The organism is Streptomyces sp. NPDC093097, assembly GCF_044754325.1.
Taxonomy (GTDB): domain Bacteria; phylum Actinomycetota; class Actinomycetes; order Streptomycetales; family Streptomycetaceae; genus Streptomyces.
The window spans coordinates 1-56,760 of sequence record NZ_JBIVOW010000014.1; the positions used below are offsets into that span (position 1 = coordinate 1).

A 56,760-nucleotide genomic window follows, 5' to 3' on the forward strand; every position below is an offset into this window, starting at 1 on the left:
ACCTCATCTCCCTGACGGGAGACGGGGTATCAACATATCTGGCGTTGACTTTTGGCACGCTGTTGAGTTCTCAAGGAACGGACGCTTCCTTCGGCAACCCTCTCGGGCTTCCTCCGGGCGCTTCCCTTCGGTGTTTCACACTCTATCAGGCCTTTTCCGGCTTTCGGACCACCGCTTTTCTGCAAGCATGCAGAAACGCATGATTCGAGAATCTGGATCATGACTCTGAGGAGTGCTGCCCACTCAGTCGGTCGCGGCGATGCGCTTCCTGTCTGTCCGGGGCAGATCCCAGACAGTACAGGGATGGTGTGGGCGAGGCAAATCGATTGCGCCGTCGCCGCGGGCATCAACCGGCCTCTGTCATGCGGAACCGTCAGTTCTTATGACTTACGCTTCTCAACGGTGCGCCGTCCGGGACTGGCAGTGGCGGCGACCTGATGAATCTTCACCCCTGGGAGGTCCCCATGACCACCGTGACGTCCCCTCTTGCAGGACGCGCCATTGGGCTCGCGGCAGTGCCGGACCCTGTCTTCTCCGGTGCGATGGTGGGTCCCGGTACCGCCATCGACCCCGTTCGTGAGCCGTCGGAGGCGTTTTCGCCCGTGGACGGCGTGATCGTCTCGCTGCACCCGCACGCGTTCGTCGTCGTGGACGGGGAAGGGCACGGTGTGCTGACGCACCTCGGTATCGACACCGTGCAGCTCAACGGCGAGGGCTTCGAGCTGCTCGTGAACAAGGGCGACACCGTGACGCGCGGGCAGGCGGTCGTGCGTTGGAACCCGGCCGCGGTCGAGGAGGCCGGTAAGTCGCCGGTGTGTCCGGTCGTTGCTCTTGAGGCCACCGCGGACTCGCTCGGCGAGGTGCGCGAGGACGGCGACATCAAGGCGGGCGACGCGCTCTTCTCCTGGCAGTAGCAGCCGGGCGCCGTTTCCAGACGGCAGGCAGGACATCCACCGCGGCGGCCGGGTCCGCCGCACTACCGGAGACGGGTGACATGGAGACAACGCTGCGGGGCGTCGGCGTGAGCCACGGCGTGGCCATCGGTGAGGTGCGGCACATGGGGACGGCGGTGCTGGAGCCGCCGGCCAAGCAGATCCCGGCGGAGGAGGCGGAGCGCGAGCAGGGGCGCGCCCGTCAGGGCGTGGAGGCTGTGGCCGCCGACCTGATCGCGCGGGGCAACCTGGCCGGTGGGGAGGCCCAGCACGTGCTGGAGGCCCAGGCCATGATGGCCCAGGACCCCGAGCTGATGGCCGATGTCGATCGGCGGATCGCCGTGGGCAGCACGGCCGAGCGCGCGGTGTACGACGCGTTCGCCGCGTACCGGGCGCTGCTGGCCGGGGCGGGCGAGTACCTGGCAGGGCGGGTCGCCGACCTCGATGACGTGCGGAACCGCATCGTCGCGCGGCTGCTGGGCGTGCCGATGCCGGGCGTGCCGGACAGCGACGAGCCGTATGTGCTGATCGCACGGGACCTGGCGCCGGCGGACACCGCGCTGCTGGACCCGACGCTGGTGCTCGGGTTCGTCACCGAGGAGGGCGGGCCGACCAGCCACAGCGCGATCCTCGCGCGGGCGCTGGGGGTGCCGGCCGTGGTGGCGATGCCGGGTGCGGGTGAGCTCGTCGAGGGCACCGTGATCGCGGTGGACGGCAGCACCGGTGAGGTGTTCGTCGATCCCAGTGGTGAGAAGCGGGCGGAGCTGGCGAAGGCCGCCGAGGAGCGGAAGGCGCTGCTGTCGGCCGCGTCCGGTCCGGGTGCCACGTCGGACGGGCACAAGGTGCCGCTGCTGGCCAACGTCGGCGGGCCGGCGGACGTGCCGGCGGCCGTCGAGGCCGGGGCGGAGGGCGTCGGGCTGTTCCGTACGGAGTTCCTGTTTCTGGACGACAGCACGCGGGCGCCGTCGGAGGAGAAGCAGGTCGAGGCGTACCGGAAGGTGCTGGAGGCCTTCCCGGAGGGGCGCGTGGTGGTGCGCGTGCTGGACGCCGGGGCGGACAAGCCGCTGGACTTCCTGACGCCGGCGGACGAGCCGAACCCGGCGCTGGGCGTGCGGGGTCTGCGGACGCTGCTGGACCACCCCGATGTGCTGCGGACGCAGCTGTCGGCGCTGGCCAGGGCCGCCGAGGGGCTGCCGGTCTACCTCGAGGTCATGGCGCCGATGGTGGCGGACCGGATCGACGCGAAGGCGTTCGCCGACGCGTGCCGGGAGGCCGGGCTGCAGGCGAAGTTCGGCGCGATGGTGGAGATTCCGTCGGCGGCGCTGCGGGCCCGGTCGATCCTGCAGGAGGTGGAGTTCCTGTCGCTGGGCACCAACGACCTGGCGCAGTACACCTTCGCGGCGGACCGTCAGGTGGGCGCGGTCTCGCGCTTGCAGGACCCGTGGCAGCCGGCGCTGCTGGACCTCGTGGCGGCGTCGGCCGAGGCCGCCAAGGCCGAGGGCAAGAGCTGTGGCGTGTGCGGTGAGGCGGCCTCCGATCCGCTGCTGGCGTGCGTGCTGACGGGTCTTGGGGTCACCAGCCTGTCGATGGGCGCGGCGTCGATTCCGTATGTGCGGGCGGCGCTGGCCAAGCACACGCTGGCGCAGTGCGAGCGGGCGGCGGCCGCGGCGCGGGCCGCGGACACCGCGGCGGATGCCCGGGCGGCCGCGCAGGCGGTGCTCTCCGGGGAGTGAGCCGGGCGGCGCGCGGCGCCGTGTGACGTGCTCGGGACGGCCGTCCCGCCTGTGTGGCGGGGCGGCCGTTCTGTCTGCGGCGGCTTCCGGGCGATCGGGGTGGTCGGGGTCAGGGGTGGCAGTGGGGGCCGGGCGGGGGCGGGAGAGGCAGGCCGGGGGCGTAGTCGACGCGGGGCTCGGGTGGGATCGGTTCGTCGGTCTCGGGGTCGGTGCAGTAGGCGTCGAAGATCTCGGCGGCGGTGATGGGGGCCGGCCAGGCGTCCCGGAGGCGCCAGCCGCGGACGGTGGCGGGGCCGGGGTCGTGGTGGTGGTCGGTGGGGTCGTCGGCGGTGGGTGTGGTGCGGCAGACGAGGGCGCCGGTGGCGGGGCGGATCAGGGCGGCGGCGAGGACCGTGCAGAACACGAGCGTTGCGGATTCGGGGAGTTGGGGCGGGCGGCCGTCCGGTGCGGGGGTGAGGTGGAGGTAGGCGCGGAGGGTGCCGGTGGTGTCGGGGAGGGTGCAGACGAGGTGGTGGGCGCCCTCCCCCAGGGCCGCCAGGAGGTGCTGGAGGGCGGTGGTGGCGCGGGTGAACGCGGCGTGGGCGAGGTCCTGGCCGCAGTCGGCGCAGCGGCCGGCGCGGGCCAGGAGGGCGGTGGCGCGGTCCCAGGACGCCCGGCGGGCGGCCTCCTCGGTGAGCAGGGGGAGGAGGTGGTCGAGCGGGGTGCCGTCGTAGGCGAGGGTGGCGCCGGTGCAGGCGACGGCGGCGGCGTAGCGGCTGCGGCTGCCGGGGTCGTCGGGGGCGAGGCCGCGGTCGGTGCAGTAGCGGGCATAGCCGGCCGGGTCGAAGAGGCAGAGGGTGGTGTGCACGCCCTGGGCGGCGAGGGTGCGCAGCAGGGTCTCCATCTGCCGGAGGTAGCCGCGGTGGTCGTCGAACGGGAAGGTGCGGTAGCGGCGCATGGCCGCGAAGGCGCCGGGGTCGGCGAGGACGGCGGCGGTGCTGGGGACTTCGCGGCGCAGCGGGTGGTCGGTCATCGTTCCCCCTCGGTGGCTGCACGCCGGTGGGGCGCGCGTGCGCGGTCGGTGGGTGCCGTCGGGCACCACTGGTCACCGAGAGTAATCGGGGGGTCTGACAACGGCGGCCGGCGCCGGGGCGGAGGGCCGCCGGCGCCGGGCCGCGGTCACTTGGCGCGGTCGGCGGCGATCCGCTCGTAGAAGCGGAGGATGTTGAGATCGTCGACGGAGCCGGGGTTGACGGCCTTGTCGAGGGGGGTGCCCGCCAGGAGGCGCTTGACCGGGACCTCGATGCGCTTGCCGGTGAGGGTGTGCGGGACGCCGGGGGCCTCGATGATCTCGTCGGGGACGTGGCGGGGTGAGAGCTGTTCGCGGATGGTGCGCTTGATGCGGTCGCGCAGGGCGTCGTCCAGAGTGGCGCCGGGGGCGAGGTGGACGAAGAGCGGCATCCAGTAGCCGCCGTCGGGGAGTTCGAGTCCGATGACGAGGGATTCGCGGATCTCCGGGAGGCGTTCGACGACCTCGTAGATGTCGGCGGAGCCCATCCGCACGCCCTGGCGGTTGAGGGTGGAGTCGGAGCGGCCGTGGATGACGACGCTGCCGCGGGAGGTGAGGGTGATCCAGTCGCCGTGCCGCCAGACGCCGGGGTACACATCGAAGTAGCTGTCGTGGTAGCGGGTGCCGTCGGGGTCGTTCCAAAAGCGGGTGGGCATGGACGGCATGGGGGCGGTGACGACGAGTTCGCCGACCTCGTCGAGGACCGGTTTGCCCTGGGGGTCCCATGCCTGGAGGTCGGTGCCGAGGCAGGCGGCCTGGAGTTCGCCGATGTGGACGGGGAGGGTGGGCACCGCGCCGGCGAAGCAGCTGCACACGTCGGTGCCGCCGCTGACCGAGGCGACCCACAGGTCGGCGCCGCTCTCCGCGAAGGTGTCGTGCAGCCAGCGGAAGCCGTCGGGCGGGAGCGGGGAGCCGGTGGTGGCCACGCAGCCGACGGTGGACAGGTCGAGGTCGCGGGCGGGGTGCAGGCCGGCCTTCCGGCAGGCCATGACGTAGGCGGCGGAGGTGCCGAAGACGGTGGTGCCGGTGGCGGCGGCGACCTGCCACTGGGCGCTCACGTCGGGGTGGCCGGGACTGCCGTCGTAGAGGACGATCGTGGATCCGGCGAGGAGGCCGCCGACGAGGAAGTTCCACATCATCCAGCCGGTGGAGGTGTACCAGAAGAAGCGGTCGTCGGGGCCGAGGTCGCAGTGCAGGCCGGTCTGCTTGAGGTGTTCGAGGAGGATGCCGCCCTGGGACTGGACGATGGCCTTGGGCAGACCGGTGGTGCCGGAGGAGTACAGGACCCACAGCGGGTGGTCGAAGGGGACCTGCTCGAAGACCGGGTCGGTGGCGTCCGAGGTGAGGTCGGCCCAGTCGAGGGCGCCTTCGGGGGCGGGGGTGCCGAGCAGCGGGACGTGGACGACGGCGCGCAACGTGGGGAGTTCGGCGCGGAGTTCGGCGACGGTGGCGCGGCGGTCGTGCTCCTTGCCGCCGTAGCGGTAGCCGTCGACGGTGAACAGGACGACGGGCTCGACCTGTTGGAAGCGGTCCAGGACGCTGCGGGCGCCGAAGTCGGGGGCGCAGGAGGTCCACACGGCGCCGACCGTGGCGGTGGCGAGGAGGGCGATCACGGCCTCGGGGACGTTGGGGAGGTAGCCGCTGACGCGGTCGCCGGGGCGGACGCCGAGGCGGCGGAGGGCGGCGGCCAGCGAGCCGACCTGGGCGCGGAGTTCGGCCCAGGTGACGGCGGCGGGCTCGTGGCGCTCGTCGACGTGGAGCAGGGCGGGGGTGTCGGCGCGGGCGGGGTCCTCGGCGGCGCGCAGGGCGTGTTCGGCGTAGTTGAGGGTGGCGCCGGGGAACCAGCGGGCGCCGGGCATCGTGCGGTCGGCGAGGACGGTGTCGTAGGGGGTGCCGAAGCGGACGTCGAACCATGCGGCGACGGCCTGCCAGAAGGTCGGGAGCTGGTCGACGGACCAGCGGTGCAGGGCGGCGTAGCCGGCCGCGGGGTCGCCGGGGACGGGGGCGGGTGCGCCGTGGTGGGCGGCGGCCCAGGCGTGGAAGCGGGTGACCTGTGCGCCGGCGATCCGGTCCGGGCCGGGCTGCCAGAGGGGTTCCGGTGCCGGCTGGGCGGCGGAGTGCGGTGCGGTGGTCATGATGCCTCTCCTGGCAGGTACGCGTCGTGGGCGTCGGCCGCGCGCCGTGGCGGGGGTCCCCGGTGGTACGCGTGACCGGCTTGCCTGGACCATGCCACGTGATCGACTCGGGCACCAGGGTGGACCGCCACATTGGACAGTGGTGTGGATCGCCATGGGGCGGGGCCGGCGCCGTCGTGTGGAGGGGGCGGGTGGGGAGGTGGACGGTTGATCGTGGTCAGGTGAACGGCAGTTGAACGATTCCCGATCGCGGGGTCGGCGGTGGCAGGCTGACCGGCATGAACGGGCGTGATCTGGTGCGGTCGGTACGGATGGTCAGGGCAGTGGGGGCGGCGCAGGGGCTGCGGTCCGTGCGCGCGGCGTGGCGCCGGCGGAAAGCGGACGCCTCGGCGCTCCCGCGGCGGGGCGCGGAGCGGGCCCGGGTGCCGGGTACGGCGCGCGATGCGGAGTCGCTGCCGGGCGGCGGGGTGATCCACTTCGCGCGGTCGTCGCTGCGGGTGCGGGTGGCGGTGGGCGGCGCGGTGTTCTGCGGCTGGGACGGGGCCGGGCCGGAGCCGTCGTACGCGCTGGCCGGGGCGTGTCCGGAGGTGGATCCGCGGGCGGTGCTGGAGCCGGACACCGAGGGCGGCTGGCGGGTCGTCTCGGAGCGGGTGCTGGTGGTGGTGTCGCGGTTCGGTGCGGTGGAGGTGCGCACGCCCGGCGGGGCGATGCTGCGCAGGGAGTTGCCGCCGCGCTGGTGGGACCGGGTGGCGGCGGAGGGTGCGGAGGGGTCCGGGGACGATGCGGGGGCCGCGGTGGCGGTGGCGTCGCGGTGGGTGCAGCAGTCGGAGGTGGCGGCGGACGCGCGGTTCTTCGGGCTGGGCGGCCGGGCGGGCGGGCCGCGGCTGCGGGACGGGGTCCACCGGTTGTGGAACACCGATCCGGGCGGCGCGTTCGGGCCGGGGGACGATCCGCTGTATCTGACGATGCCGGTGCAGCTGGTGGTGGCGGACGCGGGGACGCACCTGGTGTTCCACGACAACTCCTGGGACGGCCGGGTGACGCTGCACGAGGGCGCGGAGGGCGCCGGATCGGGACACGACCGCCCGGGCACCTGCGAGCTGCGGATGGACGGCGGGCCGCTGTGCTACTGGGTGCTGGCGGGGACGCCGGCCCGGGTGCTGCTGGGGTGGACGGCGCTGACGGGCGCGCCGGCGCTGCCGCCCCGTTGGGCGCTGGGGTACCAGCACGCCCGGTGGGGGTTCGGCGGGGCCGAGGAGGTGCGGCGGGTGGTGGCCGGCTACCGGGAGCGGGAGTTGCCGCTGTCGGCGGTCCATCTGGACATCGACCACTACGACGGGCACCGGGTGTTCACCGTCGACCGGGAGCGGTATCCGGATCTGCCGGGGCTGGCCGGGGAGTTGCGGGACCAGGGGGTGCGCCTGGTGTCGATCGTGGACCCGGCGGTGAAGGCGGAGCCGGGGAACGCGGTGTACGACGCCGGGGTGGCGGCGGACGCCTTCGTACGGGACGCGCGGGGGGAGGTGGTGCGGGGGGTGGCGTGGGCGGGTGAGTCGGTGTACCCGGACTTCACCGACGCGCGGGTGCGCGCGTGGTGGGGGGCGCTGTACGCGGAGCGGCTGGCGCAGGGGTTCGCCGGGGTGTGGCACGACATGAACGAGCCGGTGTCGTTCGCGGCGTTCGGGGAGGCGACGCTGCCCCGGTCGGCGCGGCACGCCCTGGAGGGACGGGGCGGCGACCACCGGGAGGCGCACAACGTCTACGGGCTGGCGATGGCGCAGGCGGCCTTCGAGGGGCTGTGCGAACTGCGGCCCGAGGAGCGGCCGTTCCTGTTCTCCCGGTCGGGCTGGGCCGGTCTCCAGCGGTACGGGGGCACCTGGTCGGGGGACGTGGCCACCGGGTGGCCGGGGCTGCGGGCGTCATTGGCGCTGGTGTTGGGGCTGGGGCTGTGCGGGGTGCCCTACAGCGGGCCGGACGTGGGCGGCTTCTCGGGCGAGCCGTCGCCGGAGCTGTATCTGCGGTGGTTCCAACTGGGGGCGTATCTGCCGCTGTTCCGCACGCACTCGGCGCTGTGGGCGGGGCGGCGGGAGCCGTGGGAGTTCGGGGCGGAGGTGCTGGAGCACGCGCGGGCGGCGCTGCGGGAGCGGGCCCGGCTGCTGCCGTACTTCGTGACGCTGGGGCAACTGGCGCGGCTCTCGGGGGCGCCGTATGTGCGTCCGATGTGGTGGAGCGCACCGCGGGACCGGGCGCTGCGGGACGTCGAGGACGCGTTCCTGCTGGGGGACGCGCTGTTGGTGGCGCCGGTGCTGGAGGCCGGGGCGGTCCGGCGGGCCGTGCGGCTGCCGCGCGGCCGGTGGTACGACACCGCGACGGGGCGGGCGTACGAGGGGCCGGGCCGGGTGTGGGTGGAGGCGCCGCTGTCCCGTGTTCCGGTGCTGGCGAAGGCCGGTTCGGTGCTGCCGGTGGCGGGGGCGGACGGCGGGACGGAGCTGGAGGCGTGGGCGCCGGCGGCCGGGCGGACGGGCGGGGGGCTGGTGGTGCCGGACGGCGGGGACGGCTGGCAGCGCCCGGAGGTGGCGCGCTTCACCTCGCGGTGGGAGGGCGGCCGGGTGGTCGTGGAGCGGCGGGACGGGCGTCCGATGGAGTATCGGGTGCGCGTGCGGGGGCTGGACGGGGCGGAGGGTGGGGCGGTGGACGGGTAACGGGGCGGCGGGGGCGGCCTGTTGGGGAAGAGGTCTGCGGGGCGGAGGTGCACGGGGCGACCGAGGGGTTCCCTTGTGCCCGCCGCGCCTGGTAGACGAGTGGACCATGCCGAGACTTGCTGCCGGGTGGCGCGGCCTGGCCGCCGCTGCCGCCGCCGTGTTCACCGTCATCGCCGTCCCGTCGAGCGCCACGGCGGGCACCGGAGCCGTACCGCCGCCGCGGGGCGCCGGGGGCGCCGCGAGGGCCGACGACCCCAAGGCGCCGAAGGAGTTCGTGGCGCTGCGCGAGGTCGACCCCACGATCATCCAGGAGATCCGCTACGCCACTCCGCACGACTTCATGGGGGTGCCGGCGACGGGGTACCGCGAGCCGATGTGCATCCTGACCCGGGACGCGGCGCGGGCGCTGCACCGGGCGCAGCTCTCCTTCCTGCGGCGCGGCTACTCCCTGAAGGTCTACGACTGCTACCGCCCGCAGCGGGCGGTGAACCACTTCGTGGACTGGGCGAAGGACCTGTCCGACCAGCGGATGAAGACGGAGTTCTATCCGCGGGTGGACAAGTCGGTGCTGTTCGAGGACGGGTACATAGCGGAGAAGTCCGGGCACAGCAGGGGCAGTACGGTCGATCTGACGCTGGTGCGGCTGCCGGCGGTGCCGACCCGGCCGTATGTGCCCGGGGAGCCGCTGACCTCGTGCTTCGGCCCGAAGGCGAGCCGCTTCCCGGACAACTCGCTGGACATGGGCACCGGCTTCGACTGCTTCGACACCCTCGCGCACACCCTCGATCCGCGGATCAAGGGGAAGCAGCGGGCCAACCGGCTGCTGCTGAAGGCGGGGCTGGAGCAGGCCGGGTTCGTGAACTACGCGGACGAGTGGTGGCACTACACGTTCACGCCGGAGACGTTCCCCGACACCTCCTTCGACTTCCCCGTGGCGCGGAGTTCGCTGCGCCGCTGACCTCCGGTTCCCGGGCGCGCGGAGTCCGCCGCGGCGCCGGCTCTCGGGCCCTTTCCTACGGAGTCGGCCGCCGCGCCGGATTCCGGGTGCGGTGCGGCGGGCGTTCTCACAGGCGCCCGCCGGCCGGGTCGGCGGAGAGCCGCTGGGCGGCGTACACCGGGATCACCGACAGCACGATCAGCAGCGCCGCGACGACGTCCACGACGGGGGCCTGGTTGGGGCGGGCGAGGTTCTCGTAGATCCAGATCGGCAGGGTCTTGGTGCCGGCGCCGGCGGTGAAGGTGGTCACCACCACCTCGTCGAAGGAGAGCGCGAAGGCCAGCAGGGCGCCGGCGAAGAGGGCCGGGGCGAGCGCCGGGAGGGTGACGTGGCGCAGCGTCTGCCACGGGCGGGCGCCGAGGTCGGCGGAGGCTTCGGCGAGCGAGGGGGCGATCCGGCGGAGCCGGGCGGCGACGTTGTTGAAGACGATGACGACGCAGAAGGTCGCATGGCCGACGATGACGGTGAACAGGCCGAAGCCGATGCCCACAGGGGCGAGGACGGTGCGGAATGCGGCGTTGAGGGCGATGCCGGTGACGATGCCGGGCAGCGCGATCGGCAGCACGATCAGGAACGAGACGGTCTGCCGGCCGAAGAAGCGGTGCCGGTGCACGGCGAAGGCGGCCAGGCTGCCCAGGACCAGGGCGAGGGCGGTGGCGCCCAGGCCGGCCCGCAGCGAGGTGGCCAGCGCGTCACGGGCGCCGGCGGTGTGCAGGGCGCGCTCCCACCACTGGCCGGTGAGCGCGGGCGGCGGCCAGGCGAACGACCGGTCGGCGTTGAACGAGTTGAGCAGGACCAGCAGCAGCGGGAGGTAGATCAGGGCGAGGCCGGCGGCGGTCACGGCGCCGAGCACCGCCCGGGCGGTTCGCGACAGGTGCATCGGGCGCCTCCACGGCGAGGGGGCCAGGGCGTGTCTTCAAACGGCGGGCGCCGATGCGAAGCCACGCCTCAGAGCTGGTCGAGCGCGCCGGCCCGGCGGACGGCGGCGAGGTAGCAGACGACGAGGGCGACGGGGACGGTGGACAGCGCGGCGGCGAGCGGCAGGTCGAGGGTGACCTGGGAGGCGATGACGTTGCCGAGCAGTTGGGTGCGGCCGCCGACGATCTGGGCGGTGAGGTAGTCGCCGAGGCTGAGCGAGAAGGTGAAGACCGAGCCGGCCAGCAGCGCCGGGCGGACGGCGGGGGCGACGACCGAGCGGAGCGTGCGCAGGGCCCCGGCGCCGAGGTCGGCGGAGGCCTCCAACTGCCGGGCGGGGAGCCGTTCCAGGGCGGCGTGCACCGGCAGGACCATGTACGGCAGCCACAGATAGGCCAGGACGATGACGACCGCGGTGGTGCCGTAGCCGGGGCCGCGCAGGCCGAACGGGGCGAGGGCGGCGTTCACCAGGCCGTGTTCGCCGAGCAGTACGCGCCAGGCGTACGCCTTGACGAGGTAGCCGGCCCACAGCGGGGTGAGGACGGCGACGAGCAGGGCGCGGCGGAGCCGGCCGGTCGCCACCCGGGCGGTGAAGAAGGCCATGGGGAGCGCGAGGAGGGCGTCGAGGAGGGTGACGGCGAGGGCGATGCCGAGGGTGCGGACGGCGACGGTGCGGTAGACGGGCGTGGTGAGCAGCTCGTGGAAGTTGTCGGGGGTCCAGGTGCGGACGACGTCGGAGGTGAAGGGGTCGGTGGTCCAGAAGGCGGAGAGCAGGAGGACGGCCAGGGAGCCGAGGTAGGCCAGGACCAGCCAGAGGAGGGGCGGGGCGAGCAGGGCGGCCAGCCGGCCCCGGTGGCGTGCGGCGGGCATCGCGGTTCCCGGGGTCAGCCCTTGATCTCCGTCCAGGCGCGGGTCCATTGCGCATAGTCGGTGCAGGTGGTGTCGGTGCGGCCGTCGAGGCACTGCCGGGTGGGGGTGGTCCAGAAGTGGACGCGGCGGTAGTAGCTCTCGTCGTCGGCGTGGTAGACTGCGCAGTGGTGCGGGTCGATGGTCTCGCGGCACGCCTCGGCGTTGGCGGGGGCCTCGCCGAAGTACTCGGCGACCTGGGCGTTCACCTTCGGTGAGACGATCCAGTCGAGCCATTTGTAGGCGCAGTTGGGGTGCGCGGCCCTGGCGGAGACCATCCAGGTGTCGGACCAGCCGGTGGCGCCTTCCTTGGGGAGGACGGCCTTGACGGGGGCCTTGTCGGCGGCGGCGGTGTTGGCGATGACCTGCCAGGCGGTGCCGACGACGCTGTCGCCGCTCTTGAAGGCGGTGACTTCCTTCTGGTAGTCGCTCCAGTATTCGCCGATGCTGCGCCGCTGCTTCTTCAACAGGGCCACCGCGGCGCCTAGTTGGCGGGTGTCCAGGGCGTAGGGGTCCTTGATGCCGAGGTCCGGCCGGCTCTTCATGAGGTAGAGGGCGGCGTCGGCGATGTAGATGGGCGAGTCGTAGGCGGTGACCTTGCCGGCGTGGCGGGCGGCGTCGTCGAAGACCGCCTTCCAGGAGTCGGGGGCCGGGCTGACCTGGTCGGTGCGGTACATCAGGAGGTTGGCACCGCGGCCGTGCGGGATGCCGTACATCTGCCCGTCCTTCGAGTTGAACGGGCGCATTTTCAGGCCGCTGAAGACGTCGCGGTAGTGGGGGACGAGGTCGGTGTTGACGGGGGCGACGTCCTTGGCGGCGATCAGCCGGAGGGTGGCGTCGCCGGAGGCGGAGACGGTGTCGTACTGGCCGGTCCTCATCAGCGAGACCATCTCGTCGGAGGTGCCGGCGATCTTGGTGTTGACCTTGCAGCCGGTGCTCTTCTCGAAGGGGTGCACCCAGTCGACCCCGGGGTCGTTGGAGCCGTCCTCGGCATAGCCGGCCCAGGCGATGAGGTCGAGCCGCCCCTCCCCCTTGCCGAGGGTGCGCCGTGCGGTGGGTCCCCCGCCGCCGTCGCCCGTTGCGCCGCAGGCGGTGGCGAGCAGCAGGGTGCCCGCCGCCAGTGCGGCCTTCCAGACCTTCGCGTTGCGCATGCTGAACTCCCCTGTCGCATACGGCCGTCGCCTCCCGTCAGTATCCGGATGGCGACCGTCCGCCACCAGAGGGCCTCTTCCGGGTGGTGTCAGTCCGGGAGGCGGCGGGCGTCGTCGGTGTGCCACAGCAGGTGGACGAGGGCGCCGGGGCGGGCGGTGTCCGGGAGGGCGGTGGTGTTCAGGCGCAGCACGGTGAGTTCGGTGCCGTCGGGATCGGGGCGGACGGTGAGGCGGGTGTGGGCGCCGGCGTGGGCGATGCCGGTGATCCGGCCGGGGACGGTGCGCTCCCCCGGTCGCGGGGTGGCGTCCGGGGTGCCGGGGGCGGCGATCCGGAGGCGTTCGGGGCGGAGGCTGTAGGTGCCGGGGCGGCCCGTGAGGCGTACCGCGGTGTCGCCGCCGAGCAGGTTGGTGGTGCCGAGGAAGGCGGCGACGAAGGCGGTGGCGGGGTGCTCGTAGAGCTCCTTGGGCGGGCCGGTCTGGACGAGCCGGCCGTGGTCGAGGACGGCGAGCCGGTCGCTGAGGGTGAGGGCCTCTTCCTGGTCGTGGGTGACGAGGAGGAAGGTGACGCCGGTTTCCCGCTGGACGCGGCTCAGTTCGCCTTGCAGCTCGTGGCGGAGGCGGCGGTCGAGGGCGGCCAGGGGTTCGTCGAGGAGCAGCAGGGCGGGGCGGTCGATCAGGGCGCGGGCGAGCGCGACGCGCTGGCGCTGGCCGCCGGAGAGCTGGGCGGGGCGGCGCCGGGCGTGCTCGTCGAGCCGGACGGTCACCAGGGCCTCGCGGGCGCGGGCGAGCCGTTCGGCCTTGCGTACGCCGCGGACGGTGAGGGCGTAGGCGACGTTCTGCTCGACCGTCAGATGCGGGAAGAGGGCGTAGTCCTGGAAGACGGTGTGGACGTCGCGGCGGTGCGGCGGGAGGGCGGTGACGTCCCGGCCGGCGAGGTCGATCCGGCCGGCGGTGGGGTGCTCGAAGCCGGCGATCAGACGCAGCAGGGTGGTCTTGCCGGACCCCGAGGGGCCGAGGAGGGTGCAGAACTCGCCCTCCGCGATGGCGAGTTCGGCGGCGTCCAGGGCGCGGACGGTGCCGCTCTTCCGGCCGGTGTAGTCCTTGGTGAGGGCGGTGATCCGGACGGCGGGGGCGCGGGCGGCGCCGCCGGGGCGGGTGGGGTGGTCGTGGGCGCGGATGGCTTCGGTCACGGGCGGGCCCCCTCGTGAGCGGCGTGATCGCGCCGGTGACTGTACCGGCCTCGGAGGCCCGGCGGGAGAACGCGCCGCGCCCTGACGGCCGGCCGGCAGGGGACCGGCGGGCGCGCGTGACGGCACCGCTTGCGCACGCCCCGGAAGGGTGTGTGAACAGTGCGTGAACGGGGTGCCGCCGGCGCCCCCGTGGCGGCATCCTGCTGCTCGTGCCTGCCTGGACGGACCAGCTCCGCTTCGCTTTCCAGCCCGTGGTGAACCTCGCGACCGGTTCGGTCGCCGCGCTGGAGCCGCTCGCCAGACCCGAGGACGGCGAGATCGACGTACTGACCTGCGTGCGCCGCTGCCCCGATCTGGACGCCGAGGCCGCTTCCTGCTGTCGCTGTCCGGGCGCTACGGGCACGCGCTGTACGCGGACCGGCCGGCGCTGCGGCTGGCGGACCCGCCGCGGACGGTGGGGGCGGACGCCACCGCCTGGCAGGTGCTGGACATGATCGCCGACGGGGAGCGGGCGCGGGCCGGGGACGATGTGGCGGTGGTGGACGAACGCGGCCGCTGCATCGGGGTGGTGCACCTGGCCGACATCGTGCGGGTGCTGGCCGAGAGCCGGGTGGAGGAGGCGGCCCGGCTCAACCCGCTGACCCGGCTGCCCGGTTCGGACGCGGTCAACGGCGAGGTGGACCGGCGGATCGCCGAGGGCCGGGAGTTCGCCCTGAGTTGGCTGGACGTGGACGGTTTCAAGCAGGTCAACGACGGTGCCGGGTTCGCGGCCGGGGATGAGCTGATCCGGGCGGTGGGCCGGGCGCTGGCGGCGGTCGCGGCGGACGAGCCGGCCAGCCGGGTGGGGCACATCGGCGGCGACGACTTCCTGGTGCTGGCCGAGCCGGACGGGCTGGAGCCGTTCGCGAAGGCGCTGTTGGACGTGGGCTGGGCGGCGGGTGAGATGCCGGTGACGCTGTCGCTGGCGACGGTGGTCTGCCCGCCGGGCAGCGTCACCGGCCACGGTGCGGCGGCGGCCGCGCTGGCGCCGTTGAAGAAGGCCGCCAAGGAACTGCCGGGGGCGAGCTGGGTGGTGGGGCGGCCGGGGGCGGAGCGCACCGAGGTGCGGCGCGGGGCGCGCGCACGGGTGCCGGGGCCGACGGACGCCGCGGGGCGCTCGGGAAGCGGTGCGGGCACGGGGCAGGAGGGCGCGCGGGCCCGCGGCTGATCTGCGCCCGCCGCCCGCCGGACCGCCGACGGCGGCTCCCCGAGCCGACCGGAACAGTCCGGAAACCGACCGGAACCCGCTGCGCCCTCGGGCGGGATGACCGACAATGACCCGGCAGCCACAACGGCCGGGCGGCACACGGAGCTTCGGTCGGCCGGCGCGGGAGGGCGGTGTCGCGTCCCCGCGCCGGCGGGTCGGCAAGGCGTACGGCCCGTGCCCCGGACGGCGGGGTACGGGCCGTACTTCCGCGCCCCGTCAGGAATGCGCGGGTCCGGGTGGGCCGGGCCGGGCGGCGCCGGTCAGGGCAGCGCGGGCTCCCGCAGCCGGGCGTCGCGCTGCATCGCGTGCTCGACGACGGCGACCAGCACCTCCCGCGAGGACTCCCGGAGCCGGGCGTCGCACAGCAGCACCGGCACGGTGGGATCGAGGTCCAGGGCGTCCTTGACGGTCTCGGCGGGGTAGTGGTCCGCGCCGTCGAAGCAGTTCACCGCGACGACGAAGGGCAGGCCGCGGCGCTCGAAGTAGTCGACGGCGGCGAAGCTGTCCGCCAGCCGGCGGGTGTCGGCGAGCACCACCGCGCCGAGCGCGCCGCGGGCCAACTCGTCCCACAGGAACCAGAAGCGGTCCTGGCCGGGCGTGCCGAAAAGGTAGAGGACCAGCTCGTCGTGGACGGTGATCCGGCCGAAGTCCATCGCGACCGTGGTGGTGGACTTGGCCTCGATGCCGTGCAGGTCGTCGACCGGCCGGCCGGCCTCGGTGAGGTGCTCCTCGGTCCGCAGCGGCCGGATCTCGCTGACCGCGCCCACCAGGGTGGTCTTGCCGACGCCGAAGCCGCCGGCGACGAGGATCTTGAGCGTCACCGGCTCGGCCGGGGCTGACCGGCGAGGGTGCTCAGTACGCCCGAAGACCATGGGTTTCCTTCTCCTGCTCTGCGGGGGATCGCTGGCGCTCCGGGCAGCGTGAGGCGTCCCGGGCGCGGGCGGCCGTTCCGTGGCGGCCGCCAGTGCACCGTACAACGTGCGCCGTACGCGGCCCACTTGAGGTGCGGTCGACCGCCGGGCCAAGGCCGTCAACCGGCCCAAATAGGGGCGTACGGACGAGGGTTCAGCGCTGCCGGTGGGCGGCGAGGTGGTCGAGGATCTTCGGGGTGACCAGTTCGGGGACCTCTTCGGGCAGCCAGTGGCTGGCGCCCTCCAATGGCTGGAAGTCGTAGGCGCCGTCCACCCACTCCCCCGTCGACTCGGCCGCGCGGCGCCCCAGGGCGATGTCCTGGCTGCCCCAGAGGAAGAGGGTGGGCACGGCGATCCGTCCGGCGGGCGCGGAGACCACGGCCCGCGGGGCGCGGTACCAGTTCAGGGTCGCGGTCAGCGCGCCGGGTTCGGCCAGCCGCCGGACGTTGGCCTCGACCAGGTCGGCGGGGACCTTGCCGCCGTAGACGGCGCGCAGCCGGGCCGCGCCGTCGGCCAGCAGGGAGGATTCGGCCGCGCCGCCCTCCCGGCGGAAGAAGCGCACGTAGTCCAGCCGGTGGTGCTGCTCGGGGTCGTCGGCGGCGGCGCGGTTGAGGGCCTCGGGGTGCGGGGTGGCGAGCACGGTCAGCGACGCCAGCCGCTCGGGGTGGGCGCCGGCCAGGGACCAGGCGACCATGCCGCCCCAGTCGTGGGAGACGAGGTGGAAGCGGTCGGCGCCCTGGGCGTCGGCGAACCCGAGGGCGTCGGCGACGAGTTCGGGGACGGCGTAGTCGGCGATCCGCGGCGGGCGGGCGCCTGGGGAGTAGCCGCGCTGGTCGACGGCGACGGCGCGGTAGCCGGCGGCGCCCAGGGCGGGCAGCACAGCGCTCCAGGAGTCGGCGAACTCCGGCCAGCCGTGCAGCAGCAGGACGACCTCGCCGTCGGCCGGACCGCAGGCCAGGGCGTCGAAGGTGTGCGGTCCCACGGTGATCCGCCGGCGTTCGAAGGGGGCGGCATCGGTCATGGCGGCGGCTCCTCGGGTCGGGTGCCGGCCGCGGCACGGGGCGGTGGGACGGCCGGTGCGGGGTGGTGCGTGATCGACGGCAATCGTGGGGCGGTGGGGCGGGCGCGCACGGCAGGGCGGCGCGGCGCCGCCCGCCCCCGGTCGGGGCGGGCAGCGGCGGTTCGCGGCGTGCGGCCGGGAATCACAGTGCGCGCAGGCCGTCGATGACCTCGCGCAGTACCTTCGCGTCGGGCAGTTCGGCCGGCGGCACCGGGCGGGTGACGTGGACCAGCCCGGCGTCCAGCAGATCACCGATGAGGACCCGCACCACTCCGACCGGCAGGTCGAACTCGGCCGCCAGCTCGGCGACCGACTGCGGTGCCTCCCGGCACAGTTCGACCATGTCCACATGCTCCGGGGACAGCGTCTGGTCGTCGATCGGCTCCCCGGTGCGGCTTTCGGCGATGACCAACGCGATCAGATCCAGCCGATCCTCCGCGTCGGTGCGGGTGCGCCCGCGCGTCATCGCGTACGGGCGGACGACGGGGCCCGCGTCGTCGTCGAACCACCGGGCCGGATGCCGTTCCGGCCCCGGCCCGCCCTCCTGAGCGGTCATGGCGTCACCGTAGTCGTACTCGGTCGGCCGGTCAGGACCGGGGCGCGGTGCCCAGGTGTGTGCCCACGCGCTTGACGAGCAGGGTCATTTCGTAGGCGATCAGGCCGACGTCGGAGTCGGCGTCGGCCAGGACCGCCAGGCAGCTGCCGTCGCCGGCCGCGCTGACGAACAGGAACGCGCCCTCCAGCTCGACCAGGGTCTGGCGGACCTGGCCCGCGTCGAAGTGCCGGCCGACGCCCTTGGCGAGGCTGTGGAAGCCGGAGGCCACCGCGGCCAGATGCTCGCTGTCCTCGCGGGTGAGGTCCTTGGAGGCGCCGGTGGCCAGACCGTCGCTGGAGAGGACCAGCGCCTTGCGGATGCTGCCAACGCGCTCGACCAGCTCGTCCAGGAGCCAGTTCAGCTCCCCGGATCCCTGCGGCGAGACGGCGGTGGAAGCTGATGCCTTCGGTGCGGTCATGGACCGTCCTCTCCCGATGTGGTTCGTGGTGCACTTGCTCCCCCGGTGGCGCCGTCTCCAGCGCTCGGGTCCGAGGGTGTGGGGGTATGCGGGGTCCCGCCGTTCTCCTGGCGGCCGCGCTGCCAACCGCGCTGGAGCGAGGCCATCCGGGCCCGGACCGCCTGCGCGTCCCGGTCGTCGTCGGCGGGGGCGGCCGGCCGGTCCGCTGCGGACTCGGCGGCCGGTTCGGACTTGAGCTGGGGGGCGATGCTGGCCTGGCGCACCCGGCGGGGCAGGCCGTTGGGCAGGGTCGCCGGGGTCTGCGCGCGCTCCGGGCCGCCCGGCTCGTCCGGGGTCCCGGGGTCGTCCACGGTGCGGCCGTGGTCGGAGACCAGGACCGGCGGGCGGGGCCGGCGCGGCAGCGCGGCGAGGGTGCCGGTCGGCGCCTGGTCGCCGGCCTGCTGGTGCTCTTCGTCGGACGGGACCGGGGCCGGGACGGCCTTGGGGCGCTGCGGCGCGGGGGACGGCTTCCGGCCACCGGCCGGGGCGTCCGCGTCGTCGCGGTCGGCCGTGTCCCGGCCGGACTCCGGCGCCGTCGCCCTCCGTTCGGCCGGGCCGTCGGCGGCGCCGTGGCCCTTGCGCTTGGGCAGCGGCACCGGTGCCTGCGCGAGCGGGTCGCCGGCCTCGTCCCGGGACTCGGCCCCGGCCTCGGCGGGCTCCGTCCCGCGGGCGCTCACGCCGACCCGGGTCAGCAGCGCGCCGGGGATGAGGACCACGGCGGTGGTGCCGCCGTACGGCGAGGGCTGGAGGGTGACCCGGACGCCCTGCCGCTGGGCGAGTCGGCTGACCACGAACAGGCCGAGCCGGTCGGTGTCGGAGAGCTCGAACTCGGGGGTCTCGGCGAGCCGGAGGTTGGCGTCCAGCAGCTGGTCGGCGGGCATGCCCAGACCGCGGTCGTGGATCTCCAGGGTGTAGCCGTTGGAGACCCGCTCGCCGTGGACCTGGACGGTGGTGTGCGGCGGGGAGAAGACGGTGGCGTTCTCCACGAGTTCGGCGAGCAGGTGGATGAGGTCGGCGACCGCGGGGCCCTCCACCGCGAGCCGGGGCAGCCGGCGGACCTCGATGCGCTCGTAGTCCTCGACCTCGGCGACCGCCGCGCGCACCACGTCCATCAGCTGGACGGGCTTGCGCCACTGCCGGGAGGGGGCCGCGCCGGAGAGGATGACCAGGCCCTCGGCGTGCCGCCGCATACGGGTCGTCATGTGGTCCAGCCGGAACAGGTCGGCGAGTTCGTCGGTGTCCTCGGTGCGCCGCTCCATGGTGTCCAGGAGGGTCAGCTGACGGTGCAGCAGGACCTGGCTGCGGCGGGCGAGGTTGACGAACACCTCGGAGACGCCGCGGCGCATGTCGGCCTGCTTGACGGCGGCTTCGACGGCGGCCCGCTGGAGGGTGTTGAGCGCCTGGCCGACCTGGCCGGTCTCGTCCGGGCCGAACTCCATCCGGGGTGCCTCGGCGTCCACGTCCACCCGCTCGCCGGCCGCCAGCCGGCGCATCACGCTGGGCAGCCGGATGCCGGAGACCTCGTGCGCGGTCTTGCGGAGCCGGGTCAGGTCGCGGACGTGCCGGCGGCCGATCCGCAGCGAGACGACGACCGAGACCAGCAGGGCGAGGAAGCCGAGGACGCCGGTGACGACGGCCTTGAGGACGATCCGCATGCCGATCGGCCGGACCCGCTCCCGGTAGCGGTCGCCGGAGTCCTTGGCCATCTGGCTGAGGTCGCCGAGGACCTTCTCCGCGGAGGTGTTCCAGCGGTCGGCGTTGACCGTGTGCGCGGCGGTCGCCGGGTCCGCGGCGATCACCCGGTCCTCGTAGGAGATCAGTTCCCGGGCGCCGGCGGAGTTCCAGTAGTCCTCGAAGACGGCGCGGTCGGTGGCGGGCAGCAGCGGCAGGTTGGTGCTGTAGATGATGCGGCGCTCGGCGACCCGGTCGCTCAGCTCGCGCTGGTCGCGCCTGCCGATGCTGCCGGAGGCGAGGATCGCGGACATCAGGGCGTCCTCGCGGGAGAACACCTCGCGGGCGCGGGTGAGTTCGACCAGCGCGTGGCCCTGCTGGTCCATCTCGACGTTCTCCAGGGCGTGGAGCGAGCCGAGCAGGTCGTAGGCGGGGTCGACCACGGAGTCGTAGGACTCCATGGCCTCACTGCGGCTGAGCCGGTTCTGCTCGACCCGGGTGCGCAGGGCCTCCAGGCCGTCCAGGGACTTGACGAGGTCGGTGGCCCTGCCGGCGGCCTCGGCCGAGACGTCTTCGCGGATGTCCTGGATGTCCACGTTGCCGCGCAGGTCGGCCACCGCGGCGTCGGTGGCGCGGGCCTGGCCGCGGAGTTCGGTGAGCGCGTTGGCGCCGCGCCGGTCGGCGAGGTACAGCAGGCTCTGCCGGCGCTCGCGCTGGAGCGCCTGGATGACTATCTCGACCGGATAGCCCAGGTTCTTGACGACGGAGACGAGATCGAAGAGCTCGTTGGCCTGCCGACCGGTGACATAGGTCGTGGCACCCCACATGGTGGTCAGGGAGAGCAGCGGCACGAGCAGCAGCGCCACGATCTTCCGGCGGACCGATCTCCCGCGAAAGCGCATGGTCTCCCCTACATGAACCCCGGCTTACGGGGGGTGGTATTCCGTCAACAGCGGCGTGAGCCTACTACTCTCGGGGGACCGACCCGAAGGCCCGGCGGGGCACTGCGGGGTGCAAGCGGGCCGAGATCGTCACGAGTTGTCCGACGATGCCCGGATGGGAGGCCGGTGAGTGTGGCAACGACCACCCGGCGCACGGCCGGCGAGATCCGGCTCGGATGCCCTGGCGCACCCCGATGCGTGGCGGCGGTGGGGTACGCGGAGTGGACAGATGACCGATCGGTGTGGCATGTATCCGGTGAAACCCGGGCAGCCACCGAGGAGTCGGGCACGCCCCGGGGCGTGCCCCCGGACTCCGCCGACGGCCCGGAGCGCGTGCCGGGCGCCGGACGGCAGACGGGGTTTCGGCGAGCGGGCCTGGGCCCGAGGAGAGTGCGGGGGTGTGACGCGATGGACGACAGGCGTCCCTTGTGGCAGGAGGAGCCGGCGGCCCGGCGTCGGATGGCCGATCCGGTGCGCACGGCCGCGGTGCGCGCCGTCATCATCGTGGCGGTCACCCTGATCCTGGCCATGGTGGCCTTCCTGTGCACGCTCGCGCAGTCCTGGTTCGCCTTCCCCGCGGTCCTCGTCACGGTCGCCGGCACCATCGTCGCCACCTGGGCGGTACTGGACGTCTGGGTGACCCGCCAGGTCTGGGTGCAGCGCTTCGGGGTGCAGTCCGAACCGAGCAGCACCGCCCGGCAGTTGCGGCGGGAGCGCCGGAAGGCCCGTCGGCAGGAGCGCCGGCAGCCGCCGCAGGAGCGCTCGCGGACGGACCGCGCGGCGGCCTGACGGACGACGGAGGGGCGGCCGCTCCCGCGGTACGGGACACCCGCCCCTGCTCACAGGACCGGGCGGGACCGCCCTCCCGTATGCCCCTTCGCCGCGGCGCAGAGGGAACCCGCTGGCCACCCTCGCACCGCTCGGTATCATGACGTTGTGAATCACGCATCGCTTCGCGCGATGCGCAACAGGTCCGATTCGAGCCGGGGAGCGCCCCGCCGAGGGCTTCCCCCGAGAGCGGCCCCAGGACGTGCCCGTCGGGGGCAACGGGTGGTGAGGCAGAAGCCATGGCGAACACGACAGATGCGGCGGACGAGCGCGCCGAGGAGCGGCGCGGAGCGAGCTCCGTGCAGTCCGTGGACCGCGCGGTGAGCGTACTGGAGAGCCTGGCCCGCCTCGGCGAGGCCGGCGTCACCGAACTCGCCGACGAGCTCGGCGTCCACAAGTCGACCGCCTTCCGGATCCTGGGCGTTCTGGAGAACCGCGGCCTGGTGGAACAGGAGAAGGAGCGCGGAAAGTACTTCCTGGGCGCCGGGGTGCTGCGGCTGGCCGGCGCGGCCGCGATCCGGCTGGACATCTCGCAGGAGGGCCAGCCGGTGTGCCGGGCACTGGCCGGCGAGACCGGGGAGACCGCCAACATCGCGGTGCTGGACGCCGATGCCGCGGTCAACATCATGCAGGTCCGGGGCTCCGCCGCGGTGACCGCCTTCAACTGGCTCGGCCGCCGCACCCCGTTGCACGCCACCGCCAGCGGCAAGGTCCTGCTGGCCCACCTCCCCCCGGAACGCCAGGACGCCCTGCTCGGCCGCAAGCTGGCCCGCTTCACCGAGCGCACCCTGACCGCCCCGGGCGCCCTGCGGAAGCAGCTGGCCGCCGTCCACGACGACGGATTCGCCTGCACCGTCGAGGAGTTCGAGACCGGGCTGAACGCCGTCGCGGCACCGGTCCGCTCCTACGACGGCTCGGTGATCGGAGCCCTCGGGGTCTCCGGGCCCGCCTACCGGACGGCCCCCGAGCACCTCCCTGAGCTGGCGAAGGCGGCGGTCACGGCCGCCGCCGAACTCTCCCGCCGCCTCGGCCACGGCGGCTGAGCCCCGCCACGAAGGGGTCCTCCCCCGTCACGAAGAAGGACCCCGGGGCGACTCGCTCAGCCGCCCGCCGGCTCCGCCGCCGCCTCCTCCGGGCGGCGGTACATCCGGGTCGCCGTGATCTGCCCGTGCACCGCCTCACCGGACGGGTCCGCCTGCGGTAGACCCGGACGCAGGTGCTCCTCGACGCTGATGTACTTCAGGCCCGCGCGCAGGTCCGCGTCGTTGCGCAACCGGATCACCAGCGGGAACTCCGCGAGCGCGGTGGTGTCGAACAGGCCGGTGGTGTAGAGGAGTTGGACGCCCAGGGCGTCGGCGACGGCGCGCTGGAGCTCCAGCAGATAGGTGGCGTTGGCGCGGCCGATGGGGTTGTCCAGGAACAGCGTGCCGGCGTGCCGCTGCTTGTCGCGACCCCGGTCGTTGCTGCGCAGCGCCGCCATCGTGCAGTACAGGGCGATGGCCGCGGTGAGCAGCTGGCCGCCGGAGAAGACATCGCCCATCTGCCCCACCGGGACCCGCTCGGCACGCAGCACCGCGTCCGGCTTGAGGATCTCCACGGCCACCCCGCGCGGCTGGAGCGCGGCATGCACCCCGCGCAGCAGCAGGGACATCCCGTCCCGGCGCAGATCGCTGTTCTTCTTCACCGCGGAGCGCGTGGCCTCGTCGATGACCTCGCCCAACCGCTCGGTGAGCGTGGCCTGGTCGGGGTCCTCGAAGCGGATCCGCAGGAACTCCTGCCCGGACCACTCCCCCAGCCCCTCGGGCAGGCGGGAGAGCCGCTGCGCCGAGCGCAGCGTGGCCAGGGACGACTCCGCCAGACCGCGCAGCCGGTCGACGATGGAGTCGCGGTTGCGCTCCAGTTGGGCCAGTTCGTCGGTGAGCACCCGCAGCCGGGGCGCGAACGCCTCCGCCCACTTGGCCGCGTGGTCCGGCAGCGCCGCGGCGGGCAGCTCCCGGATCTGCTGCCGGGCGGGGGTGCGCACCTGCTCGTAACGGGTGGAGTTGGCGTGCCGGACGAGGACGTCGGACGCCTCGCGGACCGCGGCCTCCGCGGCGGAGAGGTCGGCGGCGCAGCCGCGCAGCGAACGGCGGGACTCCGCGGCGGCCTGCCGGGCCTCGGCGGGGCCGCCGGGGTACGGCGGGGCCGCGGCGGCCTCGCCCTCCTCCGCGTCCGGCTGGTCCCGCAGCAGATCGCGCAGCAGCGCGGCGGTCTCGTCGAAGCCGCCGGCCGCCTCCTCGGCCGCGCGGTGCGCCCGCAGCAGCTCCTCGTGCTCACTGCGGGCCGCCGCCAACACATCGGTGGCGGTGGCCAGTTCGGCGTTTGCGGAGCGCAGCAGCTCCTTGGCCCGCTCGGCGCCGTCCGGCACCAGCTCCTCGGGCAGCTCGGTGTGCGCCTCGCCGTCGGTGGGCGCCAGCCGCTCCGCCTCGCCGCGCAGCCGGCCGAGCTGCTCGCTGGCGGACGAGGCGCGGGTCTCCAGCATCTGCACCAGCGACTCGGCGCGACCGGCGGCGGCCTGCCGGGACGGGCCGTCGGCGGCGTCCGGGCTCTGCAGGAGCTGCTCGGCGCGGGTGCGGACCTTGTTGGTCAGGCGGTTCAACTCGGCCAGCGCGGCGGACTCGTCGCCCTCGGCACGGGCCTGCTCGGCGCGCAGATCGGCGCCGACGCCGACCTTCTCGTAGAGCTGGGAGGCGGAGCGGTACGCCTCGCGGAGCGCGGGCAGCGACGCGGTCTGCTCCGCCTCGGCCTCGCCCAGGTCGTCCGGGACGCCGGCGATCTCGGAGCGCTCGGCGCGCAGCGCGCGGGCGGTGCGGTGGGCGTCGTCGGCGGCCCGCTGGGCGGCCCGGCGGTCCTCGTCGGCGGCCCGGGCACGGTCCACGCACTCCTCGGCGCGGGCCTCGAACTCCGCCGCCTCGTCGGCCAGTTCCCGCATCCGGGACTGCCAGCCGGCGCGCTCGCGGAGCCGGTGGGCGAGACCGGCGAGCAGATCGGCGGTGCGCCGGGCGCGCTGGGCGGCCTCCTGGCGCTCGTCGCGCACCCGGGTGGCCTCGGTGGCCCTCTCGTCGGTCTCGGCGCGGGCCGTGCGGGCCTCGGCCAGCTCGGCGGCGGCCTCCTCGGCGGCCGTCCGGGCGGTCTCCGCGGCCTCGGCGAGCTCGGTGAGCCGGCCGGCCGGGCAGCCGGCGCGCCAGGAGCCGAGGCGGGCGGCGAGCGCGCGGTCGCCGGCGAGGCGGGCGGCCAGCGTCCGGATCTCCTCGTCGCGCTCGGTGGCACGGGTGCGCAGCGCGCGGCGCTCCTCGTCGGCGGCGGACTCGTCGTGCATGGCCGGGTTCGGCGGGACGAGAAAGACGCCGGTGTCCTCGGCGTCCCCGGCCGGGGAGGGGGCGAGCAGGGCGGCGGCGGTGCCCACCGCGACGGTGGAACGGGGCAGCAGCGCGGCCTGGGCGAGCACCTCGCGGGCCCGGACGTGGGTGTCGGGATCGGTGATGATCACGCCGTCGACGAGCTCGGGACGGGCGGCCAGCACCCGGGCGTGGTCGGCGGGGTCGACGGACTGGGCGAGGTAGCGCCAGCCGGGCAGCGCGGGCACCCCGTGCTCGCCCAGATACTCCACCGCGGCCAGCACGTCGGGGCCGGGCGGCAGCAGCCCGCCGTCGCCCAGCGCGCCCAGGATGCGGGCGTCGTCGGCGGCGGCCGTCCGCAGGTCGAACAGCTGGCGCTCGGCGGCGGCGACGCCCTCCTCCAGCAGCTCGCGCAGGGCGTCGGCGCTGCGGTCCAGCTCCTCGGCGGTGAGCGGCCCGGCGGGCCGGGACCCGGCGGCGGAGTCGGCGCCGTCGCCGCTGCGGGGGCCGGGCAGGACACGGGCCGACGCCTCGGGCAGGCCCAGGAGTTCGGCCAGCCGCTGCTCGGCGCCGATCGACTCGGCGGCGCGCCGCTCGGCGTCGTGGGCGCGCCCGGCGGCCTGGGCGGCGTCCTCGGCCCGGGCCGCGGCGAGTTCGGCGGCGGAGTGCCGCGCGGCGGCCTCGCGGGCCCGGTCCAGGGCCTGCCGGGCGGACTCGCGGGCCACGTCCCACGCCTCGACGGCGGTCTTCTCGGCGTCCGAGGCGGCGAGCGCGGCGCGGGCCGGGTCGGCGTCCGGCGCGGAGTCCTCTAGCCAGCCGGCCCGGACCGCCTCCTCGGTCTCCTGGGCGACCTCGGCGAGCCGCTGCTTGAGGTGGTCGGCCTCACTGCGGGCGCGCTGGGCGTGGGTGGCGGCGGAGGTGGCGTCGCGGTGGGCCGACTCGCCGGTCTCCTGGAGGGCGGCGGACCGCTCCTCCTCCTCGCCCGCGAGGCGTTCGCCGGCCTCCGCGGCGCGTTGCAGGGCGCGCACCAGGTCGGCGGCGGCGGTGGCCCGGGCGGCGAGCGCCGGGGCGGCGTCCCGCTCGGCCTCCCGGATGGCCGCGGCGACCCGGGCGGACCGGTCGGTGGCGGCGCGGTGCCGCAGCGCGATCTCGGCGGCCTGCCAGGCACTGTGCAGCGTCCGGGCGTCGTTCAGCTCGCGGCGCTGGGCGGTGGCGCCCTTCTCGGCCGCGGCCAGCGCCAACGAGGCGTGCCGGTACGCGAGTTCGGCGGAGACCAGGGCGCGGCGCTCGCGGGTGCGCTCGGCGTCGGTGACCCGGTGCGCGGCGCCGGCCACCGCCTCGGCCAACTCCGCGGCCCGGCCGCGCTCTTCGGTACCCCGGGCGTGCAGCCGCTGGGCCAGCCCGCGGGTGCGGCGCTCGGCGCCGGCGTGCACCTCGCGGGCCCGGTCGCGGGCCTCGGCCGACTCCGCGATCCGGGAGAGCAGGTCCAGCGAACCGGCGGTGAAGTCGCGTTCGGCGGTCAGCTCGGCGCGCCGGCCGAGCTTGTGCGCGAAGCCGTGGACGAGATCGGCCAGCCCGTCGGTGTCCCGGGTGTCGGTGACCGCGCGCAGCAGCAGATCGGTGAAGTCGGAGTCGTTCTTGACCGCGAAGAGGCCGGCGGCCTCACCCTCGTCGGCGTTCATCTCCCGCTGGTAGCGGAAGAGTTCGGGGTCCAGGCCGAGGTCGCCGAGATGCTCGTTCCAGCGCTCGTGGACCTCCTCCCAGACCACGTCGAGGTTCGGGTAGTTCTTGCCGGCCTCGGTGAGGGCGTCGCGGAAGCCCTTCATCGTGCGGCGCCGGCCGCGGGCCCCGGAGCCGCCCTCACCGCTCTCGGTACGGGGGCGGACCAGGGTGGCCTCGGCGACCGGGAGGGAGTCCAGGCTCATGCCGGGGCCGGGCCGGAAGCTGTACCACGCCTCCGCGAACTTCCGGGGGTCGTTGGAGACCTGGCGGCCGCGCCACTCGCTGACCTTGCCGACCACGACCGACTCGCCGGTGATGACGTGCTGCCACTCCAGGGCGACATGGCCGCAGTCGTCGGCGAGCAGGAACTTGCGCAGCACACCGGAGCTGGCGCCGCCGAGGGTGTTGCGGTGGCCCGGCAGCATCACCGAGAAGATCAGCTTGAGCAGGACGGACTTGCCGCCGCCGTTCTCCAGGAAGAGCACGCCGGCCGGCGCCGGACGGCGCGGCGGGCCGACCGGCTCGTCCTCGAAGAAGTCCGCCTGCGCCGGGGCCGGCTGGGGTACCGGCGCACCGACCCCGCGCAGGTCCAGGACGGTGTCGGCATAGCGCGCACCGGCCGGCCCGATGGAGTAGAGGCGGACCCGGGACAGCTCGTACATGGCGGACTCTCGTTGGTGTGTGGGGTGGTGGGGCGGTGGTCGTGGGGCGGCGTCAGCCGGAGTGGAACGGCAGCCCGGCCTCGGCGACGAGGTCGAGGTCCTCGATCTCCTCGCCGGGCAGCAGCGAGGCGCTGCCGTCGGAGACCGGGACCACGCCCAGCTCCAGCAGCTCGGTCATGGCGGCGGTGCCGGCCATGTCGCGGACCTGGAGCTGATAGCGGGCGGTGGTGCGGTAGGTGCCGCCGGCGTCGTCGCCGGTGCGCTGGAGGAAGCCCGAGTCGACGAGGAAGGTGACCGCCTTGGCGATGATGCCGGTGGTCGAACCGGCCAGCCGCCGGGCGTCCTTGGTGGCGCCGGTGGCACTGCGCCGGGCGTAGACCCGCCAGGCGGACTCCAGACCGGGGGCGTCGCTGGCCGGGTCGGTGTTCTCGCCGTCCTCCTCGGCGCGCTCCTCAAGCCGGCGGCACGCCTGGCGGACGAAGGCGTCGACGCCGTTGACGCTGATCCGGCCGATGTAGCCGTCGTCGGCGAGGTCCTCGGGGCGCGGGAACGCCAGGGCGGCGACGGCCAGATGGGCCAGGCCGTGCAGGAAGCGGTCGGCGGAGTCGGCCGAGGCGCGGCGGGCGTAGTCGCCCATCCGGACCGCGAAGACGGAGTCCTCGGCGGCGGTGACGGCCATCCCGGCGCGGGTGGAGACCTCCAGGACGACCAGGCCGAGGCCGCCGGCGACCGCGTCGGCGAGGCGGGCGAAGGCGGGCTCGTCCCGATAGCGGCGGAGCAGGTCGCCGTAGTCGGCGTCGCGGGCCGGCAGCAGCTTGGGCTGGAGGCCGAAGGAGACCAACCGCGCGGCGTCGGCGGCGTCCGCGGGGGTGATCGGCGCAGGGCGGGCCGGGGCCGGTTCGGGGGCGTCGGTGGGCGCGCCCCAGGCCGCTTCGCCGGTGCCGGGCGCCGGATCGGGCTGCGGCACCTCGTCGGCGTCGTACTGGGTCACGGGGCAGGCTCCTTGCGGGGGACGGTCGGGGGTGTCTCGTGGCGGGGCGGGGGCGGCCCGGCCGCTGTCCGGAGGCGGGGACGCGCGCCGGGCATCAGGCCACCTCCGAGCGGTCGGCGGCCATCCCGGCCGCGTCCAGCAGGGCGGTGCCGACGATGAGGTCGGCGCCGCCGAACTCCGAGTCGGTCAGCTCGGTGCCGTCGTCCACGGCGAAGAGCAGCTGCTGTTCGCCCTGGCGGTAGGCGGTGCCGACCGGGGGGCTGGCCGCGTGCACCGCCAACAGGGCGACGAGGTAGGGGAGTTCGGGATCGCTGCGGCGGGCCTCGGCGAGCAGGCCGGAGAGCCGGCGGGGGGCGTCGGCGGGCAGGTCGAGCAGCGCCATGGCGGCGTCGAGCTGGGCCTCGCTGAAGCGGCTGTCGTCGGGCGTGGCCACCAGGTCGGGCTCGGGCATCTCGGCGCCCAGGTGCTCCCGTTCGACGGGCGGGGTGAGCAGCACCTCGACGAGGTCGCCGACCCGGACGGCGGCGGGGGTGCGCAGGCCGGTGCCGCGGGCGAAGAAGGCGTCGGTGACGCGGATGGCCTGCTCGACGGGGAGCCGCAGGACGGGCGCGACGAGTTGGCCGTAGAGGTCGAGGCCGGTGCGGGCGGCGGGGGCGGCGAACGCCTGGCGGTCCTGCTCGGCGCGGAAGAGCGGGCCGGCCTCCAGGAGGCGGGACTGGAGCTGGGTGTGCCGGCGGATGCAGTCCTTGACGATGTCCACCAGCTCGGCGGCGCGCCGCTTGTGCTCGCCGGTGCGCGCGTCGACGGCCTCGGCCTCGTCGCGGGCCTTGCGGATGTTGGTGAGGATCGCGTTCTCGTGGCGGTAGCGCTCCGCGACGTGGTCCAGCGCCTCGCTGATCATGTCGGGCACGGTGCTCAGCCAGTCGACCGCGCGGACGTTGCGCCGGGTGGCCTCCAGGGTCTTGCGGAGGGTCTCGGCGTACTGGACGGTGCGGTAGCGGGCCTGCTCGGCGGCGAGCTGGGCATCGGCCAGCCGGCCGCGGCTGATCAGCACCTCCAGCTTGACCTCGGCGGCGATCTGGGCGCTGGTGACGTCGGTGTCGAGGGCGCCGACAAGGACGTTGACCGCCTCGTCGGTGGCGCGGAGGTAGACGGTGCCGCCGTGGCCGGGGACCTCTTCGATGAGTTTGAAGTCGTAGTCGCGGCGGACGTACGCGCCGTCGGCGGTGAAGGTGCCGTAGACGGCGCGGAAGCCGCGGTCGACGCTGCCGACGTTGATGAGGTTCTCCAACACCCAGCGGGCGACCCGCTCGTGCTCCGCCGAGGGGCGCCGCGGGGCCTGGGCGGCGATCCGCGGGAGGACCTTGGCCACTATCTCCTCGTGGTCGGCCCCGGTGTCGAAGTCCATGTTGAGGGTGACCAGGTCGATGACGGCGAGCGCCACCTCCGCCATCGCGTACACCCCGAACTCGCCCGCGAGGTTGGCCTTGCGCGCGTCGAGGTCGTGCAGCGGCGCGGTGCACGCCAGCGCTCGCAGCCGGCGGGCCAGTCCTTCGTCGGCGGCCGGGCCGAGCGCAGGCCGGCTCAGGCCGTTGAGCTGGGGCGCAGCGGCCCCCGGGGCGGAAGAAGTCACGTCGCACAGGGTAGGCGCTGGCATGGACAACGGACGAAACGGCGCGGATCCCCTCATGGGCGGACCGCGCCCGCGTCCGTTGACGGACCCACAGGCCGGCCAGCCGAACATTTTACCGGCTGGGCCGACCGCCTCAGTGCGTGGCCCCCTCGGCAACCCGCAGGTCGGTGCGGGTGCGGGCGGCGGTGGCGGCGATCTCGCGCAGCGCGGCGGCCACCGCGGCGACCGGCAGCGACGGCTGGACGCGGTCGGTGACCTGCTCGGGCGCGTACGGGACGTGCACGAACCCGCCGCGCACATGGGGCAGTTCGGTGGCGATCAGGTGCGCGAGCCCGTAGAAGACGTGGTTGCAGACGAAGGTCCCGGCGGTGTTGGAGACCGAGGCCGGCAGGCCCGCGGCCCGGACGGCCGCCACGCACGCCTTGATCGGGAGGGTGGAGAAGTAGGCGGCCGGCCCGCCCGGCACGATCGGCTCGTCGATCGGCTCCGCGCCCGCGGTGTCGGGGATGCGGGCGTCGTCGACGTTGAGGGCGACGCGTTCGACGGTGACGTCCGGACGACCGCCCGCCTGTCCGACACATACCACTACGTCGGGACATATCTCGGCGACGGCGGCATGCAGCGCCGTCAGGGACTCACCGTAGACACAGGGCAGTTCGACGGCGTGCAGCTCCAGCCCGGGGAGCGGGGCGGCCACCGCGCCCCGCACCGCCTCCCAGGACGGATTGGTGGATTCACCGCCGAACGGTTCGAATCCGGTGAACAGGACGCGGGTCGGTGCGGCGGGGGCGGTCATGCGGTGCCTTTCGTGGTGGTGCGGGCGGCGCGCGGCACCGCAGGCGGGGCCGCCGGGCGGTCAGAAGGCGAACAGCGCCATGATCACGATGTTGCAGCCCAGCAGGATGCCGGCGGTGGGCAGTTGGGCCTTGATGGGGCCGTACTGGTCCTTCAGTTCCAGCAGCGCCGCCGGGACGATGTTGAAGTTGGCGGCCATCGGGGTCACCAGCGTGCCGCAGAAGCCGGCGAGCATGCCGAGGGCCAGGACGGCGGCCGGGTTGCCGTGGAAGTGCCCGACCAGGACGGGCCAGCCGACCGCGGCGGTCATCACGGGGAAGGCGGCGAAGGCGTTGCCCATGATGAGCGTGAAGGCGAACATGCCCACGCAGTAGACGACGACGGCGACGTAGAGGGAGTCCTTCGGCAGCAGCGCGGTGGCGACCTTGCCGACCTGGCCGCCGACGCCGGAGACCTGGAAGATCGCGCCGAGGGTGGCCAGCATCTGCGGCAGCACCATCGCCCAGCCCATCGCCTCCAGCATGGTGCGGCCGGACTCCACCGGCACCGAGATCCGCCTCTCGCGCAGCAGCACCATGCCGACGACGAGCGCGACGAGCGCGCCGATGCCCAGGCCCAGGATGGTCTCGCTGCCCGTCTGGAGGACCGGTTGGCCCCCGAAGGAGAGGTGCTTGACGCCGATGGCGCAGGCCATCGCGACGACCGGGATGGTCAGGGCCGGGATGAAGAGCTTGTTGCCCAGGCGGGCGGCGCTCGCGGTGCGCTCCTCTGCGGTGGTGGTGCGCGGGGTGCCGCGACCGGTGAAGCCGAAGCCGGCCAGGACGGCCAGGACGAGCACCGCGGCCCCCAGCGGCTCGGCCGGCGCCTGCTTGGTGACCACCCAGCTGCTGTAGATGAACCCGGCGCCGATCAGGCCCCAGAAGGCACCGGTGCCGAAGCGCTTGGGGTTGCCGCGGTCGGTGACCATCTGGCCGGCCATCACCAGGAAGCTGAGGCCGACGAGCCAGTAGAACCACTCTGCCTTGATCATCGGGTGGCCTCCCCTGCGGTGGCGGACCGGGCGTTGGCGGCGAGCAGTTCGCGCTCCAGATGGCGGTCCAGGCGCAGCAGTCGCCAGCCGTGGACGACGAAGGCGCACAGCGCGGTGGGGATGGCCCACAGCGCCAGGTGCAGCGGTTCGAGGTGGGTGCCGTAGGTGGTGTTGACGAAGCCGGTGATCAGCAGGATCGAGCCGACGGCGAGGAAGACGTCCTCCCCGAAGAAGAGCCCGACGTTGTCCGCGCTGGCCGCGAACGCGCGGACCTTCTCCCGGCTCCGGGCGGTGAGTGCGCCGTAGCGGCGCTCGGCGGCGCCCTCCGCCATCGGGACGGCGAGCGGCCGGACGGTCTGGGCGGGCCCGAAGACGTTGGTCAGCCCCACGGCGGCGCCGATCTGCCGCAGGCCCAGGTAGAGCGCGAGGAAGCGCCCGGTGGTGAGGCGGCCGAACTTGGCGATGAGGGTGCGGGCCTGCTCCTGGAGGCCGTAGCGCTCCAACAGGCCGATCACCGGGAGGGTGATCGCGAAGATGGTCACCGCCCGGCTGCCGGCGAAGCCCTCGCCGAAGGCGGCCAGCACCTTGGCGGGCGACAGCCCGCCGAGCAGGCCGGTGACGATCCCGGCCACCGCGACGACCAGCAGGGGATTGCGTTTCGTGGCGAAGCCGATGACGACCACGAGCACGCCGAGCAGCACGATCATGGATCAGCCTTCCGCGTACGGGGAGAGTGCGCCCCCTGCGTGCCGGGCCGCGATGCGGGGGCACGGATGTCAGGGGTGCGACAAGAGATTGCAGCGGAGGCTATGTGATTGTTGAACGATTCGACAAGGGGTCGGCGCCGACGAATTGGGAGCGCGGTCACCCCTCGGCGATGCGCTGGGCGTACGCCGCCGACAACTGGGCGCGCGAGTCCTCCAGATAGGCGCGCAGCAGCCGCTCGCCCGCGACCGCGTCGCCGGCCAGCAGCGATTCCGCGATCTGCCGGTTGCGGACCAGATAGGGCGAGTGGAAGCGCTGCGGGTCGCACATCACATGGAAGACCAGCCGGAGTTCGGCCAGCACCCCGCGCATCAGCTCGTCGGTCCGCGGGCTGCCGGCGAGCGCCACGATCGCCTGGTGGAAGCGGAGGTTGGCGGTCGACAGCTCCACCCAGACCCGGTTCGCGGCGGCCGCCTCGCCGGCCCCCACCGCCGCCTCGATCGCCGCCACCGACGCGGCGGTCCCGGCGTCGTACGGCCCCTGGCCCAGGCCGCGCACCGCGGCGCACTCCACCAGCATCCGCACCCGGAAGATGTCGTCGAGGTCCTCGACGGTCACCATCCGCACGAAGACCCCGCGGTTGAGCCGGTGTTCCAGCAGCCGTTCGTGGGTGAGCAGCCGGAACGACTCGCGCAGGGTGTTGCGGGAGACGCCCAGCGCACCGCCGATGCTCTCCTCCGACAGCCGCGCGCCGGGCGGGAAGTAGCCCTCGGTGATCCGGTCCCGCAGGATGTCGGCGACCCGCTCGGCCGTGCCGGCGCGGCCGAGCAGGGCGCGGTCCCGTTCCAGTCCCGCGACCTCGGCGAGCCGCCGCTGATCGTTCTTCGCCACTCCGCCGGCCATACCGCCCACCGCTCCGTCCCGTTCGGGCGGGCCGATGGCCCGCCCCTTGCGATCTCAGCGGAAGTCAATCCCAGATGACGGCACGGGACAACACACCTCTTGTGGGATTGTTCAACGATCTGTACGTTGGCTTCCGCTTCGGCAACCCCCCATCTGCGCCTTCGCGCCCTCTGCACTCTTCGCACCATCCGCACCCGCGCACCCGGAACGGACACCCATGAGCGATCTGGCGGCCCCTGCCCTCATCGACCTCAACGCCGACCTCGGTGAGGGCTTCGGCCGCTGGCAGCTCACCGACGACGAGGCGCTGCTCTCCGTCGTCACCAGCGCCAACGTCGCCTGCGGCTTCCACGCCGGCGACCCGTCCACGATGCGCCGGGTCTGCGAACTGGCCGCCGCCCGCGGGGTGGTGATCGGCGCCCAGGTCTCCTACCGCGACCTGGCGGGCTTCGGCCGCCGCGCGATGGACGTGCCGCCCGAGGAACTGGCCGACGAGGTCACCTACCAGATCGGCGCGCTGGAGATCTTCGCCAGCGCCGCCGGCGCCCGCGTCGGCTACGTCAAACCGCACGGCGCGCTCTACAACCGCTGCGTCCACGACGCCGAGCAGGCCGCCGCGGTGGCCGCCGGCATCCGCGCCGCCGGCGGGCGCCTCCCGGTCCTCGGGCTGCCCGGCTCCCAGCTGCACCGCGCCGCCGGGGACGCCGGACTCCCGCTCATCGGCGAGGCGTTCGCCGACCGCGCCTACACCGAGCAGGGCACCCTCGTCCCCCGCCGGGAAGCCGGCGCCGTCGTCCACGACCCCGACGAGGTGGTCAAGCGCGCCGTCGGCCTGGCCCGCGACCGCACGGTCGTCACCCGCGGCGGCACCCCGATCGCCGTCGCCGCCCGCTCCCTGTGCCTGCACGGCGACACCCCGGGCGCCGCGGAGCTGGCCCGGCGGGTCCGGGCCGAACTGACCGCGGCCGGCGTCCACATCCGGAGCTTCGTGTGACGCCGCCGGCATCCGGTCCGCGCGCCGCCGGGCCGCTGCCCCTGCGGGCGCTGCCGGTCGGCGAGCACGGGCTGCTGATCGAGCTGGCGAGCGCCGAGGACGTCGAGGCGCTCCACGCCGAACTGCTGCGCCGCGCCGCCGACGGCACCCTCCCCGCGGTCCGCGAGATGGTGCCGGCCGCCCGCACGGTCTTCCTCGACGGCCTCGCCGACCCCCGCGCGCTGGGCGCGGACCTCGCCACCTGGCACGTCCCGCCGCTCACCGCCGGCGACCGCCCGGCCGTCGAGATCCCGGTCCGCTACGACGGACCCGACCTCGCCGAGGTCGCCGCGCTGTGGGGCGTCACCCCCGACGAGGTGGTCCGGCGGCACTCCGGCACCGCCTTCCACGTCGCGTTCTGCGGATTCGCGCCCGGATTCGGCTACCTGACCGGGCTTCCGGAACACCTGCACGTCTCCCGCCGGGAGACCCCGCGCACCCGGGTCCCGGTCGGCTCGGTCGCGCTGGCCGGCCCGTACACCGGGGTCTACCCCCGCTCCTCCCCCGGCGGTTGGCGGCTGATCGGCCGCACCGACGCCGTCCTGTGGGACCCGGCGCGGGAACCGGCGGCACTGCTCGCCCCCGGCACCACCGTCCGCTTCGTCCCCGTGGACGCGCCGGTGCCGGCCCCGCGCACCGCCCCGTCCCCCTCCGACCGCATCCCCGAGGAGCCCGCCCGATGACCGACCGCGCCCTCTCGGTGGTCCGGGCCGGCGCACTGACCTGCGTCCAGGACCTCGGCCGGCCCGGCCACGCCCATCTCGGGGTGCCCCGCTCCGGGGCCCTGGACGAGCCGGCGCACCGGCGCGCCAACCGCCTGGTGGGCAACCCGGTTTCGGCCGCCACTCTGGAGACCACCCTCACCGGCTGCGCCGTCCGACTGCGCACCGCCACCACCGTCGTGGTCACCGGCGCCGCCTGCCCGGTAAGGGTGGACGGCCGCCCCGCCCCCTGGGGCGCACCGGTCCACGTGCCGGCCGGTGCCGTACTGGAGGCCGGCCCCGCCACCCACGGGGTGCGCTCCTACCTCGCGTTCGCCGGCGGCGTGGACGCCGAGCCGGTGCTCGGCAGCCGCGCCACCGACCTGCTCTCCGGCCTGGGCCCGGACCCGCTCACCGACGGCACGGTGCTCCCCCTGGGCACCCCGGACGGCCCCCCGGCCGCCGCCGACACGATCCCGCACGCCGGGCCGGCCGCCGAACTGGTGCTGCCGTTCCTGCCCGGACCGCGCGCGGACTGGTTCACCGCGGCCGGGCTGCGCGCCCTGGCCACCGGCCGCTTCCGGGTCTCCGCGGCCTCCAACCGGATCGGACTGCGCACCGAGGGCCCGTCCCTGGAGCGCGCCCGGGAGGGCGAACTCCCCAGCGAGGGCATGCCGTTGGGCGCCCTCCAGGTCCCGCCCGACGGACTGCCGGTGCTGTTCCTGCACGACCACCCCACCACCGGCGGCTACCCGGTCGTGGGCGTCGTCCCGGAGCGCTGGCTGGCCGCCGCCGCACAGGCGGCACCGGGCACACCGGTGCGGTTCGCGACGCTCGGGCGGCACCGGGGCCCGGCGGCGCACTCCGGCTGACGGCCGCGCCCCGAGCGCGCTCCGTACGCTGGCGGTTCACGCCCCGCGCCCCGCCTCCCCCCGCGTCACCACCCGCACACCGGGGCACTGTCCGTAGCGGATCAATCACACCGAGCAACCGACTCGGACTCCGCACGGAAGGAACCGTGACCACCATGCGTCTCGTCCCGCGCCTCACCGCCGCGCTCAGCGGCCTCGCCCTCGCCCTCGGCGGTGTCGTGGCGATCGCCCCGGCCGCGCACGCCAGCCCGCAAGCCTGCTACGACACCGTCCTGGAGCGGCACCCCCAGGCCGATCCGAGAGTGGTCGAACATGCCTGTCTCACCGGCGCCCGGGGCACCGAAGACGCCCTGCGGGCCTGCTACTACGAGCTGCGAGCGGACTACGTCCCCGCGATGATCGCCTACGAGGCGTGCCGCCGCGCGCCGGAGGCGGTGTAGCGGCCGGCCCCACCCGGCGCCCGGCCGCGGACCCAAGGGGCCCTGGCCGGGCGCCGGGTGGCAGGCAGGACGAGGGGCCTAAGGCTCCCCGTACCCCCCGCCCCCCGGCGTCCGGATCACCAGGACGTCGTCCACGCCGACCTCGGCCATATCGCAGCCCCGCAGGTCCTGGCGTGAACCGTCCGCCCGCTCCAGGAAGTTGGCGCCCAGCGCGCCCGGCCCGCCGCCGGCCATCCCGTACGGCGGGACCCGTCGGTGGCCGGAGAGCAGGGTGATCGTCATCGGCTCCAGGAAGCGCAGCCGCCGCTCGGCGCCGCGGCCGCCGTGCCAGCGGCCGGTGCCGCCGCTGCCGTCGCGGAACGCGAAGCCGTCCACCCGGACCGGATAGCGCCACTCCAGCACCTCGGGGTCGGTGAGCCGGGAGTTGGTCATGTGGGTCTGGACGGCGTCCGCCCCGTCGAAGCCCTCGCCGGCGCCCGAGCCGCTGGCGACGGTCTCGTAGTACTGCACCCGCTCGTTGCCGAAGGTGAGGTTGTTCATCGTGCCCGAGCCCTCGGCCTGGACCCCCATCGCCGCGTAGAGCGCGCCGGTCACCGCCTGGGAGGTCTCCACGTTCCCGGCGACGGTGGCCGCCGGGTGGACGGGCGCCAGCATCGAGCCCTCCGGGATGCGCACCTCGACGGGCTTGAGGCAGCCGCTGTTGAGCGGGATGTCCTCGGCGACCAGGGTGCGCAGCACGTACAGCACCGCGGCCATCACCACCGAGCTCGGCGCGTTGGCGTTGCCGGGCTGCTGCGGGGAGGTGCCGGCGAAGTCCAGCACGGCGCTGCGGGCGGCGCGGTCCACGGTCACCGCGACATGGATCTCCGCACCGCTGTCGGTCTCGTAGCGGTACCGCCCGTCCGGCAGCTCGGCGAGGATCCGGCGCACCGACTCCTCGGCGTTGTCCTGTACGTGCTGCATATAGGCGCGGACGACGTCCAGCCCGAACTTCCCCACCACCGCCCGCAGTTCGCGGATGCCCTTCTCGTTGGCGGCGATCTGGGCGCGCAGGTCGGCGAGGTTGACGTCCGGCGCGCGGGACGGGTACGGCCCGGAGGCGAGCAGCTCGCGGGTCTCCCGCTCGCGCAGCCGCCCGTCCCGGACCAGCAGCCAGTTGTCGAAGAGGACGCCCTCCTCCTCGATGGTGCGGCTGAACGCGGGCATCGAGCCGGGGGTGATCCCGCCGATCTCGGCGTGGTGGCCGCGGGAGGCCACCAGGAAGAGGAGTTCGCCCCCCTCGGGCCCGTCGGTGTCGAAGACCGGGGTGATGACGGTGACGTCCGGCAGATGCGTGCCGCCGTGGTACGGGTCGTTGACGACGTACACGTCGCCGGGCCGCAGGTCCTCCCCGCGCCGCCGCAGCACCTCCTTGATGGACTCCCCCATCGACCCCAGGTGGACGGGGATGTGCGGGGCGTTGGCGATCAGATTGCCGCGCGCGTCGAAGAGCGCGCAGGAGAAGTCCAGCCGCTCCTTGATGTTGACGGAGTGCGCGGTGTTCTCCAGGCGCACGCCCATCTGCTCGGCGATCGCCATGAAGAGGCTGTTGAAGACCTCCAGCAGCACCGGGTCCGCGCCGGTGCCGACGGCGGTCCGCGCCGGGCGCGGCCGGGCCCGGGTCAGCAGCAGGTGGCCGCGGGCGCCGACGGCGGCCCGCCAGTCGGGGTCGAGGACGGTGGTGGCGTCCTCCTCCGCGATGATCGCCGGGCCGCTGAGGACGTCGCCGGGCCGCAGGTCGGTGCGGCGGTAGAGCCCGGTGTCCCGCCAGCGCCCGCCGGTGTGCATCCGGACCGTCGCCACGGCCGCCGACACCCCCTCCCGCTCGCCCGGTCGGACGGCGTAGTCGGCGGCGCCGCCGGCCGCGCCGCGGGCCTCCACCGACACCGCCTCGGCGACCAGCGGCTTGTCCATCGTGAAGGCGTACCGCTCGCGGTGCGCCCGGACGAACTCCGCGGCCATGACGGCGGCATCGGCGAGCGGCACGCCGAGAGTGGAGTCGGTGCCGGCGTAGCGGACCAGGACCCGGGCGCGGGTGGTCAGCGACGCCTCCGGCACCCCGTCGGCCAGGAGTTCCCGCCGGGTCTGCCGGGCGAGGTCGTCGCAGACCGCGCGGACCCGGTCCATCCCCGCCGGATCCGCCAACCGCTCCTCGACGGCCTGTTCCCGCATCGCGGTGGCGTCGGCGACCCCGATGCCGTACGCGGAGAGCACCCCGGCCAGCGGCGGCACCAGGACGGTGCCGACGCCCAGCGCGTCGGCGACCGCGCAGGCGTGCTGGCCGCCCGCGCCCCCGAAGCTGACCAGGGCGTAGCGGGTGATGTCCCGGCCCCGCTGGACGGAGATCTTCTTGACCGCGTTGGCCATGTTGAGCACCGCGATGTCCAGGAAGCCGGCGGCCACCTCCTCGGGCCCCCGGTCGTCGCCGGTCTCCGCGGCGGCGCGGGCCGCCAGCGCCGCGAACCGGTCGCGGACCGCCGCGGCGTCCAGCCGCCGGTCGCCGTCCGGGCCGAACACCGCCGGGAAGTAGTCGGGTTGGATGCGGCCGAGCATCACATTGGCGTCGGTGACGGTGAGCGGACCGCCGCGCCGGTAGCAGGCGGGCCCGGGGTCCGCGCCGGCCGAGTCGGGGCCGACCCGATAGCGGCGGCCGTCGAAGTGCAGGACGGAGCCGCCGCCGGCGGCGACGGTGTGGATGTCCATCATCGGGGCGCGCATCCGCACCCCCGCAACCTCGCTGCCGAAGATCCGCTCGAACTCGCCCGCGTAGTGCGAGACATCGGTGGACGTGCCGCCCATGTCGAAGCCGATCACCCGCTCGAAGCGGCTGTCCGGGCCGCCGGCCTCCGCGGCCGTCCGCACCATCCCGACCACCCCGCCCGCCGGGCCGGACAGCACCGCGTCCTTGCCCCGGAAGTGCGTGGCCTCCCGCAGCCCGCCGTTGGACTGCATGAACAGCAGCCGGATACCGGGGAGTTGGGCGGCGACCTCGGCGACGTACCGGCCCAGGATCGGGGAGAGGTACGCGTCGACGACCGTGGTGTCCCCGCGCGCCACCAGCTTCATCAGCGGGCTGACCTCGTGCGAGCAGCTGACCTGGGTGAAGCCGGCCTCCCTGGCGAGCTCGGCGACGGCCCGTTCGTGCGCGGGGTGCCGGTAGCCGTGCAGCAGCACCACGGCCGCGCTGCGCAGGCCGTGCGCGCGGGCCCGCCGCAGCTCCCGGCGGACGTGCTCCCTCTCCAGCGGCCGCACCGGCTCACCGCGGGCGCCGACCCGCTCGGGCACCTCGATCACCCGGTCGTAGAGCGCCTCGGGCAGCACGATCCGCCGGTCGAAGATCCGCGGCCGGTTCTGGTAGGCGATCCGCAGGGCGTCCCGGAACCCCTCGGTGATCAGCAGCACCGTCGGCTCGCCGGTGCGCTCCAGGAGGGCGTTGGTGGCGACGGTGGTGCCCATCCGGACCACCGCGACCCGCTCGGCGGGGACCGGCTCGTCCGGGCCGAGCCCCAGCATCGCCCGGATCCCGGCGACCGCGGCGTCCCGATAGCGCTCGGGACGGTGGGAGAGGAGCTTGCCGGTGACGAGGTGGCCGTCCGGCCTTCTGCCCACCACGTCGGTGAAGGTGCCGCCGCGGTCGATCCAGAACTCCCAGCGTCCGGTCATCCCGCCATTCTGGCAGCGCCGCCCGGTTCCGTCAGGGCCGCGCGGGCGCCGCGGGCGGCACGTCCGGCAAACGGCCGGAACCGGCCGGGCGGGCGGTCACACCACCAGCGCCGTCCGGTCGGCCAGCACGTCCTCGTAGTGGCCCAGCAGTTGGTCGCCGACCGCCTCCCAGGTGCGGGCCGCGACCGCCTGCCGGCCCGCGGCGCCGTACCGCCTCCGCAGCGCCGCGCTCCCGCCCAGCAGGCGCACCGCGTCCCGCAGGGCCGCGGCGTCCCCGGGCGGGACCAGCAGCCCGGTCCGCCCGTGGTCGACGAGGTCCAGCGGACCGCCGGAGGCCGGCGCGACCACGGGGACGCCGGACGCCATCGCCTCCTGCACCGTCTGGCAGAAGGTCTCGTGCGGCCCGGTGTGCACGAACACGTCCAACGAGGCGTGCAGCCGGGCCAGTTCGTCGCCGGTCCGCCGCCCCAGGAAGCGCACCTCCGGCAGCTGCTCCCGAAGGGCCGCGGCGCTGGGCCCCTCGCCGATCGCCACGGTGCGCACCCCGGGGAGCCGGGAGGTCTCGGCCAGCAGCCGGACGTCCTTCTCCAGAGCCAGCCGCCCCACATACCCCACCAGCAACTCCCGCCCCGCCAGCAGGGAACTGCGCAGCACCGCGTCCCGCCGCCCCGGATGGAACCGCGCCGAGTCGACCCCGCGCGGCCACAGCCGCACCCGCGGCACCCCGTGCTCGGTCAGGTCCAGCAGCGCCGCGCTGGACGGGGCCAGGGTGAGGTCGGCGGCGGCGTGCACCGCCCGGATCCGCCGCCAGGCCGCCGTCCCGCCGCGCCCCAGGTAGGTACGCGCGTAGCGGGCCATGTCCGTCTGGTAGACCGCGACCGCCGGCACCCCCCGCCGCGCGGCGGCCGTCATCCCCCGCGCACCGAGGACGAACGGGCTCGCCAGGTGCACCAGATCGGGCCGGTGCCCGTCCAGCGCCGCGGACAGCCGCCGCCCCGGCAGCGCGATCCGCACCTGCGGGTATCCGGGCAGCGGCATCGACGGCACCCGCACCACCGGGCAGGGGCTCTCGTACGCGAACGGGGCGGCGGTCGGCGCGGAGTTCGCGAGCGGCGTGACGACCAGCGGGTCGTGCCCGCGCCGGACGAGATGGCGGGCGGTCTCCAGGGCGCAGTGCGCGACCCCGTTGACGTCGGGCGGGAAGGATTCGGTGACGAGGACGACGCGCATACCGCTGTTGTCGGCGCACCGTGCGTGGACCGGACCACGGGGATCTTTCCTACCGGCGAACGTCCCATGAGCGTTCACCCACCCGCCCCCCGAGGGCGGGCTCCGTCCTCATACGGCCGAGGCGTCCGGCCCGATGCGGGCGCGCACGGCGGTCTGCACCTCGGCCTCCTCGGCCGGATCGGCGGCGAGGCGGCGCAGCTGCTCGACGACCCGGTCGTCACCGGTGGCGGCGTGGCGGGCGGCCAGCTCCCGGGTGGTCTCCTCGCAGTCCCACAGGCATTCGACGGCGAACCCGGCCGCGAACCCGGGGTCGGTGACGGCGAGCGCCGCGGCGGCCCGGCCGCGCAGATGGGAGGAGGACGTCTCGCGGTAGAGGTGACGCAGCACGGGCGCGGCACAGGCGATCCCGAGGCGGCCGGTGCCATCGACCAGTGCCCACAGCGCGCAGGCGTCCGCCCCCTCCTCCCGCACGGTGCGGCGCAGCGCGGCCAGCACCAGGTCGGTGTCGCGGCGGGCGCCGCGGCGGGCGAGCACCGCGGCGGCGGACGCGCCCAGCCGGTCGGTACGCGCGGCCCACATCCGGGCCCGCTCGACCGCGGCCACACTGCGCATCCGCTCGTACGCGCAGAGTACGGCGGAGACCAGCGGTTCGGCGGAGAGCGGGTCGGTGGCGGCGGCCTCGATGAGGTCCAGGGCCTCCGGGTCGCCCCGTTCGGCGAGGTGGTGGAGGACGGCGGCGCGCGCCGCGTCCGGTCCGCCGCGGCCGGCCCGCAGCAGCTCCGCGCGGTCCTCGGGCCCGGCCACGGCGCTCAGGCAGCGGGCGGCCGCGAGATAGCGGTGCTCCTCCGGGCGCGGTTCGAGCTCCTGCTCGGCCCACTCCAGCACCTCGGCCACGCTCCAGCCCGGACGCGGGCCGCGCGGCCGGAGCTGGCGCTGCCAGCGGTCGAAGGACCCCTCCTCCCCGGCGGCGCGCAGCCGCTCGCGGTAACGGGGGTCCTCGGCCCACAGCCGCCAGGGCCGGGGCTCGAAGGCGTCGCGCACCGTGGCGGCGAGGTCGGCGTCACCCTCCGTGGTCAAGGGGAAGCGGGCCAGCACAGCGGGGGCCAGGCCCATCAGCCCGGCGTCGTCGTCACGCAGCGCGAGCTCGTCTAGGGCCCAGCGCCAGTTGCTGCCGACCGCGGCGTAGCTGCGCAGCAGCAGCCGGGCGGCGTCCCTGCCGTACGCGGCGAGGTGGCCGAGGACGGCGAGGGCGAGGCCGGTGCGCTCCTCGCCGGTGTCGGTGCGGTCGTCGGGGTGGAAGAGGTGACGTTCGATCTCCTCCAGTCCGCCGTCGAGCTGCATGTAGAGGCGCGCGTAGTAGAGCGAGCGGTTCTCCACCTGCCAGTCCCGGCGCGGGTCGCACAGCACACTGTCGTTGAGTGCCGCGAGCGCCTCGGCCCGCGGCGCCGCGAGGGCATGCAGGGTCCCGTCGCCGCGGCCTCGCTGAAGGAGGCCGAGCAGGGTGCCACTGGGCGCTATGTCTGGATCGAACATGAAGTCAGCATCCGGTGCGGGGGACAGGCTGGCAACGGGATTTCCGCTGACCGGCATTCTTGCCGGTGACCACGGGCCCTATGCGTCGTTCCCCCCGTGGATCGGCGGGGTAGACAGCTGTACGGCGGCCGCAGCCTAGCGTGGAATGATTCATTCCGCCGATTCGGGCCCGGTCGCCGGAGGGAGGCCGTTGGCATATGCCGGATGCACCACCGTATCGGGTAATGCCAAATCCCTTACGCACTGTCGCAGCCTGTGCAAGAGTCGTAACCGGCCCATTCGACCCGGCGCCGCCTGATCACGGAGTACGTCATGCCGCCCCCCCTCTTCGCGGATCACCCAGCCGATCGGAATCCCGAGCGTGACGCGGTCGAGGCACTGATCTCGCAGGCCCGCACCCTGCGCGGTGGTCTCGACGCGGTGCGCAGAGAGTCCGCGGACGCCGCCGACCTCGCCACCGACCCGCAGCTGCGCTGGCAGCGGGCACTGTGCGACCTCGCCGTCCACCACCTGGACGACCTCGGGGGCCATCTCGACCAGCTCAGAGAGGGTCTGCCGACCGCGCTCGCCGAAGGTGCGGAGCCGCCCCTCGAGCCGCCGGCCGCCCCGCCCGAGCCGGCGGCGCCCGCGCGGGGCGCACTGCTGCGCCGGGTGGGCAGCGCCGAATGGAATCTGCTCACCGACGAAGTCACCTGGTCCGACGAGCTGTTCGCGATGTTCGGCCGGCCCGTCGCCGACGGCCCGTTGACACTGGACGAGCTGCCGTCCCTCGTCCACCCCGACGACCAGGAGCAGTTGGCCGTGATGGTCACCGACTGCCTGGTGGACGGCCGGCCGATCGACGGCGAGTTCCGCATCGTGCGCACCGACAGCGATATCCGCACGGTCCACATGGTCGGCGAACCGGTGCTCGACGCCGACGGCGGCACCGCCTGCATGTGGGCGGTGCTCCGGGACGTCAGCGAACTGCGCCGCAGCCAGATGACGGTGCGCGAGACCGGCGACTCGCTCCAGCACCAGCGGCACGTCGCGCAGACCGAGCACCGGCTCGCGGTCGAGCTCCAGGAGTCCGTGCTGCCGCCCTGGCGCAGCTCGCTGCGGTTCCCCGAGGACGGCCCGATCACGCTGGACCTCGCCGGGCGCTATCTGCCGGCCGGCACCTCCGCCCTGATCGGCGGCGACTGGTACGACGCGCTGCAACTCCCCGACGGGCGCACGCTGTTGAGCGTCGGCGATCTCACCGGGCACGGCGTCGCGGCGACGTCGGGGATGGCGATGGTGCTCGGCGCACTGCGCGGGATGGCCGTGGCCGGGCACCGGCCGGCACAGCTGATGGGCTTCCTCAACCAGCTGCTGGACACCGCCAGCCAGCCGGCACTGGGCAGCGCGGTGTGCTGCCAGTTCGACCCCGCGACGCGAACGCTGGAGTGGGCCCAGGCCGGGCACCCCGCACCGCTGCTGTTCCGCGGCGGCACGGGGCGCGCGCTGGACCCGCCGGACGGGATGCTGCTCGGCGCCATGACGGGCGCGAACTACGACCAGCACACCGAGCAACTGGCGCCCGGCGACCTACTGGTGCTGCACACCGACGGGCTGGCGCCGCGCCGCACCCACGGCCCGGAGAGCGACCGCGAGGGCACCGAGCGGCTCCTGGCCCTGGCACCGCGCTTCGGCACGGCCCGCAGCGCACAGGACAGCGTCCGCATCGTGGTCGAGGAGTTCGGCGCCACCGAGCGCGAGGACGACGGCTGTGTGCTGATCGCCCAGATCGGCGACTGACGCCCCACCGCACGGCGTGACCGTCGAGGGCGGACCTGCCTCGACGGCGCCGGCCGCCCCGATGGCCCCGGGGCGCACTGGCGGAACACCTCCTGACCACATTCGAGACACGGTGCCACGTATCGGTCAGAACGGCCTGGTCGGCTGAGGATGGCTGACTGTCGTCCGTCGGCGGCTCGATCCGGATGTCCGGCGCCCTAAGGGTTGTTGACGACATCGGTCGTCGGGACCGATGCGGGCGCGGACCCGGACGGAGTGCCCTGGCCACGGGCCCGGGGCTCAGGCCCGGAGGCTCGACACCCCGTCCACCCCGAGGCCCGTCGGCACGCCCACCGCCTTCCCCTTGGGCTTCGGCTTCGGCAGGACCTGCTGGAGCTCGGCACGGAGGTCCTGGATCCTGCCGCAGTCGGTGTACTGGCCGGTGAGCCGGAACATCTCCCGCAGCCGGTCCCAGGTGCGGTGCGAGGAGTTCTCCCCGATGGAGACCAGCGCCAACCGGGCGTAGCGATCGGCCCGTTCGGGCTCGTTGCCGAGGAAGCAGGCCGAGGCCATCGAGATGTAGTCGAAGATCTGCGACCGCTGATGACCACTCTTGCGCAGCTGGAGCGCCTTCTGTGCATGACTCTGCGCGACCTTGGCGGCGGACGGGTCGTGTTCGGCGAGGGTGCGGAACGCCAGCGCCTGCATCCCGTACAGATCCGCCTCGTCGAACATCTGCATCCACGCCGGCGGCGGCACATCGCCCTTGTCCGAGACGAACAGCTCCTCGGCCTCGCCCAGGGTGCGGCGCATCGCCTGGCCGTGCCCCTTGGCCGCATGCGCCCAGGCCTCGATGGTGTGCAGCATGGCGCGGGTGCGCGGCAGGGTCTCCTGACCGGAACCGGACTGCGCCAGCTTCATGAGATCCAGGGCGTCGTCCGGGCGCCCCAGGTGGACCATCTGGCGGGCGGCCCGGGAGAGCGCCTCGCCGGCGCGCGGGCGGTCGCCGCCCTCACGGGCCGCATGGGCGGCGATGATGAAGTACTTCTGCGCGGTCGGCTCCAGGCCCACGTCGTGGGACATCCAGCCGGCCAGCACCGCGAGGTTGGCCGCCACGCCCCACAACCGGCGCTGGAGATGGTCGGGATGGCGGTAGGCGAGCATCCCGCCGACCTCGTTGAGCTGGCCGACCACGGCCTTGCGCTGGAGGCCGCCGCCGCGGGCCGCGTCCCACCGGCGGAACACCTCGACGGAGTACTCCAGTGCGTCGATCTCCTGGGACCCCACGGGGGCCGCCTCGTAGCGGTCGAGGCCGATCTGGTCGAGTTCGTGCAGGGATTCGTGGGCGAGTGGATCGTCGTGGCGGAGAGCGATCGGGGTGGGGTCGGTGTGGAGCCAGTCGTGCATGGCGCTGGTGAGTGCGGATCCCGCGGCGAGCGCCGCGCCGGCCCCCACCAAGCCGCGTCGATTCAGCATGAGGTCCATTCCCGTGAATTCCGTGAGGACCGCTGCGGTCCGCTCGGGCGCCCACGGGAGGCCGTCCATGGCCTGCCGCTTCCCCGCGCGACCAGTCCGGGCGAACCCGAGGTCCTCGATGGTTACGACACGGCCGAGGCGCTCGGTGAAGAGAGATGCCAGGACCTTGGGCACCGGATCTCTGGGGGTCTCCCCCATGTCGATCCAGCGCCGCACCCGCGAGGTGTCGGTCGCCAGCTGCGGGTGGCCCATGGCCGCCGCCTGCCGGTTGACCAACCTCGCGAGTTCCCCCTTGGACCAGCCGGCCAGGCCGAAAAGGTCCGCGAGACGGGTGTTCGGCTCCCTGCTCACGTCAAGCCCCCAGGTTCCTCGACTGAGTTGACAGTAACCGGCCGGTGACGTGCGCTGCGAGCATTCGCCAGGGTTCGCCAGGGTGCGCCAGATGGTCTGCCACCCGCAGCCCCGTGTTCGGTAGATATGCAGCCCCCGGCCCGGTGGCGGGACCGCATTCCCCAGGGTGCGTGCCCTGCACGGGGACTCGAGGATCGGCCGCCTGTACGGGGCCCGTTCGCGGGTTTCCGCCGCCGGGCCGGGAGCGCACGCAACTCGTCGGCGCACGAAGGGACCTGTCTCACCCATGTATGCAGCATCGTCCGCCGTGACCGCCCCCACCCGGACGTACCGCCCGCACCCTGCCGGCAGCGGGCCGTACCTCGACCCCTCCCCCGCGGCGGGCGCGATGACGGGTCTGGCCGGCGGCCGGAACCGGCGGGCACAGGGGTTGGGCACCCAACCGGTCAGCGGCAGACTCGACTTGTCCGGCCCTCAGGGCGCCCAGCTGCGTGCTGCCGTCGCCTCGGTGCACCGCATCTGCCCGGAGTTCAACCCGGTCCAGGTGCTGCGCCGGGGCGGGAAGTCCGTACTGCTCCTGGGGACGACCGGCCGGATGAGCGCGGTCGCCAAGTGTTTACTGGACCACTCCCCCGCATGGGCCGAGAGCTTCCGGAGGGAAATAAGGGCATACCGCGCATTCGTCCGGCATCGTCCGCCGGTTCGGGTGCCGCGGCTGGTGGCGGCCGACCCCGACAACTGCACGTTGGTGGTCGAGCGCATGCCGGGCCGGGTGGCGGCCCTCGCCCGGCACCCCTCCGAGGCGCCGCCCCGGGCCGATGTGCGGGCCGCACTCGGCGCGATCTGCCGGCTCAACGCCTGGCGTCCGCAGCCCGGCCTCTTCGACGCCCCGCTGGACTACGCGGGCCGGATCGGGCGCTATCACGACCTGGGGCTGCTCACCGACCGGGATCTGGGCGACCTCCAGAAGCTGCTGCACGGCCTGGCGCACACCCAGGGCCAGTTCTGCCACGGCGACGCCCTGCTGAACAACGTCCTGCTCTCGCCGGCCGGCCCGGTGCTGCTGGACTGGGACAGCGCCGGCTGGTACCTGCCGGGCTACGACCTGGCGACGCTCTGGACGGTGCTCGGCGACGCCCCGGTGGCCCGCCGGCACATCAGCCAGCTCGCCCAGACGGCGGGCACCAGCGCGCGGGACGCCTTCCTGGTGAATCTGATGCTTGTGCTCACCCGCGAGATCCGGCGGTACGAGACCGCGGTGCAGCGGACCATGCGCGACCCCGCACCGGCCGCGGCCGAGACTCCCGGGCACACCGGGGTGCTGACGGCCGGTGAGGAGCAGCGGCTGCTGCTGCGCAGGCTGCACGACGACGTGCAGATGGCGCGGCGGGCGGTCCGGGCGGCGGTCGGCACGCGCTGACCACCGCCTTCGAAGGGAAATGCGTGAGCGGCGCGGCCCGGTGGGGCCGCGCCGCTCACGCATGCATTGGTCCATTCCACTGACGCCCCGCAGGTCCGGGGTCGGGGCCGGGAAGGCTCCTGGCGATGCTGCCCTGACGTGCACAATCCCCGGCGGGTGAGGCGTTTGACGGCGCGTCGGCACACCTATGGTCACGGCCGACCCCGGGCCTTAGTCTCGGGATCTCCCGCACGGCCGCGGCCTGGCCGATTCGTGCTCCACCGGGCAGGCCCTGGCACACCACCGTCGCACCGGCCCGGCCCGGGCCGGCCTGAGGAGGCTGTTTTGCGAGGATCCGCACCGGAAGACGCGTCGAGAACCCGGCATCGGGTGCTGCGCAGATCCGCCACCGCCGTCGCCGCGACGGCGCTGCTGCTGCCCCTGGTCTCGGCGGCCCCGTCAGCGGGCGCCGGAAAGCCCCCGTCCGGCGCCCTGCAACGGGCCTTCGACGCGGCCGCCGCGCGCTACCACGTCCCGCGCAGCGTGCTGCTCGGCGTCTCGTACCTGGAATCCCGCTGGGACGGCCACGCCGGGGCGCCCAGCGTCTCGGGGGGCTACGGGCCGATGCACCTGACCGACGCCCGGGCGGCCGTGGCGCGGACGGCGGAGTTCAGCGCGGACACCGAGGACGCGCGCGGGGACGCGGCCCGGCCGCTCCGGAGGCCCCCGCAGACACAGGCGCGGCAGGCGGTGCTGCCCGCCCAACTCCCGGCCCGGCTGCGGACGTTGCCGCGGGCCGCGCAGCTCACCGGGCTGCCGGCCGCGAAGCTGCGGACCGACCAGGCCGCGAACGTGCTCGGCGGCGCCGCGCTGCTGGCCGCCGCCCAGCGCGAGCTGGGGCTGCCGGCCAGCAGCGACCCGGCGCAGTGGTACGCGGCGGTGGCCCGCTACGGCAGCGGGGACGACGCGCGCAGCGGTGCGGCCTTCGCCCGGGACGTCTTCGACGTGATGCGGCAGGGGCAGGCCCGCACCACGGACGCGGGGCAGCAGGTCACCCTGGCCGCCGCGCCACGGCTGGCCGCCGACACCGCCCAGGCGCAGCGCCTCGGTGGCGCCACCGTGCAGCGCGCCGCCGCCCGCGGTTCCGGCGGGGCGCTGGAGTGCCCCTGGTCGGTGGCCTGCGAGTCCTGGCCGGCGCCGTACGAGCAGTACGACAACGGGGCCAACTACGGCAACCACGATCTGGCGGACCGACCCAAGGACCAGCGGATCGACACCATCGTGATCCACGACACCGAGGGGTCCTGGGAGACCACCCTGCGGCTGATCAAGGACCCCACGTATGTGTCCTGGCACTACACCGTCCGCTCCTCGGACGGGCTGATCGCCCAGCACGTGCCCACCAAGGACGTCGCGTGGCACGCGGGCAACTGGTACGTCAACGCGCACTCGATCGGCATCGAGCACGAGGGGTTCCTCGCCGCGCCGGACGCCTGGTACACGGAGGCGATGTACCGCACCTCGGCCCGGTTGGTGAAGTACCTGGCCGGGAAGTACGACATCCCGCTGGACCGGCAGCACATCCTGGGCCACGACAACGTGCCCGGCACCATCCCGTCGACGATCCCGGGGATGCACACCGACCCCGGCCCGTACTGGGACTGGGCGCACTACTTCAGGCTGCTGGGCCGCCCGTTCACCGCCACCGCGGGCCGGCACGGCGGTCTGGTCACCATCCGCCCGTCCTACGAGGGCAACCGGCCGGTCTACACCGACTGCGAGAAGCCAGGCCAGCCCTGTGCGGACCACGGTTCGACCGCGGTCCGGCTGCACACCGCGCCCAGTGAGGACGCGCCGCTGATCCAGGACATCGGGCTGCACCCGGGCGGTGCGGCGACCACGACCGGGGTGAACGACACCGGGGCGCGGGCCACGACCGGGCAGCAGTTCGCGGTGGCGGACCGGGCCGGCGACTGGACGGCGATCTGGTACCTGGGGCAGGAGGCGTGGTTCCACAACCCGCGCTCCCACCCGACGGCGGTCAACGCCAAGGGGCTGGTGGCCACGCCGAAGCCGGGCCGGACGGAGATCCCGGTCTACGGGCGGGCCTACCCGGAGCAGGACGCGTACCCCTCGCAGGTGCCGGTGCAGGCGGTGACCCCGCTGCCGTACAAGCTGCTCGCCGGCCAGGAGTACGCCGTCGGTGACCGCATGCGGTCGGACTACTTCTTCTCGCCGACCTTCGACGTGTCCAAGCACGCGGTGGTCCGCGGCCACGACGTCTACTACGAGATCCAGGTGGGCCACCGGGTCGGCTATGTGCGGGCGGCCGATGTGGACGTGCGGTCCTCGCAGGACTAGATCCGGTCGCCGGACATCCGTCCGGCACGCCGAGGGAACGCGCTCGCGCCCGGTGGGCGGCCATGAGGCCGTCCGCCGGGCGCGGGTCCGTGTGCCGCGGGCGCGGGTGCGCGCGCCGTGTCAGCCCTGCTGGAAGAGCTCCGCCGGCAGCGGCTTGAGCAGCGCGTAGAGGTCGTCGGTGATCGGGCGGTCCCAGCTGGCGATGGTCACCAGCACGCCGTCGCTGCGGTCGAACTGCACACAGGAGACGCGGCTCTCGGAGCACTTGATGCGCTTGACGATCAGGAGGTTGTCCTGGTGCATCACGGGGGTGTCCTCGGTCTCCACGACCGTCACCGGCTCGTCGTTGTCGAGCGCCGCGAGCAGCTGGGCCACCTCGAAGGGCACCTCGTCCTCCTCGACCTCGCGGGCGGGCGAGCCCTCCGGCAGATTGCCGATGATCATCGCCGGGCCGCGGCCGCCGAACAGGTCGTAGCGGAGGAACACGCCCTGGCAGCTCCCGTCGGGCGCGGGCAGCAGCCCGGCCCCGAGATTTCCGGGCCAGTCCCCGGGGTCCATGGCGAGTACGTCGAAGTCTGGACCGGCGGGCGTGGCTGCGCTGCGGCGACGGAGGAAGGACATGCCGCCATCGTACGTGTCCCGGCCTGCCCGGCCGCGCGGATGTCCGCCCCGCGCACGGGCGGCTGCGGGGGCGGTCAGCCGGCGCCGGGGCCGTCGCCCTCCCGGTGCCTTCGGTGGTGCCGGGCGACGCGGGCGCGGTTGCCGCAGGACGGTTTGCACCACTCCTGGCGGGCGTGCTCCTTGACGAAGTAGCGCACGCAGCGTGGGGCCGGGCAGGCGCGCAGCCGGTCGCGGTCCGGGCCGCCGAGGAAGGCGAGGGCGGCCCGGGCCAGTGCGGCGGTGAGCCGGTCGGCGGCGGGCGCGGCGGCGGTGGGGAGGTCGCGCAGCACAGGAAGCGTCTCGGGCTCCCAGGTGAGGTGGGGGGCGGTGGGGACGCGGGCCGCGGCCGCGTTGAGCCGGGCGAGCGCCTGGTCCTCGGGGAGCAGCCGGTGGGCGTCGGCGGGGCTGGGCGGGCCGGGGCGGACGGCGCGGGCGAACAGTGCGCGGACCGCGTCCCGCAGCTCGCGCACGGCGGTGAGCAGCGCCTCGTCGGCGGTGGGCGGGCCGTCCGCGGCGCAGTCCAGGGCGTCGGCCCGGTCGCGGATCCAGGCGGTGAGTCCGGTGGTGTCGGCCAGGTCGTCGGCGACGCCGCCGTGTCCGTCGTGGCGGATGGTGACGGCGAGGTCCAGGGCGAGCCGTGTTGCGTCCATGAGGCTAATGGTACGGTCACGCTCAACCATTAACACCCGAGGGGGAGGCATGACCGAACGTCGTCAACTCCTGCGCGACCTACCGGTGTTCGAGGGCGATCCGCCCGCCGTCGGCCCGGCGGAGACGCCCGACGATCCGGTGGAGCTGTCCACCGCGTGGCCGCTGCCGGGAGCGGCACCGGACGCCGACGCCGTACGGGAGGCGGTCGAGGCCGGACAGGCCCGGCTGCGCGCCCTGCTGCCCGGACTCACGGACACCGCGATCCGGGAGCCCAGCGCGCTGCCGGGCTGGTCCCGGGCCCATGTCCTCGCGCATATCGAGGGCATCGGCCTGGCGATGGCCCGCCAGGCCCGCTACGCCCTGCGCGGCGAGTCGATCGACCCGTACGACGGCGGGCGACCGGCCCGCGCCGCCGCCATCGAGGCGGGCGCCCGGCGCGATGCCGCGGCCCTGCGGGCGGCGGTGGCCCAGGCGCTGGCGGAGGCGTCCGCGGCCTGGGCGGCGGTCGGCCCGGACGACTGGTCCCGCCCGGTGCGCTACCGCGACGGCGCGCTGCGCGGCGCACTGCTGGCCTGGTGGCGGGAGTTGACGATCCACACCTCGGACGCCCGGCTCGGCCCCGGACCGCAGCAGTGGCCGCCGGAGCTGTGCCACCACCTCCTGGACCACCTGGCACCCCGCGCCCCCGAAGGCGTCCGGCTCGTCCTGGAACCGGTGGACGTGCCCGCAGCGGTGCGCCGGTACGGCCCGGCCGACGCCCCGGTGGTGACGGTGCGCGGTCCGCTCACCGCGCTCGCGGCCTGGCTGGCCGGCCGCACCCCGCACACCCGGCTCGGGTGCGAGCGCGCGGGGACCGCCGGCCCGCTGCCCGAGCTGGGGCCCTGGCCGTGACCGGGCAGGCCGCCGTCCGCCTCGACTACTGGCGGGACGGCCTGGGTTCGGTCCCGGACGAGGTGTGGGGGCGGCGGGACTGCGAGGTGCTGATCCTGGCCGACAACCGCCTCACCGCGATCCCGGCCGGACTCGGCCGCCTGCACCGGCTGCACACCCTCGACCTCGGCCACAACGCCCTCACCGCGCTCCCCGAGGACATCGGCGCACTGGCCGGGAGCCTGACCCGCTACCTCTACGTCCACGACAACCGCCTCACCGCCCTGCCGGACGCGCTCTGCCGGCTGGACCGGCTGGGCTACCTCAACGCCGGGGACAATCCGCTGGGGCGACTCCCGGCGGAGATCGGGGAGATGGCCGCGCTGGTCGAACTCCGGGTGCAGCGCTCCGAGTTGACGGAGCTACCGGCGTCGGCGGCAGGGCTGGGGCGACTCCGGGAGCTGTGGCTGGGCGGCAACGGGCTGACCGGGCTGCCGGACGGCGTCGCGCGGCTCGGCGCGCTGCGCGTCCTGGAACTGCGGGACAACGCGCTGCCGCACGTCCCCGGGGCGCTGCGCGGGCTCCCCCTGCTGCGGCGGCTGGACCTGCGCGGCAACCGGCTCGGCGAACTGCCGCACTGGATCGCCGAACTGCCGGCCCTGGAGAAGCTGGACCTGCGCTGGAACGCGGTGGACGACGCGGCGGCACCGGTCCGCGCCCTGCGGGAGCGGGGGTGCGTGGTGCTCACCTGACGCCCCGGCCCGCGCCGCGGCGGGGGCCGGGCCGGGCCGGCCCAGCTCAGCCCGGCCCGGCCCGGCCCGGCTCACGTCAGGTCGAACTCGCCCTCGCGGGCGCCGAGGACGAAGCCCCGCCACTCCGCGGGGGTGAAGATCAGCGCCGGGATGTCCGGACTGCGGCCGTTGCGCATCGCGATATAGCCCTCGACGAAGGCGATCTGGACATCTCCGCCCACACCCCGAGTGCTCGTCTGCCAGTCGGCGTTGGCCAGGTCGAGTTCGGGCCTGGGCCCGCCCGCGAGCCGCTGGTCGGTGATGCTGTCGGCCACGTAACCGCTCCTCCCGGTCGTCATCGGTGGCCAGGGTAACGACTGCGCACGGGGACGGACAGAGGACCTGCGGCGGACGGCGGGGCGTCAGGTGGCGGGGGCGTCGGCACCCACCAGCCACATCGAGAAGAACTGCGCACCGCCCCCGTACGCATGCCCCAACGCCCGCCGGGCGCCCTCGACTTGGTGCGCTCCGGCCCGGCCGCGGACCTGGAGGGCGGCCTCGGCGAAGCGGAGCATTCCGGAGGCGCCGATGGGGTTGGTGGAGAGCACCCCGCCGGAGGGGTTGACGGGCAGGTCGCCGTCGAGCGCGGTCACCCCGGACTCGGTGAGCCGCCAGCCCTCGCCCTCCTCGGCGAAGCCGAGGTTCTCCAGCCACATCGGCTCGTACCAGGAGAACGGGACGTACATCTCGACGGCGTCGATCTGGCGGCGCGGGTCGGTGATCCCGGCCTGGCGGTAGACGTCCGCGGCGCAGTCCTTGCCGGCCTGCGGGGAGACGAAGTCCTTGCCGGCGAAGAGGGTGGGCTCGCTGCGCATCGCCCCGCCGTGCACCCAGGCCGGCGGGTGCGGGGCGCGGGCGGCACCGGTCCGGTCGGTGAGGACCATGGCGCAGGCGCCGTCGGAGGAGGGGCAGGTCTCGGAGTAGCGGATCGGGTCCCAGAGCATCGGGGAGGACCGGACCTGCTCCAGGGTCAGGTCGTGCTCGTGGAGGTGGGCGTAGGGGTTCTTGAGGGCGTTGCGGCGGTCCTTGTAGGCGACCAGGGAGCCGGTGGTGACGGGGGCGCCGGAGCGGCGGATGTAGGCGCGCACATGCGGGGCGAAGAACCCGCCGGCGCCGGCCAGCAGCGGCTGCTGGAAGGGGATCGGCAGGGACAGGCCCCACATCGCGTTGGACTCGGACTGCTTCTCGAAGGCGAGGGTGAGGACCGTGCGGTGCACCCGGGCGGCGATGAGGTTGGCCGCGACCAGGGCGGTGGAGCCGCCGACCGAGCCGGCGGTGTGCACCCGGAGCATCGGCTTGCCGACCGCGCCGAGCGCGTCGGCGAGGTAGAGCTCCGGCATCATCACCCCCTCGAAGAAGTCGGGGGCCTTGCCGAGCACCACCGCGTCGATGTCGGCCCAGCCCAACTCGGCGTCTTCCAGCGCCCGTCGGGCGGCCTCGCGGACCAGCCCGGCGAGCGAGACGTCGCGCCGGGCGGCGACGTGCTGGGTCTGGCCGATGCCGACGACGGCCACCGGCTCCTTCGCGGTCGCTGCGCTGCTCATCGCTCCCCCTCCAGGACGGCGACCAGGTTCTGTTGCAGGCACGGCCCCGAGGTGGCGTGCGCCAGGGCGCGGTCCGCCTCGCCGCGCTGGACGGCGGCGGCCGCCGCGCCGAGGCGGATCAGTCCGGCGGCCATCATCGGGTTGGCGGCCAGGGCGCCGCCGGACGGGTTGACGCGGACCGTGCTGCCGGGCGCGTCCAGGCGCAACGCGCGGCGCAGCACGACCTCCTGGGAGGTGAACGGGGCGTGCAGTTCGGCGAGTTCGACGGGGGCGTCGAAGGCGCCGGCGCGTTCGGCGGCGAGCCGGGTGGAGGGCGAGTCGGTGAGGTCGCGGACGCCCAGGGCGTGCGTCTCGATGCGGTGGTCCAGGCCGCGGATCCAGGCCGGGCGGTCGGTCAGCCGGCGGGCGGTGTCGCCGGCGGCGAGGACGACGGCGGCGGCGCCGTCGACGACCGGCGGGCAGTCGCCGGTGCGCAGCGGCCCGACGACCTGTCGGCCGGGGCCGTCGTCCGGTCCGCGGCCCCGGCTGCGCGCGCCGATCGCGGCCAGTTCGCGGGCGTCGGTGAGCCCGGCGTCGAGCAGCGCTTGGGCCTGGAGGGCGGCGAGGGCCACGGAGTCGGGCCAGAGCGGGGCGAGGCAGTACGGGTCGAGTTGGCGGGTGAGGACCTCGCGGAGGTCGCCGGAGGAGGAGGTCCCGTACGCGTAGACCAGCGCGGTGTCGGCCTCACCGGTGAGGATCTTGACCCAGGCCTCGTAGAGCGCCCAGGCGCCGTCCATCTCCACATGGGACTCGGAGATCGGCGGCCAGGCGCCGACGCCGTCCAGCGCCATGGTGAACGAGAAGGCGCGTCCGGCGAGGTAGTCGGACGAGCCGGAGCACGTGAAACCGATGTCCCGGGCCTTAAGGTCGGCCTGTGCGAGGACGTCGTGCAACACCGGCATCAGCATCTCGACCTCGGACGTCCCGGTGCTGTCCGGGACGTGCGCGCTCTGTGCGAAGGCGACGATGGCGACCTCGCGAGCCGGTCCGCGCACGGGCTCGGACATCAGATCAGCTCCTTGTAGCCGTCGTAGTCGGCGTCGGGCTCGCCGGTGGGCCGGTAGTGGTCGGGGACGGGGGCACCTCCCGTGCCTTGAGGGCTATGGGGGAAGGCGCCCTCGGTCCAGACGGGCTCCACGCGCAGCCCCATCCGCACCTGGTCGTAGGGGATGCCGCCGATCCGGGCGTGCAGGGCGAGATCGGCGCCGTCCAGGGCGATATGGGCGTAGACGTAGGGCACGTCGATGTCGAGGTTGCGGGCCTTGATGTTGACGATGCAGAAGGTGGTGATGGTGCCGCGGGGGCCGACCTCGACCTGTTCGCCGGTGGCGACCCCGCAGGTGGGGCAGGCGCCCCGGGGCGGGACGTAGACCTTGCCGCAGGCCGGGCAGCGCTCGCCGAGGATGCGCCGCTCGGCGAGCGCCTGGAGGTAGCGGGACTGGGTGCGGCCGGGCGCGTAGGTGTAGTCGAGCCGGGCCGGGGCGGTGATACCGGTCACCGGGTCGGCGAACTCGCCACTGTGCGGGCGCACTTGGTGCGGTGCGGGCTCGCCGCCCGGTGGCGTCGGCTCCTCGTCCGCGGGCTCGAAGCAGGCGATGTCGGTGATGGCGCCGGTGCGTTCGGCGGCCCAGCGGATACGGACCCGCATGCCGGTGCGCACGGCGTCCGGGCCGGGCGCGTCCAGGGCGTGCAGCAGGGCGGTGTCGGCGCCGTCGAGCCGGACCAGGACCCAGGCGAAGGGGGTGGCCAGCGGCTGGCCGCGGCGCGCGGAGGGGTTCCAGGCCCAGGTGGTGACGGTGCCGGTCGGGGCAACCTCGACCAGGTCGCGGAGCTCCTCGGCGGTGACCGGGTCGTATTCCACAGGCGGCACCACCACCTTGCCGTCGCGGGCCCGGACCCCGAGGACGGTGCGTTCGCGCAGGCCGGTGAGGAAGGCACCGAGGACCGGGCCGAGCGAGCGGGTGAAGGGGAATTCGACGACGAGCGGCGCGGTGAGGACCTCTGGCATGGCGGACTCCTCGGTCGGGTGGGGTCAGGCGCGCCGGAAGACCGGTGGCCGCTTCTCGGCGAAGGCGCGGGAGCCCTCCTTGGCGTCCGCGGTGGCGAAGACCGG

General features: G+C 74.6%; 45 protein-coding genes and 1 pseudogene (1 of these 46 only partly in view). 17 read left to right on the top strand and 29 right to left on the bottom strand.

Going from position 1 to position 56,760, the window contains the following annotated elements; translation table 11 throughout:
* The 3 genes from ACIQE0_RS23275 to ptsP all read left to right on the top strand — a co-directional run.
* On the top strand, positions 1-203 hold a 203-nt coding region (locus ACIQE0_RS23275; RefSeq protein ID WP_402335345.1), incomplete at its 5' end, for a hypothetical protein.
* Between the two features lie 261 nt (positions 204-464).
* Positions 465-914, top strand: coding sequence for a PTS glucose transporter subunit IIA (locus ACIQE0_RS23280; protein ID WP_366334546.1), 450 nt, complete (start codon positions 465-467; stop codon positions 912-914).
* A gap of 80 nt (positions 915-994) precedes the next feature.
* Complete coding sequence (gene ptsP / locus ACIQE0_RS23285) at positions 995-2,665, top strand: phosphoenolpyruvate--protein phosphotransferase (RefSeq protein WP_402335349.1); 1,671 nt, start codon at positions 995-997, stop codon at positions 2,663-2,665.
* A 109-nt stretch (positions 2,666-2,774) separates the two neighbouring features.
* Here ptsP and ACIQE0_RS23290 read toward each other — a convergent pair whose 3' ends face one another.
* Together ACIQE0_RS23290 and ACIQE0_RS23295 are read right to left on the bottom strand one after the other, a co-directional pair.
* On the bottom strand, positions 2,775-3,677 hold the full coding sequence (locus ACIQE0_RS23290; protein ID WP_402335352.1) for a hypothetical protein: 903 nt from the start codon (positions 3,675-3,677) through the stop codon (positions 2,775-2,777).
* 146 nt (positions 3,678-3,823) lie between these two features.
* A complete protein-coding gene (locus ACIQE0_RS23295) occupies positions 3,824-5,848 on the bottom strand; it encodes an acetoacetate--CoA ligase (RefSeq protein WP_402335355.1) in 2,025 nt (674 codons plus the stop codon).
* A 278-nt stretch (positions 5,849-6,126) separates the two neighbouring features.
* On the opposite strand from ACIQE0_RS23295, the gene ACIQE0_RS23300 reads away from it, so the two are divergent.
* Positions 6,127-8,550, top strand: a complete 2,424-nt coding sequence (locus ACIQE0_RS23300) for a TIM-barrel domain-containing protein (protein ID WP_402335358.1) — start codon at positions 6,127-6,129, stop codon at positions 8,548-8,550.
* A 106-nt stretch (positions 8,551-8,656) separates the two neighbouring features.
* Positions 8,657-9,508 carry a M15 family metallopeptidase gene (locus ACIQE0_RS23305; protein WP_366334536.1) on the top strand — a complete coding sequence of 284 codons (852 nt, stop codon included), beginning with the start codon at positions 8,657-8,659 and terminating at the stop codon, positions 9,506-9,508.
* Between the two features lie 106 nt (positions 9,509-9,614).
* On the opposite strand, the gene ACIQE0_RS23310 is transcribed toward ACIQE0_RS23305, so the two are convergent.
* From ACIQE0_RS23310 to ACIQE0_RS23325, 4 genes are all read right to left on the bottom strand, one after another.
* Complete coding sequence (locus tag ACIQE0_RS23310) at positions 9,615-10,427, bottom strand: ABC transporter permease (protein ID WP_366334534.1); 813 nt, start codon at positions 10,425-10,427, stop codon at positions 9,615-9,617.
* A 68-nt stretch (positions 10,428-10,495) separates the two neighbouring features.
* Positions 10,496-11,332, bottom strand: a complete 837-nt coding sequence (locus ACIQE0_RS23315; protein ID WP_402335361.1) for an ABC transporter permease — start codon at positions 11,330-11,332, stop codon at positions 10,496-10,498.
* Between the two features lie 14 nt (positions 11,333-11,346).
* Positions 11,347-12,519 (bottom strand): ABC transporter substrate-binding protein, encoded by a 1,173-nt coding sequence (locus ACIQE0_RS23320; protein WP_366334530.1) that lies wholly within the window; start codon positions 12,517-12,519, stop codon positions 11,347-11,349.
* 89 nt (positions 12,520-12,608) lie between these two features.
* Positions 12,609-13,709 (bottom strand): ABC transporter ATP-binding protein, encoded by a 1,101-nt coding sequence (locus tag ACIQE0_RS23325; protein WP_402335365.1) that lies wholly within the window; start codon positions 13,707-13,709, stop codon positions 12,609-12,611.
* Between the two features lie 349 nt (positions 13,710-14,058).
* Between ACIQE0_RS23325 and ACIQE0_RS23330 the strand changes: the two are divergent.
* Positions 14,059-14,916: pseudogene (locus tag ACIQE0_RS23330) on the top strand (diguanylate cyclase domain-containing protein); the annotation flags it as partial.
* Between the two features lie 299 nt (positions 14,917-15,215).
* On the opposite strand, the gene ACIQE0_RS23335 reads toward ACIQE0_RS23330, so the two are convergent.
* The 5 genes from ACIQE0_RS23335 to ACIQE0_RS23355 form a co-directional block, all read right to left on the bottom strand.
* Positions 15,216-15,827: an ATP/GTP-binding protein gene (locus ACIQE0_RS23335; RefSeq protein WP_366334524.1), complete on the bottom strand. Its 612-nt coding sequence runs from the start codon at positions 15,825-15,827 to the stop codon at positions 15,216-15,218.
* Positions 15,828-16,020: 193 nt separating this feature from the next.
* The gene (locus ACIQE0_RS23340; RefSeq protein ID WP_402335368.1) at positions 16,021-16,887 is read right to left on the bottom strand and encodes an alpha/beta fold hydrolase; all 867 of its coding nucleotides are present in this window, start codon (positions 16,885-16,887) and stop codon (positions 16,021-16,023) included.
* Between the two features lie 181 nt (positions 16,888-17,068).
* The gene (locus ACIQE0_RS23345) at positions 17,069-17,482 is read right to left on the bottom strand and encodes a DUF742 domain-containing protein (protein ID WP_366334520.1); all 414 of its coding nucleotides are present in this window, start codon (positions 17,480-17,482) and stop codon (positions 17,069-17,071) included.
* A 31-nt stretch (positions 17,483-17,513) separates the two neighbouring features.
* Entirely contained in the window at positions 17,514-17,939 is a 426-nt protein-coding gene (locus ACIQE0_RS23350; RefSeq protein WP_366334518.1) for a roadblock/LC7 domain-containing protein, read from the bottom strand.
* Positions 17,936-20,551, bottom strand: a complete 2,616-nt coding sequence (locus ACIQE0_RS23355) for a nitrate- and nitrite sensing domain-containing protein (protein WP_402335373.1) — start codon at positions 20,549-20,551, stop codon at positions 17,936-17,938. Before ACIQE0_RS23355 ends, ACIQE0_RS23350 begins: the two co-directional genes overlap by 4 nt.
* Before the next feature lie 447 nt (positions 20,552-20,998).
* On the opposite strand from ACIQE0_RS23355, the gene ACIQE0_RS23360 reads away from it, so the two are divergent.
* On the top strand, positions 20,999-21,379 hold the full coding sequence (locus ACIQE0_RS23360) for a hypothetical protein (protein WP_402335376.1): 381 nt from the start codon (positions 20,999-21,001) through the stop codon (positions 21,377-21,379).
* Positions 21,380-21,657: 278 nt separating this feature from the next.
* Positions 21,658-22,461 carry an IclR family transcriptional regulator gene (locus ACIQE0_RS23365; RefSeq protein ID WP_402335379.1) on the top strand — a complete coding sequence of 268 codons (804 nt, stop codon included), beginning with the start codon at positions 21,658-21,660 and terminating at the stop codon, positions 22,459-22,461.
* Between the two features lie 56 nt (positions 22,462-22,517).
* Here ACIQE0_RS23365 and ACIQE0_RS23370 read toward each other — a convergent pair whose 3' ends face one another.
* From ACIQE0_RS23370 to ACIQE0_RS23400, 7 genes are all read right to left on the bottom strand, one after another.
* Positions 22,518-27,179 carry a hypothetical protein gene (locus tag ACIQE0_RS23370; RefSeq protein ID WP_402335382.1) on the bottom strand — a complete coding sequence of 1,554 codons (4,662 nt, stop codon included), beginning with the start codon at positions 27,177-27,179 and terminating at the stop codon, positions 22,518-22,520.
* A 52-nt stretch (positions 27,180-27,231) separates the two neighbouring features.
* On the bottom strand, positions 27,232-28,170 hold the full coding sequence (locus tag ACIQE0_RS23375; protein ID WP_366334508.1) for a hypothetical protein: 939 nt from the start codon (positions 28,168-28,170) through the stop codon (positions 27,232-27,234).
* A gap of 94 nt (positions 28,171-28,264) precedes the next feature.
* A complete protein-coding gene (locus ACIQE0_RS23380; protein ID WP_402335385.1) occupies positions 28,265-29,803 on the bottom strand; it encodes a hypothetical protein in 1,539 nt (512 codons plus the stop codon).
* A 133-nt stretch (positions 29,804-29,936) separates the two neighbouring features.
* Positions 29,937-30,599, bottom strand: a complete 663-nt coding sequence (gene pcp, locus ACIQE0_RS23385) for a pyroglutamyl-peptidase I (protein ID WP_366334504.1) — start codon at positions 30,597-30,599, stop codon at positions 29,937-29,939.
* Positions 30,600-30,659: 60 nt separating this feature from the next.
* Positions 30,660-31,628: a DUF979 domain-containing protein gene (locus tag ACIQE0_RS23390; protein ID WP_402335388.1), complete on the bottom strand. Its 969-nt coding sequence runs from the start codon at positions 31,626-31,628 to the stop codon at positions 30,660-30,662.
* Positions 31,625-32,335, bottom strand: coding sequence for a DUF969 domain-containing protein (locus ACIQE0_RS23395; protein WP_402335391.1), 711 nt, complete (start codon positions 32,333-32,335; stop codon positions 31,625-31,627). The genes ACIQE0_RS23390 and ACIQE0_RS23395 overlap by 4 nt, the downstream gene beginning before the upstream one ends.
* A 157-nt stretch (positions 32,336-32,492) precedes the next feature.
* Complete coding sequence (locus ACIQE0_RS23400; RefSeq protein WP_402335394.1) at positions 32,493-33,236, bottom strand: GntR family transcriptional regulator; 744 nt, start codon at positions 33,234-33,236, stop codon at positions 32,493-32,495.
* 217 nt (positions 33,237-33,453) lie between these two features.
* On the opposite strand from ACIQE0_RS23400, the gene ACIQE0_RS23405 reads away from it, so the two are divergent.
* The 4 genes from ACIQE0_RS23405 to ACIQE0_RS23420 all read left to right on the top strand — a co-directional run bounded on the left by ACIQE0_RS23405 (position 33,454) and on the right by ACIQE0_RS23420 (position 36,282).
* Positions 33,454-34,230 carry a LamB/YcsF family protein gene (locus tag ACIQE0_RS23405; protein WP_402335396.1) on the top strand — a complete coding sequence of 259 codons (777 nt, stop codon included), beginning with the start codon at positions 33,454-33,456 and terminating at the stop codon, positions 34,228-34,230.
* Positions 34,227-34,952: a 5-oxoprolinase subunit PxpB gene (gene pxpB / locus ACIQE0_RS23410; RefSeq protein WP_402335399.1), complete on the top strand. Its 726-nt coding sequence runs from the start codon at positions 34,227-34,229 to the stop codon at positions 34,950-34,952. The genes ACIQE0_RS23405 and pxpB overlap by 4 nt, the downstream gene beginning before the upstream one ends.
* On the top strand, positions 34,949-35,842 hold the full coding sequence (locus tag ACIQE0_RS23415; RefSeq protein ID WP_402335402.1) for a biotin-dependent carboxyltransferase family protein: 894 nt from the start codon (positions 34,949-34,951) through the stop codon (positions 35,840-35,842). The genes pxpB and ACIQE0_RS23415 overlap by 4 nt, the downstream gene beginning before the upstream one ends.
* 155 nt (positions 35,843-35,997) lie before the next feature.
* Positions 35,998-36,282: a hypothetical protein gene (locus ACIQE0_RS23420; RefSeq protein ID WP_402335754.1), complete on the top strand. Its 285-nt coding sequence runs from the start codon at positions 35,998-36,000 to the stop codon at positions 36,280-36,282.
* 78 nt (positions 36,283-36,360) lie between these two features.
* On the opposite strand, the gene ACIQE0_RS23425 is transcribed toward ACIQE0_RS23420, so the two are convergent.
* From ACIQE0_RS23425 to ACIQE0_RS23435, 3 genes are all read right to left on the bottom strand, one after another.
* Positions 36,361-39,984, bottom strand: a complete 3,624-nt coding sequence (locus ACIQE0_RS23425; protein WP_402335405.1) for a hydantoinase B/oxoprolinase family protein — start codon at positions 39,982-39,984, stop codon at positions 36,361-36,363.
* A gap of 96 nt (positions 39,985-40,080) precedes the next feature.
* Entirely contained in the window at positions 40,081-41,214 is a 1,134-nt protein-coding gene (locus tag ACIQE0_RS23430; RefSeq protein WP_402335407.1) for a glycosyltransferase family 4 protein, read from the bottom strand.
* A 108-nt stretch (positions 41,215-41,322) separates the two neighbouring features.
* Positions 41,323-42,747 (bottom strand): HEAT repeat domain-containing protein, encoded by a 1,425-nt coding sequence (locus tag ACIQE0_RS23435; protein ID WP_402335410.1) that lies wholly within the window; start codon positions 42,745-42,747, stop codon positions 41,323-41,325.
* 312 nt (positions 42,748-43,059) lie between these two features.
* Here ACIQE0_RS23435 and ACIQE0_RS23440 point away from each other — a divergent pair, with 312 nt between their 5' ends.
* A complete protein-coding gene (locus ACIQE0_RS23440; RefSeq protein WP_402335413.1) occupies positions 43,060-44,526 on the top strand; it encodes a PP2C family protein-serine/threonine phosphatase in 1,467 nt (488 codons plus the stop codon).
* A 279-nt stretch (positions 44,527-44,805) separates the two neighbouring features.
* Here ACIQE0_RS23440 and ACIQE0_RS23445 read toward each other — a convergent pair whose 3' ends face one another.
* Complete coding sequence (locus tag ACIQE0_RS23445) at positions 44,806-46,332, bottom strand: hypothetical protein (protein ID WP_402335416.1); 1,527 nt, start codon at positions 46,330-46,332, stop codon at positions 44,806-44,808.
* Positions 46,333-46,618: 286 nt separating this feature from the next.
* Between ACIQE0_RS23445 and ACIQE0_RS23450 the strand changes: the two genes are divergently transcribed.
* Together ACIQE0_RS23450 and ACIQE0_RS23455 are read left to right on the top strand one after the other, a co-directional pair.
* The gene (locus tag ACIQE0_RS23450) at positions 46,619-47,752 is read left to right on the top strand and encodes an aminoglycoside phosphotransferase family protein (RefSeq protein WP_366334481.1); all 1,134 of its coding nucleotides are present in this window, start codon (positions 46,619-46,621) and stop codon (positions 47,750-47,752) included.
* Between the two features lie 324 nt (positions 47,753-48,076).
* Complete coding sequence (locus tag ACIQE0_RS23455; protein WP_402335420.1) at positions 48,077-50,092, top strand: N-acetylmuramoyl-L-alanine amidase; 2,016 nt, start codon at positions 48,077-48,079, stop codon at positions 50,090-50,092.
* Positions 50,093-50,212: 120 nt separating this feature from the next.
* Here ACIQE0_RS23455 and ACIQE0_RS23460 read toward each other — a convergent pair whose 3' ends face one another.
* Together ACIQE0_RS23460 and ACIQE0_RS23465 are read right to left on the bottom strand one after the other, a co-directional pair.
* The gene (locus tag ACIQE0_RS23460; RefSeq protein WP_366334477.1) at positions 50,213-50,713 is read right to left on the bottom strand and encodes a hypothetical protein; all 501 of its coding nucleotides are present in this window, start codon (positions 50,711-50,713) and stop codon (positions 50,213-50,215) included.
* A 74-nt stretch (positions 50,714-50,787) separates the two neighbouring features.
* Complete coding sequence (locus tag ACIQE0_RS23465) at positions 50,788-51,402, bottom strand: ABATE domain-containing protein (protein ID WP_402335424.1); 615 nt, start codon at positions 51,400-51,402, stop codon at positions 50,788-50,790.
* A gap of 49 nt (positions 51,403-51,451) precedes the next feature.
* Between ACIQE0_RS23465 and ACIQE0_RS23470 the strand changes: the two genes are divergently transcribed.
* Both ACIQE0_RS23470 and ACIQE0_RS23475 read left to right on the top strand, forming a co-directional pair.
* Positions 51,452-52,294 (top strand): maleylpyruvate isomerase family mycothiol-dependent enzyme, encoded by an 843-nt coding sequence (locus ACIQE0_RS23470; RefSeq protein ID WP_402335427.1) that lies wholly within the window; start codon positions 51,452-51,454, stop codon positions 52,292-52,294.
* The gene (locus ACIQE0_RS23475) at positions 52,291-53,025 is read left to right on the top strand and encodes a leucine-rich repeat domain-containing protein (RefSeq protein ID WP_402335430.1); all 735 of its coding nucleotides are present in this window, start codon (positions 52,291-52,293) and stop codon (positions 53,023-53,025) included. Before ACIQE0_RS23470 ends, ACIQE0_RS23475 begins: the two co-directional genes overlap by 4 nt.
* A 71-nt stretch (positions 53,026-53,096) precedes the next feature.
* Here ACIQE0_RS23475 and ACIQE0_RS23480 read toward each other — a convergent pair whose 3' ends face one another.
* From ACIQE0_RS23480 to ACIQE0_RS23500, 5 genes are all read right to left on the bottom strand, one after another.
* Positions 53,097-53,339, bottom strand: a complete 243-nt coding sequence (locus tag ACIQE0_RS23480) for a DUF397 domain-containing protein (protein ID WP_366334471.1) — start codon at positions 53,337-53,339, stop codon at positions 53,097-53,099.
* A gap of 87 nt (positions 53,340-53,426) precedes the next feature.
* Complete coding sequence (locus tag ACIQE0_RS23485; RefSeq protein ID WP_402335433.1) at positions 53,427-54,608, bottom strand: thiolase domain-containing protein; 1,182 nt, start codon at positions 54,606-54,608, stop codon at positions 53,427-53,429.
* Positions 54,605-55,654 (bottom strand): thiolase domain-containing protein, encoded by a 1,050-nt coding sequence (locus ACIQE0_RS23490; RefSeq protein ID WP_402335436.1) that lies wholly within the window; start codon positions 55,652-55,654, stop codon positions 54,605-54,607. Before ACIQE0_RS23490 ends, ACIQE0_RS23485 begins: the two co-directional genes overlap by 4 nt.
* Positions 55,654-56,655, bottom strand: coding sequence for a Zn-ribbon domain-containing OB-fold protein (locus ACIQE0_RS23495; RefSeq protein WP_402335439.1), 1,002 nt, complete (start codon positions 56,653-56,655; stop codon positions 55,654-55,656). Before ACIQE0_RS23495 ends, ACIQE0_RS23490 begins: the two co-directional genes overlap by 1 nt.
* Positions 56,656-56,679: 24 nt before the next feature.
* Positions 56,680-56,760, bottom strand: partial view of a crotonase/enoyl-CoA hydratase family protein gene (locus ACIQE0_RS23500; protein ID WP_384101607.1) — the final stretch only. The gene runs 765 nt beyond the window's last position; 81 of the gene's 846 nt are visible here — the last part of the coding sequence; its start codon lies off the right edge, out of view; the stop codon is at positions 56,680-56,682.

Excerpts from the sequence above, each read along its gene's own strand:
- ACIQE0_RS23415 (WP_402335402.1), top strand. The coding sequence starts at position 34,949 with ATGACCGACCGCGCCCTCTCGGTGGTCCGGGCCGGCGCACTGACCTGC.
- ACIQE0_RS23300 (WP_402335358.1), top strand. The coding sequence starts at position 6,127 with ATGAACGGGCGTGATCTGGTGCGGTCGGTACGGATGGTCAGGGCAGTG.
- ACIQE0_RS23295 (WP_402335355.1), bottom strand. The coding sequence starts at position 5,848 with ATGACCACCGCACCGCACTCCGCCGCCCAGCCGGCACCGGAACCCCTC.
- ACIQE0_RS23370 (WP_402335382.1), bottom strand. The coding sequence starts at position 27,179 with ATGTACGAGCTGTCCCGGGTCCGCCTCTACTCCATCGGGCCGGCCGGT.
- ACIQE0_RS23465 (WP_402335424.1), bottom strand. The coding sequence starts at position 51,402 with ATGGACGCAACACGGCTCGCCCTGGACCTCGCCGTCACCATCCGCCAC.
- ACIQE0_RS23395 (WP_402335391.1), bottom strand. The coding sequence starts at position 32,335 with ATGATCGTGCTGCTCGGCGTGCTCGTGGTCGTCATCGGCTTCGCCACG.
- ptsP (WP_402335349.1), top strand. The coding sequence starts at position 995 with ATGGAGACAACGCTGCGGGGCGTCGGCGTGAGCCACGGCGTGGCCATC.
- ACIQE0_RS23320 (WP_366334530.1), bottom strand. The coding sequence starts at position 12,519 with ATGCGCAACGCGAAGGTCTGGAAGGCCGCACTGGCGGCGGGCACCCTG.
- ACIQE0_RS23460 (WP_366334477.1), bottom strand. The coding sequence starts at position 50,713 with ATGTCCTTCCTCCGTCGCCGCAGCGCAGCCACGCCCGCCGGTCCAGAC.
- ACIQE0_RS23435 (WP_402335410.1), bottom strand. The coding sequence starts at position 42,747 with ATGTTCGATCCAGACATAGCGCCCAGTGGCACCCTGCTCGGCCTCCTT.
- ACIQE0_RS23490 (WP_402335436.1), bottom strand. The coding sequence starts at position 55,654 with ATGTCCGAGCCCGTGCGCGGACCGGCTCGCGAGGTCGCCATCGTCGCC.
- ACIQE0_RS23425 (WP_402335405.1), bottom strand. The coding sequence starts at position 39,984 with ATGACCGGACGCTGGGAGTTCTGGATCGACCGCGGCGGCACCTTCACC.
- ACIQE0_RS23440 (WP_402335413.1), top strand. The coding sequence starts at position 43,060 with ATGCCGCCCCCCCTCTTCGCGGATCACCCAGCCGATCGGAATCCCGAG.
- ACIQE0_RS23280 (WP_366334546.1), top strand. The coding sequence starts at position 465 with ATGACCACCGTGACGTCCCCTCTTGCAGGACGCGCCATTGGGCTCGCG.
- ACIQE0_RS23390 (WP_402335388.1), bottom strand. The coding sequence starts at position 31,628 with ATGATCAAGGCAGAGTGGTTCTACTGGCTCGTCGGCCTCAGCTTCCTG.
- ACIQE0_RS23420 (WP_402335754.1), top strand. The coding sequence starts at position 35,998 with ATGCGTCTCGTCCCGCGCCTCACCGCCGCGCTCAGCGGCCTCGCCCTC.
- ACIQE0_RS23350 (WP_366334518.1), bottom strand. The coding sequence starts at position 17,939 with ATGACCGCACCGAAGGCATCAGCTTCCACCGCCGTCTCGCCGCAGGGA.
- ACIQE0_RS23315 (WP_402335361.1), bottom strand. The coding sequence starts at position 11,332 with ATGCCCGCCGCACGCCACCGGGGCCGGCTGGCCGCCCTGCTCGCCCCG.
- ACIQE0_RS23355 (WP_402335373.1), bottom strand. The coding sequence starts at position 20,551 with ATGCGCTTTCGCGGGAGATCGGTCCGCCGGAAGATCGTGGCGCTGCTG.
- ACIQE0_RS23335 (WP_366334524.1), bottom strand. The coding sequence starts at position 15,827 with ATGGTCTTCGGGCGTACTGAGCACCCTCGCCGGTCAGCCCCGGCCGAG.
- ACIQE0_RS23345 (WP_366334520.1), bottom strand. The coding sequence starts at position 17,482 with ATGACCGCTCAGGAGGGCGGGCCGGGGCCGGAACGGCATCCGGCCCGG.
- ACIQE0_RS23360 (WP_402335376.1), top strand. The coding sequence starts at position 20,999 with ATGGACGACAGGCGTCCCTTGTGGCAGGAGGAGCCGGCGGCCCGGCGT.
- ACIQE0_RS23305 (WP_366334536.1), top strand. The coding sequence starts at position 8,657 with ATGCCGAGACTTGCTGCCGGGTGGCGCGGCCTGGCCGCCGCTGCCGCC.
- ACIQE0_RS23405 (WP_402335396.1), top strand. The coding sequence starts at position 33,454 with ATGAGCGATCTGGCGGCCCCTGCCCTCATCGACCTCAACGCCGACCTC.
- ACIQE0_RS23365 (WP_402335379.1), top strand. The coding sequence starts at position 21,658 with ATGGCGAACACGACAGATGCGGCGGACGAGCGCGCCGAGGAGCGGCGC.
- ACIQE0_RS23495 (WP_402335439.1), bottom strand. The coding sequence starts at position 56,655 with ATGCCAGAGGTCCTCACCGCGCCGCTCGTCGTCGAATTCCCCTTCACC.
- ACIQE0_RS23310 (WP_366334534.1), bottom strand. The coding sequence starts at position 10,427 with ATGCACCTGTCGCGAACCGCCCGGGCGGTGCTCGGCGCCGTGACCGCC.
- ACIQE0_RS23485 (WP_402335433.1), bottom strand. The coding sequence starts at position 54,608 with ATGAGCAGCGCAGCGACCGCGAAGGAGCCGGTGGCCGTCGTCGGCATC.
- ACIQE0_RS23340 (WP_402335368.1), bottom strand. The coding sequence starts at position 16,887 with ATGACCGATGCCGCCCCCTTCGAACGCCGGCGGATCACCGTGGGACCG.
- ACIQE0_RS23430 (WP_402335407.1), bottom strand. The coding sequence starts at position 41,214 with ATGCGCGTCGTCCTCGTCACCGAATCCTTCCCGCCCGACGTCAACGGG.
- pcp (WP_366334504.1), bottom strand. The coding sequence starts at position 30,599 with ATGACCGCCCCCGCCGCACCGACCCGCGTCCTGTTCACCGGATTCGAA.
- ACIQE0_RS23400 (WP_402335394.1), bottom strand. The coding sequence starts at position 33,236 with ATGGCCGGCGGAGTGGCGAAGAACGATCAGCGGCGGCTCGCCGAGGTC.
- ACIQE0_RS23470 (WP_402335427.1), top strand. The coding sequence starts at position 51,452 with ATGACCGAACGTCGTCAACTCCTGCGCGACCTACCGGTGTTCGAGGGC.
- ACIQE0_RS23450 (WP_366334481.1), top strand. The coding sequence starts at position 46,619 with ATGTATGCAGCATCGTCCGCCGTGACCGCCCCCACCCGGACGTACCGC.
- ACIQE0_RS23290 (WP_402335352.1), bottom strand. The coding sequence starts at position 3,677 with ATGACCGACCACCCGCTGCGCCGCGAAGTCCCCAGCACCGCCGCCGTC.